This is a genomic window from Micromonospora sp. NPDC049497 (assembly GCF_044465805.1).
Classification (GTDB): Bacteria; Actinomycetota; Actinomycetes; order Mycobacteriales; family Micromonosporaceae; genus Micromonospora.
The window spans coordinates 57,672-114,461 of the sequence record NZ_JBITMC010000001.1 but is presented as its reverse complement, the minus strand read 5'-3'; the positions used below and the strand labels follow the sequence as shown (position 1 = coordinate 114,461).

Below are 56,790 nucleotides of genomic sequence, written 5' to 3'. Positions count from 1 at the left end.
ATGTCGTCGTCTGTACTGCTAGCTAGTGGGTGGGGTGGGGGGGGGGGGGCGCGCGGGGCCCCCCCCCCCCCCCCCCCCACCCCCCCCCCCCCCCCCCCCCGGGGGGGCCGGGGGGGGGGCCCCCCAACCCCCCCCCCGCCGCCCCCCGGCGGGGGGGGGGCGGGGGGGCGGCCGGGGGTGGGGGGGGGGGGGGGGGGCCCGGGGTGTTTTGACCGGGTGCGGGTGTTTGGTCCCCACCGGCGGTGGGTTGGGGGGGGGGGGGGGGGGGGGCGGGGGGGCCCCCCCCGCCGCGCGGGACGGGCGGCGTCAGCCGACCGCGCCCTCCATCTGCAGCTCGATCAGGCGGTTGAGCTCCAGGGCGTACTCCATCGGGAGCTCCTTGGCGATCGGCTCGATGAAGCCGCGGACGATCATCGCCATCGCCTCGTCCTCGCTCAGGCCCCGGCTCATCAGGTAGAAGAGCTGGTCGTCGCTGATCTTGGAGACGGTCGCCTCGTGACCCATCGACACGTCGTCCTCGCGGATGTCGACGTACGGGTAGGTGTCCGAGCGGGAGATCGTGTCGACCAGCAGCGCGTCGCACTTCACGGTGCTCCGGCTGCTGTGCGAACCCTCCAGCACCTGCACCAGGCCCCGGTACGAGGTCCGGCCGCCGCCCCGGGCGATCGACTTCGACACGATGGTGCTGCTCGTGTGGGGAGCCGCGTGCACCATCTTGGCGCCGGCGTCCTGGTGCTGGCCCTCGCCGGCCATGGCCACCGAGAGCACCTCGCCCTTGGCGTGCTCGCCGGTCATGTAGACCGCCGGGTACTTCATGGTGACCTTGGAGCCGATGTTGCCGTCGACCCACTCCATGGTCGCGCCCTCGTGGCAGACGGCGCGCTTGGTCACCAGGTTGTAGACGTTGTTCGACCAGTTCTGGATGGTCGTGTAGCGGCAGCGGGCGTTCTTCTTGACGATGATCTCCACGACCGCGCTGTGCAGCGAGTCGGAGGAGTACAGCGGCGCGGTGCAGCCCTCGACGTAGTGCACGTACGCACCCTCGTCGACGATGATCAGCGTCCGCTCGAACTGGCCCATGTTCTCGGTGTTGATCCGGAAGTAGGCCTGCAGCGGGATCTCCACGTGCACGCCCTTCGGCACGTAGATGAACGAGCCACCGGACCACACGGAGGTGTTCAGCGCGGCGAACTTGTTGTCGCCGACCGGGATCACCGTGCCGAAGTACTCCTTGAAGACGTCCTCGTGCTCCCGCAGCGCGGTGTCGGTGTCCAGGAAGAGGACACCCTGCTCCTCGAGGTCCTCGCGGATCTTGTGGTAGACGACCTCGGACTCGTACTGCGCCGCGACACCGGCGACCAGCCGCTGCTTCTCCGCCTCCGGGATGCCCAGCCGGTCGTAGGTGTTCTTGATGTCCTCGGGCAGGTCCTCCCAGCTGGTGGCCTGCTTCTCGGTGGACCGGACGAAGTACTTGATGTTGTCGAAGTCGATCCCGGTGAGGTCTGCGCCCCAGGCCGGCATCGGCTTGCGGCCGAACAGCCGCAGGCCCTTCAGGCGCAGGTCGAGCATCCAGGCCGGCTCGTTCTTCTTCGCCGAGATGTCCCGCACCACCGCCTCGTTGAGGCCGCGCTGGGCGACCGCCCCGGCGACGTCGGGGTCGGACCAGCCGTACTCGTAGCGACCGAGGGCGGCGAGCTGCTCCTCCTGGGTCAGGGGCTGGACGATCTGCTCGGTCATCTATCTGTCCTCACAGTGGTGACGGTCTTACCGGACATGCGCGGCTGGGCCGGGATGTGCGTGGTGCACACCCCGTCGCCGTGCGCGATGGTGGCCAGGCGCTGCACGTGGGTGCCGACCAGACGGGAGATCACCGTGGTCTCGGCCTCGCACAGCTGGGGGAACTCGGCGGCCACGTGCGCCACCGGACAGTGGTGCTGGCAGAGCTGGCCGCCGGAGGCGATCGTGGACGCGTTGGCAGCGTAACCCTCGTCGGTCAGCGCCCCCGCGAGCGCCTCCGCCCGCGCCAGGGGGTCGTCGCCGGCGTCCTCCATGGCGGCCCGGCAGCGGGCCTCCAGGGCCGCGACCTGCTCGGTGGCGAACGCCTCCACCGCGTCGGAACCGCCGTTGCGGGCGATCCACCGCAGCGCGGCGGTGGCCATGTTGTCGTAGTGGTGGGTGCCACAGCGGCCCCGGGCGGCGTCGGTCAGCTCGAACACCTTGGCCGGGCGGCCCCGGCCGCGGCTGCCGCGCACGGCCTGCTCGCGGGCGACCACGTCACCGTCGGCGAGCATCGCGTCGAGGTGCCGGCGGATCGCGGCCGGGCTGAGCCCGAGCGCGTCGCCGAGCTGCGCGGCGGTGGTCGCGCCCCGCTCCAGCAGCAGCCGGGTGACCCGGTCGCGGGTGGAGAGGTCCGTGGCGGACGCGGGCTGACCGGCGACCGTAGCGGTCGTCGGCTGGCGCCCCGAGAGCCCTGCCACGTTTTTCACAACGCCAACGTTACGTAATTCGTGAGGGGCCCGCAAACCCGGGGTCCGGTGATCCGAACCACCGCCCGTGCGGAGTCGCACGAACCTCGATCACTACGGTGCGTAGGATTTGCGCCGTGACTCCATCCGTCCGGTTCCCGGTCTCCACCACGCTGCTGCGCCGTCTGGCGTACGCCAACATCGTCGCGAACGTGGCGATCGTCGTCACCGGTGGGGCGGTCCGGTTGACCGCGTCGGGTCTCGGCTGCCCCACCTGGCCGCGGTGCACCGACGAGTCGTACACCACCACGCCGGAGATGGGCGTGCACGGCGTGATCGAGTTCGGCAACCGCCTGCTCACCTTCGCGGTCGGCGTCATCGCGCTCGCGGTCCTCGTGGCGGTCCTGCTGCACCGTCCCCGGCGCCGTGGCCTGCTGCCGCTGGCCGTCGCCGTGTTCCTCGGCATCCCCGCCCAGGCGGTCATCGGGGGCATCACGGTGCTCACCGACCTCAACCCGTGGGTCGTCGGCCTGCACTTCCTCGCGTCGATGGTGGTCATCGCCGCCGCGTACGCCCTCTGGCGGCGTGTGAAGGACCCCGACGGCCCGGCGGTCGCCGTGGTGCCGGCGCCGCTGCGGACCCTCGCCGTGATCACCACGGTGGTGAGCGCGGCGGTGCTGGTCATCGGCACCTGGGTGACCGGTAGCGGCCCCCACGCCGGAGACCACGGCGCGGCCCGCAACGGCCTGGACCCGGAGGCGATCTCCCAGGTCCACGCCGACGCGGTCTTCCTGCTGATCGGCCTGTCGGTGGCGCTGGTGTTCGCGTTCCGCGCCGTGGGCGCGACCCGGGCCTACCGGGCCGCCCTCGTGCTGGTGGCCGTCGAACTGGGCCAGGGCGTAATCGGATTCGTGCAGTACTTCAGCGATCTGCCGGCGATCCTGGTCGGCGCCCACATGCTGGGGTCCTGCCTGGTCCTGCTGGCCACCCTGTCGGTGCTGTGGTCGACCCGGGAGCGCCGCCCGGCCGCGACGCCGCCGGCGGAGGCCGCCGCCCAGAGCGAGACGTCCGTCCCGGTCCCGGCCTGACCCCCGCAGGAGTACGCCGCCGCGCCCCGCGCGCATGATCGTGCTCGAACCATGAAGTAGCGGCCTCGCGGCTGTCGCGAGGCCACTACTTCCGCGATGTTGCGCGATCTTGGAGGCCCGCCCCCGGGCCGATCAGACAGGGCGGGACAGGCGGGTGAGGATCGCCTCGGCGAGGCGTTCGGGGGCGCCGTCGGCGTACCCGAGGAAGAGCGAGGGCTCGGTCAGCTCCAGCTCCACCAGCACCGGCGCGCCGTCGGCACCCGGGATCAGGTCCACCCGGGCGTAGAGCAGCCGCTCCGACCCGCCAGGGACCGCCGCCAGGGTCTTCTCCGCCACCGCCAACTCTTCGGCGCCCGGGGCGCGGGCGCTGATCTCCTCGGCCTTGTAGAGCCCGTCGGTGCCGAGATCGGGCCCGGCGAGCATCGGACCCTTGCGGATCGCGTGGCTGAACCGGAGCCCGTCCGGGGTGGCCAGGAAGAGCAGCGCGGTCTCGCCGGCCGTGTCGACCGCGTCGAGGTACGGCTGCACCATGGTCAGCCGGCCGGCGTCGCCGAGGCGCCGCACGTGGGCGTACGCGAGGTCGCGGTGCTCCGGGTCGGCCAGGTCGTAGCGGCCGGTGTCCTGGCTGCCGGCGCTGACCGCGGGCTTGATCACGTACTCGCCACGGTCGGCGGGCAGGACCCACGTCTCCCCCGGCGCCACCCACGAGGTGGGCACGGTGGGAACCCCGGCGGCGGACAGCTCGTCGAGGTAGCGCTTGTCGGTGTTCCACCCCACCACGTCGGCCGGGTTGGCCAGGGCCGGCACGGTCCCCGCCCAGGAGACGAACTCGTCCCGCCGGGACATGTAGTCCCAGGGCGAGCGGAGCACCGCCAGGTCGTAGCGCGCCCACTCGACGGCCGGGTCGTCCCAGACGACGGCGTCGGCGGCCACACCGCGCGCCGCGAGCGGGCCGATCACGAGGCGGTCGTCCGCCTCCAGGTCGGCCAGTTCGGCGCAGGTCACGAGAGCGACCCGGGGTTTCCCCCGGGTCGACTGGTGGTAACTGGACAATTTATGTGTCAGCGGGACATCGTGCGCCGGGCCATCGACCGCCAGAGGTCGTTGCTCGGACGCATCTGGTCCATGAGCTCACGCTCCCAGGCGTTCTCGACGGTGACTCCCGCCTTGGCGCACGCCTGCCGTGCGACGACGGTGTCGTCGGCGAACTGGTCGCCCCACGCCCCGTCCTCGCCCACCAGGACGATCCGTGCCCCCCGCTTGCCGACGTACTCGATGACCGCCTTCGCCCCGCCGTGCCCGGCGGCGAACGACTTGATACCCGCAACAAGGCCGTTGGGAGCCTGCGCGGTGGCGGCCTGCTCAGCCGTCAGCGTCGTATCGGAACCATCTGCCATGACGCGAAGCCTAAGCAGATGTGCACCCGTGCGGGCGACTTCCATGAACCTTTTGTGATGCCAATTACCCGCAGGTTTAAGAAAGACAACAGGTAAACCGCCCGGATATGTCCGGACTTATCGGTCGGAACCGCCGTGACGAAGTGCTCGGATCATGAACAGACGACGACAGGTAGAGCAGTGTGACGAAACTTCCTTTCGTGCAATGGTAAAGCCGGACAAGTCATCCGTGAGAGTGACTTGTCCGGCTTCAGTGGTGCGTGCCGACAGGCGGGCTCAGAGCAGGGCGTCGAGCGCCACCGCGGCGAAGAGGATCGTCAGGTAGGTCGTGGACCAGTGGAACAGCCGCATCGGCTTGACGGCCTCGCCCCGCGTCGCGCGGCGGCACAGCTTGTGCGCCTCGACCAGGAAGATCGCCCCCACCACCAGGGTCGGCACGCCGTAGATGGCGCTCATCCCCAGCGGCCACACCGCCAGCGACGTCAGCACCGTGAGCCAGGCGAAGATCAGGATCTCGGCGTTGACCCGGCGGGTGGAGGCCACCACCGGCAGCATCGGGATGCCCGCCCGAGCGTAGTCGTCCTTGTACTTCATCGCGAGCGGGTAGAAGTGCGGCATCTGCCAGAAGAAGACCACCGCGAACAGGCCCCACGCCGCCGGGGCGAGGGAACCGGTGACCGCCGCCCAGCCGATCAGCACCGGCGCCGCCCCGCAGGCGCCGCCCCAGAAGGTGTTGGCCGCCGTGGTGCGCTTGAGCCAGAGCGTGTAGACGAGGTCGTAGTAGACGATCGCGGCCAGGGTGAGCCCGGCGGCCAGCAGGTTGGTCGCCACCGCCATCAGGGCGACCGAGACGACCGCCAGCACCAGCCCGAAGACCAGCGCGTTGCGCGGCGACACGGTGTGCGCGGGCAGTGGGCGACGCTTCGTGCGCCGCATCAGCTGGTCGATGTCGCGGTCGATGTAGCAGTTGAGGACACTGGCCGCGCCGGCGGCGAGGGAGCCGCCCACCAGCACCACCGCCACCAGCCACAGCGACGGCATGCCGCCGTGCGCGAGCATCATCGCCGGCACCGTGGTCACCAGGAGCAGCTCGACGATCCGCGGCTTGGTGAGCGCCACGTACGCGGCCACGACCGCCCGGAGATCGCGGGGACGGGCCGTCGCCCTCTCCGCGGCCGTGCGCACCGGCGGCTGCCCGGCAGAGTTGCTGACGGGGCGCTCGGTGATCATGCTCACGGATTGCCACCTTCCGGCGTCGGGAGGGGAGGTCGGGGCCGGGCGGGACCACGTCCGGGGTCCACACCGCACCACACACTACGCGCTGTCGTTTTGGCTGCCCGGGGGACCCGGTAACGGTGCCGGTCGTCACACCGGCAGACGACGAGGACGTACTGAACGACCGATGCCCCCGGACACGTACATACGAGCATGCAGAGATCCCCGGGCGGACGTTTAGGACCGCTCGATAGGGTCATCAGTGAGGGTTCCGCCCATCTGCCGAGGAGCACAACCATCGTGGCTGCCAACCGACCCGAGCACCCCGCACTCAACTGGTCCGACCTCGATCGCCGGGCCGTGGACACGGTCCGCGTGCTGGCCATGGACGCCGTCGAGAAATCCGGCAACGGCCACCCGGGCACGGCGATGAGCCTCGCGCCCGCGGCGTACCTGCTCTTCAACCGGGTCATGCGGCACAACCCGGCGGACCCGAACTGGGCGGGGCGGGACCGCTTCGTGCTCTCCGCCGGCCACTCCAGCCTGACCCTCTACATCCAGCTCTTCCTCGCCGGTTACCCGCTGAGCCTGGAGGACCTGCGGTCGCTGCGCCAGTGGGGTTCGCTCACCCCGGGCCACCCCGAGCACGGGCACACCCCGGGCGTCGAGACGACCACCGGTCCGCTCGGCCAGGGCCTCGGCAACGCCGTCGGCATGGCGATGGCGGCCCGCCGCGAGCGCGGCCTGTTCGACCCGGAGGCCGAGCCGGGCGCCTCGGTCTTCGACCACGACATCTGGTGTATCGCCTCCGACGGCGACATCGAGGAGGGCATCAGCCACGAGGCCAGCGCGCTCGCCGGGCACCAGCAGCTGGGCAACCTCTGCCTGATCTACGACGACAACGAGATCTCGATCGAGGACGACACCCGGATCGCCAAGAGCGAGGACGTCGCCGCCCGCTACGAGGCGTACGGCTGGCACGTGCAGACCGTCGACTGGCGGCGCGGCGACGCCGACCAGGGCGACTACCACGAGGACGTGGAGGAGCTGTACCGGGCGCTGCTGGCGGCGAAGGCCGAGACCGCGCGCCCCTCCTTCATCGCGCTGCGCACCATCATCGGCTGGCCCGCGCCCAACAAGCAGAACACCGGCAAGATCCACGGTTCGGCGCTCGGCGGCGACGAGGTGGCCTCCACCAAGCAGATCCTCGGCTTCGACCCGGCCCAGTCGTTCGAGGTCGCCGAGGAGGTCCTCGCGCACGCCCGCGAGGTGATGCAGCGGGGCGACGCCGCCCAGCAGGAGTGGACCCGGGCCTTCGAGACCTGGGCCGGTGCCAACGCCGGGCGGAAGGCGCTGTACGACCGGATGGCCGGCCGGGTGCTGCCGCAGGGCTGGAGCGACGCGCTGCCGGAGTTCCCCGCCGACGCCAAGGGCATCGCGACGCGGGCCGCGTCCGGCAAGGTCCTGGAGGCGCTCGCCCCGGTGCTGCCGGAGCTGTGGGGCGGCTCGGCCGACCTCGCGGAGAGCAACAACACCACGATGAAGGGCGAGCCCTCCTTCATCCCGGCCGGTCACGCGACCAAGGACTTCCCCGGCCACGAGTACGGCCGGACGCTGCACTTCGGCATCCGCGAGCACGCCATGGGAGCGATCCTCAACGGCATCGCCCTGCACGGCGGCACCCGCCCGTACGGCGGGACGTTCCTCGTTTTCAGCGACTACATGCGCCCGTCGGTGCGGCTGGCCGCGCTGATGAAGCTGCCGGTGGTCTACGTCTGGACGCACGACTCGATCGGCCTCGGCGAGGACGGCCCGACCCACCAGCCCGTGGAGCACCTGACCGCGCTGCGGGCCATCCCCGGCCTGGACGTGGTCCGCCCGGCCGACGCCAACGAGACCGCCTGGGCGTGGCGGCAGGCCCTGGAGCACACCGACCGGCCGACCGCCCTGGCGCTCAGCCGCCAGGCGCTGCCGACCCTGGACCGGTCGGCCCTGGCCGGCGCCGAGGGCGTGGCCCGTGGTGGTTACGTGCTGGCGGAGGCGTCCAACGGCAAGCCGCAGGTGATCATCATCGGTACCGGCTCCGAGGTGCAGCTCTGCCTGACCGCGCGTGAGCGCCTGGAGGCCGACGGCACCCCGACCCGGGTCGTCTCGATGCCCTGCCAGGAGTGGTTCCACGAGCAGAACGAGGCCTACCGGGAGTCGGTCCTGCCGCGCGGGGTAAAGGCTCGGGTGAGCGTGGAGGCGGGCATCGCGATGTCCTGGCAGGCGATCGTCGGTGACTGCGGCGAGACCGTCAGCCTGGAGCACTACGGGGCGAGCGCGCCGCACACGGTGCTCTTCGAGCAGTTCGGCTTCACCCCCGACCGGATCGTGGCGGCCGCGCACGCGGCGCTGGCCCGGGTCGGCGACATCACCGGTTTCACGACCGGCAACTGAGGGGAGCGTTGGCGGTATGACAACGGACAGGCTGAGCGAGCTCACCGCCGCAGGTGTGGCGCTGTGGCTCGATGATCTTTCCCGGGTGCGGCTGAGCTCCGGCGGGCTGGACCAGCTCCGCCGGGAGAAGCACATCGTCGGGGTGACCACGAACCCGACAATCTTCGCGAAGGCGCTGAGCGACGCCGACGAGTACGACTGGCAGCTGCGCGACCTGGCCACCCGCGGGTTGGAGGTCGAGGAGGCCGTACGCATGCTCACCACGTACGACGTGCGGTGGGCGTGCGACGTGATGCGCCCGTCGCACGACGCCAGCGCGGGTGTCGACGGCCGGGTCTCGATCGAGGTCGACCCGCGCCTGGCCCACGAGACGGAGAAGACCGTCGCGGAGGCCAAGGCGCTCTGGTGGCTGGTCGACCGGCCGAACCTCTTCATCAAGATCCCGGCCACCGAGGCGGGCCTGCCGGCGATCACCGCGACCCTGGCCGAGGGGATCAGCGTCAACGTGACCCTGATCTTCGGCCTGGACCGGTACTCGCAGGTGATGGAGGCGTTCCTCGCCGGCCTGGAGCAGGCGAAGGCCAACGGCCACGACCTGTCCAAGATCGGCTCGGTGGCGTCGTTCTTCGTCTCCCGCGTCGACTCCGAGGTCGACAAGAGGCTGGAGAAGATCGGCTCCAGCGAGGCCAAGGCGCTGCGCGGCAAGGCCGCCGTGGCCAACGCCAGGCTGGCGTACGAGCGCTACGGCAAGGTCTTCTCCTCCGACCGCTGGCAGGCCCTCGCCGACGCCGGTGCGCACCCGCAGCGGCCGCTGTGGGCGTCCACCTCGACGAAGAACCCGGACTACCGGGACGTGATCTACGTCGAGGAGCTGATCGCCCCCGGCACCGTCAACACCATGCCGGAATCGGTCATCCACGCGTACGCCGACCACGGCGAGACGAACGGCGACACCGTCACCGGCGCGTACGACGACGCCCGGAAGGTCTTCCGCGACCTGGAGTCGGTCGGCGTGGACATGGCCGACGTGATCGGCGTGCTGGAGCGCGAGGGCGTGGAGAAGTTCGAGGCGAGCTGGCTGGAGCTGCTCGACGGCGTCGGCAAGTCGCTCGCCGCCGCGGGCGCCGGCACCGGGCACCCGGGCGACGCCGCGAAGGGCAACGCCGAGGCCGCGCAGCGGGCGGGGGGTAACGCATGAGCGACCTGCTCGCGGGGGCCGTCGAGGCGGCCGCCGGGCTCGCCGTGTACGGGGCGGACGCGGTCGACAAGTCCGCGCCCGCCTCCACCCGCGACGCGCTGGTCTCCGCCGGTGTGCCGGCGAAGCTGGCCGACAAGGACCCGACCCTGTGGGGCCCGGACGCCGAGGCCGAAGCGAAGATCCGGCTCGGCTGGGTGGACACCCACCGCCGCAGCCTGGAGCTGCTCCCCCAGCTCGCCGAGCTGAAGGCGGAGCTGGGCGACCTGGACCACGTGGTCCTCGCCGGCATGGGCGGTTCGTCGCTGGCCCCCGAGGTCATCGCGCGCACCCTCGGCAAGGACCTCACCGTGCTGGACACCACCGACCCGGGCCAGGTCCGGGCGGCGCTGGCCGACCGGCTGGAGCGCACCGTGGTCGTGGTGGCCAGCAAGTCCGGCTCCACCGTGGAGACCGACAGCCACCGTCGCGCGTACTGGCAGGCGTTCCTGGACGCCGGGATGACCGAGGCGGAGGCCGGCCGGCACTTCGTCATCGTCACCGACCCGGGTTCGCCGCTGGAGGCCACCGCCGCCGAGATGGGCGCGTTCACCGTGCTCGCCGACCCGAACGTGGGCGGGCGCTACTCGGCGCTGACCGCGTTCGGGCTGGTCCCGTCCGCGCTGGCCGGCGTCGAGGTCGCCGAGCTGCTGGACCAGGCCGAGGAGCTGTCACGCTCGCTCGGGGGCGACCGCGAGAACCCGGGTCTGGCGCTCGGGGCGGCGCTCGGCGCCGCGGCCACCATGGGTCGCGACAAGATCGCGCTGGTCTCCGACGGCACCGGTGTCGAGGGTCTCGGCGACTGGGCCGAGCAGCTGATCGCCGAGTCCACCGGCAAGGCCGGCGTGGGCATCCTGCCGGTGGTGGTCGAGTCACCGCAGAGCCCCGGAGCCACCGGCGACGACGTGCTCACCGTCACCTACGGCGGTGCGCTGGCCGTCGGGGACGTGCCCGGCGGCGGCGCGAGCCCGGACGTGGCGGTCAACGGCCCGCTCGGCGCCCAGTTCCTGACCTGGGAGTACGCCACGGCGATCGCCGGTGTGGTGCTGGGCATCGACCCGTTCAACCAGCCCAACGTCACCGAGTCCAAGGAGAACACCAACAAGATCCTCGCCTCGGGCCCGCCGGCGGAGAAGCCGTCGTTCACCGAGGGCGCGATCGAGGTGTACGCGCCGCAGGGCTCGCCGGGTGACCTGGCCGGCGTGCTGCGCTGGCTGGTCGACGCGCTCGGCGACGACGGCTACCTCGCCGTCATGGCGTACCTGGACCGGTTCGCCGACGCGGACGCGGCCCGGCTGCGTCCGGCGCTGGCCGGTGCCGCCGGCCGTCCGGTGACGTTCGGCTGGGGGCCGCGTTTCCTGCACTCCACCGGCCAGTACCACAAGGGCGGCCCGCAGGTGGGCAGCTACCTCCAGCTCACCGGCGCGGTGACGGAGGACCTGCCGGTGCCCGGTAGGGCGTACACCTTCGGTGAGCTGCAGGCCGCGCAGGCCGCCGGCGACCGGCAGGCCCTGGCCGGCCGGGAGCGTCCGCTGGTGCGCCTGCACCTGACCGACCGGTCGGCGGGCGTGGCCCAGCTGCTGGATGCGGTCGGAGCGCTGCGCACGTGACGATGACGAACGTGGACGATGCGGAGCGAGGAGGCGGCGTGAACCCGCTACGCGACCCGCAGGACCGGCGGCTGCCGAGGATCCCGGAGCCCTGCGCCCTGGTGATCTTCGGCGTCACCGGTGACCTGGCCCGCAAGAAGCTGCTGCCGGCCGTGTACGACCTGGCGAACCGGGGGCTGCTGCCACCGGGCTTCGTCGTCCTCGGCTTCGCCCGCCGGGACTGGGGCGACGGCGACTTCGAGTCCCTCGCCCACGAGGCGGCCAAGCAGCACGCCCGCACGCCCTGGCGGGAGGAGGTGTGGGCGCGGCTCGCCGGCAACATCAAGTTCGTCGGTGGCTCGTTCGACGACGACGCCGCGTTCGACCAGCTCGCCGCCACGCTCGACGAGCTGCGCCAGACGCACGGCATCCCCGGTAACGCCGCCTTCTACTTCTCGATCCCCCCGGCCGCGTTCCCGGTCGTGCTCAAGCAGCTCGCCCGCACCGGCATGGCCGACAACGCCAAGTCCGGCGGCTGGCGCCGGGTCGTGGTGGAGAAGCCGTTCGGCAACGACCTGCCCTCGGCGAAGGCGCTCAACGACCTGGTCGACGACGTCTTCACCCGCGAGGACGTCTTCCGGATCGACCACTACCTGGGCAAGGAGACGGTCCAGAACATCCTCGCCCTGCGGTTCGCCAACAACCTGTTCGAACCGCTGTGGAACTCCAAGTACGTCGACTCGGTGCAGATCACCATGGCCGAGGACGTGGGCATCGGCAGCCGCGCCGGGTTCTACGACTCGGCCGGCGCCGCCCGTGACGTCGTCCAGAACCACCTGCTCCAGCTGCTGGCGCTGGTGGCGATGGAGGAGCCGACCAGCTTCGACGCGGACGAGATCCGCACCGAGAAGCTCAAGGTGCTCCGGGCGATCACGCTGCCGCGCAACGTCGCCGAGGGCACCGTCCGCGGCCAGTACCTGCCCGGCTGGGTGGGTGGGCAGCGCGCCGTCGGCTACCTGGACGAGGAGGGCGTGCCCGCCGACTCCACCACCGAGACGTACGTGGCGGTCCGGCTCGGCATCCAGAACCGCCGCTGGGCGGAGGTGCCGTTCTACATCCGGGCCGGCAAGCGGCTGCCCCGGCGGGTCACCGAGGTCGCCATCATCTTCAAGAAGGCGCCGCACCTGCCGTTCAACGCGGCCGACATGGAGTCGCTGGGCAACAACCAGCTCGTCATCCGGGTCCAGCCGGACGAGGGCGTGGTGCTCAAGTTCGGCTCGAAGGTGCCCGGCACCACCATGGAGGTCCGGGACATCGCGATGGACTTCCAGTACGGCGAGGCGTTCACCGAGTCCAGCCCGGAGGCGTACGAACGCCTGGTCCTGGACGTGCTGATCGGTGACCGCACCCTCTTCCCCGACGCCGCCGAGGTCGAGCAGAGCTGGCAGGTCGTGGACCCGCTGGAGCAGGCGTGGGCGGACACGAAGCCGGAGCCGTACCGGGCCGGCGAGTGGGGCCCCCGGGCGGCGGACGAGATGCTGGCACGCGAGGGCCGGGCGTGGCGGCGGGCGTGAGCGCGAGGAGTGAGCCGGTTCTGCGAGCCCCGCAGTCGCGAACGGAAGGAAATGCCGTGAGCGCGAGGAGTGAGCCGGTTCTGCGAGCCCCGCAGTCGCGAACGGAAGGACGTGCTGTGAGCGAGCGCACCGAGCGAACCAGGAGGCTGCCGTGATCGGACTGTGGGACACCACCGGCAACGAGGTGGTCAAGGCGCTCGCCGCCGAACGGCGCAGCGCCGGCGGGGTCGCCAGCGGGATGGCGCTCACCCTGATCGTGGTGGTGGACGAGAAGCGCGTCCGCGAGGCGGAGGCGGCGGCGACCATCGCCGCCGCCGCGCACCCGTGCCGCCTGCTGGTGGTGGTCCGCTCCGACGTCGAGCGGGACCGCAACCGGCTGGACGCGGAGATCGTCGTCGGCGGCCGGCTCGGGCCGTGCGAGGCCGTGGTCACCCGGATGTACGGGCGGCTGGCCCTGCACGCCGAGTCGGTGGTGATGCCGCTGCTGGTTCCGGACGTCCCCGTGGTGACCTGGTGGCACGGCGAGCCGCCGGCCGAGATCGCCACGGACTTCCTGGGCGTGGTGGCCGACCGCCGGATCACCGACGCCGGTCAGGCCGCCGACCCGATCCGGGCGCTGCACCAGCGGGCCCGGGACTACGCCCCCGGCGACACCGACCTCGCGTGGACCCGGATCACCCTGTGGCGCACCCTCGTCGCGGGTGCCTTCGACACCACCGAGGCGCGGGTCACCGAGGCGACCGTGGTCGCACCGCGGACCGACCCGACGGCCGCGCTGATGAGCGGCTGGCTGGCCAGCCGGCTCGGCATCAGCCCGCAGTGGGAGCACACCGACGAGCACCCCCGGATGCGGGAGGTGCAGCTGCGCTGCGCCAACGGCGACGAGCTGACGCTGACCCGGGACGACAGCATGGCGGTCTTCCGGCGTACCGGCCAGGAGGACCGCAGGCTGCCGCTGGTCCGCCGGCCGCTCGGCGACGAACTGGCCGAGGAGCTGCGCCGGCTCGACGCCGACCAGGTGTACGCGGAGGCGCTGGGCGCCACGGTGGAGCTGACCGGCCTGGACCAGCGTCCGGCCCAGCGGGTGCACGTCTGGAAGGATCCCTCGGAGGCGCAGCGGGCGGAGGCGGGAGTCACCGCGCACGCGGGCACGAGTGCGGGGCACTGACCGCCCCCGGCGGTTCACGGCACCTGCGGAACACCGGCCACCGGCCGGAGAAACGAAGGCACAAGAATGAGCGAGCGGAGCGAGCGAATCATCAGGCTCAGCCCGATGGTGCCTCATGACGGCACTGCTCACGGTCCGGCCCTCGGCCGAGGCCGTACGGACCGCGCGCGAGACACCGACGCGGCCGATGCCCGGACCGTTCGGCCCAGCGGAGTGCCGGCATGAGCGAGGCGAGTGTCGCCGTCCATGCCGACGCCGACCTGCTGGCCCAGGCGGTGGCGGCCCGGTTGCTGGTCAAGGTCCTCGACGCGCAGGCCGAGCGGGGCCAGGCGTCGGTGGTGCTGACCGGAGGGCGGATCGCCGCCGCCGTCTACCGGGCGGTGGCGGCCCTGCCCGCCCGGGACGCGGTGGACTGGTCCCGGGTCGACGTGTGGTGGGGTGACGAACGGTTCCTGCCCGCCGGCGACCCGGAGCGCAACGAGACGCAGGCCCGGGCGGCGCTGCTGGACGCGGTGCCGCTGGACCCGGCGCGGATCCACCCCATGCCGGCGTCCGACGGCCCGGCCGGTAACGACCCGGAGGAGGCCGCCGCCCGGTACGCGGCGGAGCTGGCCGGGGCGGCCCGCCCGGGCACGGCGCTCCTCCCCCACTTCGACGTGCTGATGCTCGGCGTCGGGGAGGACGGGCATGTGGCCTCGGTGTTCCCCGAGCACCCGGTGCACTACGAGAGCCGCCCGGTGAGCGCGGTGCGGGGCAGCCCGAAGCCGCCGCCGGTGCGGACCACGCTCACCCTCCCGGCGATCAACACCGCCGAGGAGGTCTGGCTGGTGGCCAGCGGTGCGGACAAGTCCCGGGCGGTCGGCATGGCCCTCGCCGGCGCGGGCGCGGTCCAGCTGCCCGCGGCCGGGGTGCAGGGCACCAGCCGTACGCTCTGGTTGTTGGACCGGGCCGCCGCGGCCGACGTGCCGACCCGCCTACGCAGCCTCCGCTGAGGTGTAAGGAAGGGCCCCCGCTTAACGCCTGGTGCATAGGAAGGGTCCCCGGTTAACGTCGCGCGTGAACAGGGGGCCCTTCCTTTCACTCGGGGCGTCCCCGGCGGCGGCGCAGCGCGGCGAGGGCCTCCGCGAGGATCGCCTCCCCCTCCTCCTCGGTACGCCGCTCCTTCACGTACGCCAGGTGGGTCTTGTAGGGCTCGGGCCGGGCGCGACCGGGCGGGTTCTGCGCGTCCCGGCCGGCGGGGAGGCCGCAGCGCGGGCAGTCCCAGACGTCCGGCGGTGACGCCTCCGCGGCCATCCGGATCTCGACGCGGTGGTCGTTGCGGCACCAGTAGGTGACCGCCCGGCACGGGGCCGGCTCGTAACGCTCGGTGGGACGGTCGGGGGTCGACCCGATCCGGGTGCCGCGGATGACGTTGCCGTTCGACACGGCTGCTCGCTCCTGTCGTCGGGAGGGGGAACCGCCGCCGGATCAGGATCAGGTGGCGACGGGCGACGCGGTGCAGCGGGTGAAACGGCCGCGCGCGGCCCGTCGGGTGACGGACCGCGCGCGGATGGTGCGACTCGGCGGACTGCTCAGGAGCCGATCTGCAGGCGTAGCCAGAGCCCCAGCCCGACGATGCAGGCGAACCAGACGATGCCCACCAGGACCGTGTAACGGTCGAGGTTCTTCTCCGCGACCGACGACCCGGCGAGGCTGGAGCTGACGCCGCCGCCGAACATGCTCGACATCCCACCACCCTTACCGCGGTGGAGCAGGATCAGCATGGTGAGCAGGACGCTCGTGATGACCAGCAACACGATCAACGTGTATGCGAACCAGATCGGCATGGCTGGGGTCAGTTCCTCTCGTTACGGTCCTCGCCCGGTCAGATCGGGCACGGCGGCACCGACCGGCGGACGGGCGGAGTCAAGGATAGCGAGCGATCAGCGGGCCGTGTGCTCCGGGAACCGGCAGATCTTCGCGAACTCCTCGGCATCCAGGCTCGCCCCGCCCACCAGGGCGCCGTCCACGTCCGGCTTGGCCATGATGGCGGCGACGTTGGAGGACTTCACCGAGCCGCCGTAGAGGATGCGGACGGCGTCGGCGGTGCCCTGGCCGAAGCTCTCGGCCAGGCGCTTGCGCACCTCGCCGCAGACCTCCTGGGCGTCCTCCGGCGTGGCCGTCTTGCCCGTGCCGATCGCCCAGACCGGCTCGTACGCGACGACGACCCTGGTGACGTCCTCCGCGGAGAGCCCCTTCAGGGCCCCGTCGAGCTGGTCGCTGCAGTGCGCCACGTGGGTGCCCTGCTCACGAATGTCCAGCCCCTCGCCCACGCAGAGGATCGGGGTGAGCCCGTGGGCCAGCGCCGCCTTGACCTTGGCGTTGACGACCACGTCGTCCTCGTCGTGGTACGCCCGCCGCTCCGAGTGGCCGACCACGACGTACGTGCAGCCCAGCTTCGCCAGCATTCCGCCCGAGATGTCCCCGGTGTAGGCGCCGGAGGCGTGGGGCGACAGATCCTGCGCGCCGTACCCGAGCAGCAGCTTGTCGCCGTCCACGGCGGTCTGCACCGTCCGGAGGTCGGTGAACGGCGGCAGGACCACCGTCTCGACCTCGGTGAGCTGCTTCTCGGTGAGGCTCGCCGCCAGCTTCTGCACCAGCAGGTTGGCCTCGAGGTGGTTCAGGTTCATCTTCCAGTTGCCGGCCATCAGCGGCCGGCGGGTGGTGCTCGCCATTCAGTTCTCCAGAGCCGCGATGCCGGGGAGGGTCTTGCCCTCCAGGTACTCCAGGGAGGCGCCACCGCCGGTGGAGATGTGATCGAAGTTCGACTCGTCCAGCCCCAGGGCGCGGACCGCCGCGGCGGAGTCACCGCCGCCGACGACGGTGAACGCGTCGGCCTTGGCGATCGCCTCGGCCACCCCCCGGGTGCCGTGCGCGAACGCCTCCATCTCGAACACGCCCATCGGGCCGTTCCAGAAGATGGTCCGCGCGCCCTTCAGCGCGGCGGCGAACCCGGCGACGGTCTCCGGGCCGATGTCCAGGCCCACCCGCTTGCTGGGGATGCCGTCGGCCCGCACGGTGTCGTGCGCGGCGTCCGGGGCGAAAGCGTCCGCGGCCACCACGTCGACCGGGAGCATGATCTTGCCCTCGGAGCGCTCCAGCAGGTTGCGGCAGGTCTGGACCATCTCCTCCTCCAGGAGCGAGGAGCCCACCTCGTGGCCCTGCGCCTTGAGGAAGGTGAAGCACATGCCGCCGCCGATGAGCAGCCGGTCGACCTTCGGCAGCAGCGCCTCGATGACCGCCAGCTTGTCGGAGACCTTCGAGCCACCGAGCACCACCACGTACGGGTGCTCCGGCTCGCCGGCCAGCTTGGAGAGCACCTCCACCTCGCGCAGCACCAGCCGGCCCGCGACGTGCGGCAGCCGCGCCGGCACGTCGTGGACGCTGGCGTGCCTGCGGTGCACCGCACCGAAGGCGTCGTCGACGTACGCGTCGCCGAAGGCGGCGAGCTGGTCGGCGAAGGCGCCCCGCTCGGCGTCGTCCTTGCTGGTCTCCCCCTTGTTGAAGCGGAGGTTCTCCAGCAGGGCGACCTGGCCGTCGGCCAGGCCCTCCACGGTGGACCGCGCCGAGTCACCGACGGTGTCCTCGGCGAAGTGCACCGGCGCTCCGAGCAGCTCGCCGAGCCGCCCGGCGACCGGACGGAGGCTGAACTGCGGGTCCGGCGCGCCCTTCGGACGGCCCAGGTGCGAGAAGACGACCACCTTCGCGCCGGCGGAGACCAGCGCCTTCAGCGTCGGCAGCACGGCCCGGATGCGGCCGTCGTCCGTGATCGCTCCGGTCTGCTTGTCGAGTGGGACGTTCAGGTCGGCGCGCACCAGCACGCGCCGACCCGACACCCCCTCGCCGAGCAGGTCGTCGAGGGTACGGATGCTCACAGCGACTGACCCACCAGCTTGACCAGGTCGACCAGGCGGTTCGAGTAGCCCCACTCGTTGTCGTACCAGCCGACGACCTTGACCTGGTTGCCGACGACCTTGGTCAGCGGCGCGTCGAAGACGCACGACGCCGGGTCGGTCACGATGTCGGCGGACACGATCGGGTCGTCGTTGTAGGTCAGGAAGCCCTTGAGCGGGCCCTCGGCGGCGGCCTTCATCGCGGCGTTGACCTCGTCCACCGTGGTCTCACGGTTGACGTTGACGGTCAGGTCGGTGGCAGAGCCGGTCGGGATCGGCACGCGCAGCGCGTAACCGTCCAGCTTGCCCTTCAGGTCCGGAAGCACCAGGCCGATCGCCTTCGCGGCGCCGGTCGAGGTCGGCACGATGTTCAGCGCGGCGGCCCGGGCGCGACGCAGGTCCTTGTGCGGCGCGTCCTGCAGGTTCTGGTCCTGGGTGTACGCGTGGATGGTCGTCATCAGGCCGTGCTGGATGCCGAACGTGTCGTGCAGGACCTTCGCCATCGGAGCGAGGCAGTTGGTCGTGCAGGACGCGTTCGAGATGATGGTGTGCTTGGCCGGGTCGTACTGGTCGTGGTTGACGCCCATGACGACCGTGACGTCCTCGTTCTTCGCCGGGGCGGAGATGATGACCTTCTTGGCCCCGCCGTCGACGTGCGCCTTCGCCTTGGTGGCGTCGGTGAAGAAACCGGTGGACTCGATGACCACGTCCGCGCCGACCTCACCCCACGGCAGCGCCGCCGGGTCCTTCTCGGCGTACGCCTTGATGGTCTTGCCGCCGACGGTGATCTCGTCGGCGGTGGCCTTCACCTCGTGCGGGAGGCGGCCCAGGATGCTGTCGTACTTGAGCAGGTGGGCGAGCGTCGCGTTGTCGGTCAGGTCGTTGACCGCCACGACCTCGATGTCCGCGCCGGACGCCAGTACGGCCCGGAAGAAGTTACGGCCGATGCGGCCGAAGCCGTTGATGCCAACCCGGATGGTCACAGGTCCCATCTCCTCGCGTTCTGGTCCGCCGGCATAAGACCCGGGCCGGCGGAGGTGTGTGCGCCGACCGTTGGAGCCGGCCGTTGACGATTCATCTCGGCCACCCCGCCGCGGTCTCGAAGGACCTGACCGCCCGAGGCGGTGAGCACGGCGAGGATGCCTGTGCCGGCCTCCTTGCCGTACGTCGTGACCTTAGCCGAGCGCACGGCACCACGCCGCGCCGGGGCAAGATCCGGTTCGCGTCGCGGGACGCCGCGGCACGGTGGAGGACGCGCGCTCGTCGCGCTCGCTCGGGTCCTCCGGCCGCCACCGTCCTATCAGACCACGAGCATGTCGGGCGTGACGGCCGCTTCCGTATCCGGGATCCCCAGGTCCCGGGCCCGCTTGTCGGCCAGCGCCAGCAACCGGCGGATCCGGCCGGCGATGGCGTCCTTGGTCAGCGGCGGGTCGGCGAGGGCGCCCAGCTCCTCCAGGGACGCCTGCCGGTGCTCCAGGCGCAGCCGGCCCGCGTCGGTCAGGTGGTTCGGCGCCTCGTCGGCGAGGATCTCCAGCGCCCGGGTGACCCGGGCGGCGGCGGCCACCGCGGCCCGCGCCGACCGGCGCAGGTTGGCGTCGTCGAAGTTCGCCAGCCGGTTGGCGGTCGCCCGCACCTCGCGCCGCACCCGGCGCTCCTCCCACGCCAGCACGCTGGAGTGCGCGCCGATGCGGGTGAGCAGCGCGGCGATCGCGTCGCCGTCCTTGACCACCACCCGGTCCACGCCGCGCACCTCACGGTTCTTCGCGGTGATGCCGATCCGGCGGGCCGCGCCGACCAGGGCGAGCGCGGACTCCGGGCCGGGGCAGGTGATCTCCAGGGCGCTGGACCGGCCCGGCTCGGTCAGCGAGCCGTGCGCCATGAACGCGCCCCGCCACGCCGACACCGCGCAGCAGACGTTCGCGGCGACGACGTGCGGCGGCAGCCCGCGCACCGGCCGGCCCCGGACGTCGAGCAGACCGGTCTGCCGGGCGAGCGCCTCGCCGTCCTTGACCACCCGGACGATGAAGTGGCTGCCCTTGCGCAGCCCGCCCGAGGCCAGTACGTGGATCTCGCTGGGGTAGCCGTAGACCTCCGCGATCTCCCGGCGCAGCCGTCGGGCCACCGCCCCCGTGTCCAGCTCCGCCTCGACCACCACACGGCCGGAGACGATGTGCAGCCCGCCGGCGAAGCGCAGCAGAGCCGCCATCTCCGCCCGTCGGCAGCATGGCTTGGGCACGTCGACCCGGCTCAGCTCGTCCTTGACCGCCGCCGTCATCGCCATTGTGCGTCCCCTCACGGACCGGTTCCGGCGTGTCGCCGGAGATTACGTACGTGTCTAACGATCGGCACCCAGGACCGGCACCAGTGCGGCGCCGAGGGCGGCGGGATCATGACGGGGAGTGCCGTCGGTGACCGCGACGGGGGCGAGGACCAGCCGGGCACCCAGCGATTCTGCCGCACGTTCGACCGGTTCGGGGTCACCGACCGCCTTCGAATCCGCCAGGACGTAGTCGGCTTTCAGCTCCGGCAGGTACCAGCGCAGCGCCGCCAGGTGGTCGGCCACCGAGAGGCCCAGGGTCTCCTTCTCGGCGGCGAGGTTCAGCGTGACCAGCCGGCGGGCCGGACTGGCCACGATCGCCGCGGCCAACTCCGGCACCAGCAGGTGCGGCAGGACACTCGTGTACCAGCTCCCCGGCCCGAAGATCAGCCAGTCGGCCGTCCCGATCGCCTCGACCGCCTGCGGGCAGGCCGTCGGCGCGTCCGGATTCAGCCGCAGCGACTCCACCCGGCCCGTGGTCACCGCCACCTGGTGCTGGCCGGTGACCGTACGGACCTCGTCCGGCCGGTCCGGGTCGGCACCCCGCACCCGGGCCTCGATCCCCACCGGTTGACAGGACATGGGCAGCACCCGGCCGACCGTGCCCAGCATCGCGCCGGCGTGCTCCAGGGCGGCCACCGGGTCGCCGAGCAGCTCCATGAGGCCGCAGAGCACCAGGTTGCCGACCGCGTGCCCGGTCAGGCCGTCGGTGGCGCCGCGCCCGTTCACCGCCGGCTCCACGAACCGGTGCTGGAACAGGCCGGCGCTGCGCCGGGTCTGCGGGTGGTCGCCGGCGAGCGCCACGAGCGCCTGGCGCAGGTCGCCGGGGGGCAGGCCGCCCCGCTCGGCGCGCAGCCGGCCGCTGGAACCGCCGTCGTCACCGACCGTGACGACCGCCGTGATGTCCAGGTCGACCTCCGGCGCGCAGCGCCGCAGCGCGCGCAGCGAGGCGGAGAGACCGTGCCCTCCGCCGAAGGCGACCACCCTCCGCGCCGTCATTCCCGCCCCAGGTCCCGGTGGTGGGCGCTCGCGGCCAGGCCGGACCGGCGCAGCCGGTCGGCCAGTTCCTCGGCGATGGCGACGCTGCGGTGCTTGCCACCGGTGCAGCCGACCGCGACGGTCAGGTACCGCTTGCCCTCCCGCTCGAAGCCGGTGGTGGTGGCGTTGACCAGGTCGGCGTACGACCCCACGAACGCCTCCGCGCCCTCCTGACCCAGCACGTACGAGCTGACCGCCTCCTCCCGCCCGGTGTGCTCCCGCAGTTCGGGCACCCAGTACGGGTTGGGCAGGAAGCGGGCGTCGAGCACGAAGTCGGCGTCCGGCGGCAGGCCGTACTTGAAGCCGAACGACAGCACGGTCACCCGCAGCCGGCGGGCGTCCTCGCCGCCGAACAGCTCCTCCACCCGCCGGCGCAGCTGGTTCACGTTGAGCTGGCTGGTGTCGATGATCACGTCGGCCTGGTCACGGGCCTCCTCCAGCAGGCCGCGCTCGACGGCGATGCCGTCGGCCAGCCGCCCGTCGCCCTGCAACGGGTGCGACCGCCGGACGCTCTCGAACCGGCGGATGAGCACCTCGTCGTCGGCGTCGACGAACACCACCCGGGGCGAGAAGCCGCGCTCCTTCAGCTCCCGGATGGCCCCGGCCAGGTCGGTGGAGAAGGCCCGCGAGCGGACGTCCAGCACCATCGCCGTACGCCGGGCCGCCCCGCCCGCCTTGTGGGCCAGCTCCGCCATGTCCAGCATGAGCGCCTGGGGCAGGTTGTCCACCACGTAGTACCCGACGTTCTCCAGGGCCCGGGCCACCGTGCTGCGGCCACCGCCGGACAGGCCGGTCACCACCACCAGGGTGGTGTCCCCCTCCGTCGGGGCCGGCTCCCCGCCGACGATGCCGTCATGGTCCTCGGCCGTACGCGCCTCGCTCACCCACTACCCCCAAGCCGTGGCGCCGCGACCGCTCCGGCCGCGCATGGTCAGTCAGCGACTCTAACGGCTCGGACCGGGGCCGGGATTCCACGGGTGACCGTCGGAACACCCGATCGTCCGGTTTCCCGCCCGGACGCGCCCGCCCGCCGGCACCGCCGTGTCGGGGTGGGTCACTAGAATCCGCGGATGACCTCCCCCACCGATGTGCGGATCTCCGAGGCCGAGCGGGTGCTGAGCCGGGTCTTCGGCTACGACGCCTTCCGCGGTTTCCAGCAGGAGGTCGTCGACCACGTGGTGGCCGGCGGGGACGCGCTGGTGCTGATGCCCACCGGTGGGGGCAAGTCGCTCTGCTACCAGATCCCGGCGCTGGTCCGCGACGGCGTGGCGGTGGTGGTCTCCCCGCTGATCGCCCTCATGCAGGACCAGGTCGACGCGCTGACCGCCGTCGGCGCACGGGCCGGCTTCCTCAACTCGACGCAGGACCTCACCGCCCGACGCGCGGTCGAGGCGTCCTTCCTCGCCGGCGAGCTGGACCTGCTCTACCTGGCCCCGGAGGCGCTGGCCAGCCGGGCCACCCTGCACCTGCTGGACCGGGGCTCGATCGCGCTCTTCGCCATCGATGAGGCCCACTGCGTGTCCCAGTGGGGTCACGACTTCCGGCCCGACTACCTCAACCTGTCGATGCTGCACGAGCGCTGGCCGGGCGTCCCCCGCATCGCGCTGACCGCCACCGCGACCAGCGCCACCCGCACCGAGATCGCCACCCGGCTGCGCCTCGACGACGCCCGGCACTTCGTGGCCAGCTTCGACCGGCCCAACATCCAGTACCGGATCGTGCCCAAGCGCGAGCCGCGCAAGCAGTTGCTCGCGCTGCTGCGCGACGAGCACCCCGGCGACGCGGGCATCATCTACTGCCTGTCCCGGGCCTCGGTGGAGAAGACCGCCGACTTCCTGGTGGCCAACGGCGTTCCCGCCCTGCCGTACCACGCCGGCCTGGACGCGGGCACCCGCGCCGCGAACCAGAAGCGTTTCCTCCGGGAGGACGGGCTGGTCATGGTCGCCACGATCGCGTTCGGTATGGGCATCGACAAGCCGGACGTCCGCTTCGTCGCGCACCTGGACCTGCCGAAGTCGGTCGAGGGCTACTACCAGGAGACCGGCCGGGCCGGCCGGGACGGCCTGCCCTCGACGGCCTGGCTGGCGTACGGCCTCCAGGACGTGGTGCAGCAACGCAAGATGATCGAGACGTCCGAGGGCGACCTGGCCCACCGGCGCAACCTCGCCGCCCACCTCGACGCCATGCTCGCGCTCTGCGAGACGGTCCGCTGCCGCCGGGCGCAGCTCCTGGAGTACTTCGGCGAGAAGGGCACCACCGCCTGCGGCAACTGCGACACCTGCCTCAACCCGCCGGAGTCCTGGGACGGCACGGTCGCGGCGCAGAAGCTGCTCTCCACGGTCTACCGGCTCGACCGGGAGCGCAACCAGCGCTTCGGCGCCGGGCAGTGCATCGACATCCTGCTCGGCCGCACCACCGAGAAGGTCACCCAGCACGGCCACGACGCGCTGACCGTCTTCGGTGTCGGCACCGACCTCAGCGAGGCCGAGTGGCGGGGCGTGGTCCGCCAACTGCTCGCCGAGGGCCTGCTGGCGGTCGAGGGCGACTACGGCACCCTGGTCCTCACCGACACCAGCGCCGAGGTGCTGGGCCGCCGACGCTCGGTCATGCTGCGTCGGGAACCGGAACGCCCCACGCGGTCGGCAAAGCCCCGGGGCGCGGCCACCGTGGTCGCGGAGCTGCCGCCGTCGGCCGCCGCCGTCTTCGAGCGGCTCCGCGCCTGGCGGGCGGCCAGCGCGAAGGAGCAGGGCGTCCCCGCCTACGTGATCTTCCACGACGCGACGCTGCGCCAGATCGCCACGGACGCGCCCACCTCGCTGGCCGAGCTGGCCCGGGTCAACGGCGTAGGCGAGAACAAGCTAGCCAGGTACGGCGACCAGATCCTCACGGTCCTCACCGAGGCCTGACCCGCCCCTCGCCACACCCGCCGCGTCGTTCCTCGCGGGCACCATCGGGGAAGGTGCTGTCTCCCGAGCGGCTGAGGCAGCACTTTCCCCGATGGTGCCGTCTCGCCGAGGGCGGGGGTGGGGGTGGGGGTGGGGGTGGGGGTGGGGGTGGGGGTGGTCAGTCGGTGGACGGGGTGGGGTCCAGGGCGGCCAGGACGGCCTCGGCGGTGCGCCGGCCGACACCCGGCACCTCGGTGATCTCCTCCACCGTCGCGGTGGAGAGCCGCTTGAGCGACCCGAAGTGCCGCAGCAGCGCCTTGCGCCGCACCTCACCCAGACCGGGCACCGTGTCCAGCGCCGACTCCGTCATGCGCTTGGAGCGCCGCTGCCGGTGGAAGGTGATGGCGAAGCGGTGCGCCTCGTCCCGGACGCGTTGCAGCAGGTAGAGGCCCTCGGAGGTGCGCGGGAGGATGACCGGGAACTCGTCGTCGGGCAGCCAGACCTCCTCCAGCCGCTTGGCCAGGCCGCAGAGGGCGACATCGTCGACGCCCAGGTCCGCGAGGGCCTGCGCCGCCGCCGCGACCTGGGGCGCACCACCGTCGACCACGACCAGCTGCGGCGGGTACGCGAACTTGCGCGGACGCCCGGTGGTCGGGTCGACCAGCGCCCCGACGCGCGGCTCGTCCTCGTCGGCCCGGCCGCCCGGCGCACCGGGGTCGTCGGCCGACTCCACGCCCACCTCACCGGTCTCGGACCGCGCGTCCAGATAGCGGGCGAACCGCCGGCGCAGCACCTCGGACATGGCGGAGAGGTCGTCGGTGGCGCCCCGGATGATGAAGCGCCGGTACTCGCTCCTGCGCGGCAGCCCGTCCTCGAAGACCACCATGCTGGCCACCACGTCGGTGCCCTGGATCTGCGAGATGTCGAAGCACTCGATGCGCAGCGGGGACGTCCGCATGTCGAGCGCCTCGTGGATCTCGTCGAGGGCCTTGCCGCGCGTGGTCAGGTCACCCGCCCGCTTCAGCTTGTGCCGGGTGAGGGCGTCCTTGGCGTTGCGCGTGACCGTCTCCAGCAGGCTCCGCTTGTCGCCGCGCTGCGGCACCCGCAGCGACACCCGGCTGCCCCGGTGGCTGGACAACCAGTCGGCGAGGGCGTCGGCGTCGGCGGGCAGCTCGGGCACCAGCAACTCCCGGGGCACGTCCGCCTCGCCGTGTTCCCCGCCGTAGACCTGGGTGCAGAAGTGGTGCACCAGGTCGCCGGTGGTCAGGTCCTCGGTCTTCTCGACCACCCAGCCCCGCTGGCCGCGGATCCGGCCGTCGCGGACGTGGAACACCTGGACGGCCGCTTCAAGCGGATCGTCGGCGAACGCGACCACGTCGGCGTCGGTGCCGTCACCGAGCACCACCGTCTGCTTCTCCATGGCGCGACGCAGCGCGGCCACGTCGTCGCGGAGCCGGGCGGCCCGCTCGAACTCCAACTGCTCGCTGGCCTCGGTCATCTCCCGTTCGAGCCGGCGCACCATCGTGTCGGTGCGACCGCCCATGAAGTCGCAGAAGCCCTCGACGATGCGCCGGTGCTCCTCCGCCGAGACCCTGCCCACGCAGGGCGCGGAGCACTTGCCGATGTCGCCCAGCAGGCAGGGGCGGCCGACCTGGCCGGCCCGCTTGAAGACCCCGGCGGAGCAGGTCCGCGCCGGGAAGACCCGCAGGAGCAGGTCGAGCGTGTCGCGGATCGCCCACGCGTGTGAGTACGGCCCGAAGTAGCGCACGCCCGTGCGCTTCGCGCCGCGCATCACCTGGAGGCGGGGGAACTCCTCGTCCACCGTCACCGCGAGGTAGGGGTAGGACTTGTCGTCGCGGTAGCGCACGTTGAAGCGCGGGTCGAACTCCTTGATCCAGGTGAACTCCTGCTGGAGGGCCTCGACCTCGGTCGCCACGGAGATCCAGTCCACCGACTCTGCCGTGAAGACCATCTGGCGGGTGCGCTGGTGCAGGTTGACCGGGTCGGCGAAGTAGGAGTTGAGCCGGCTGCGCAGGTTCTTCGCCTTGCCGACGTAGATGACCCGGCCGGTGCCGTCGCGGAAGCGGTAGACCCCCGGCGACTCCGGGATGGTGCCAGGCGCGGGACGGTAGGTCGAGGGGTCAGCCACGCCAGCAAGCGTAGTCCGCGCCCCCGACACTCCCCCGCGACCGACCGTGCCGCACCTCGGTGGCGGGACCGACCCGGGTTCATTGCCGGCGCGGTGTCCGCACAGCCGGGACACCCCGACATCAACGAACCCGGGTGGATCTTGCGAGAAGCCCGCGCCGGCCGGCGGTCAGGGGTAGGCGGTCAGGCCAGTGTGATCCGGTCTCCGTCGACCTTGACGTCCTTGGGGACCAGCGGCTTGGTGGCCGGGCCGGTCTTGACCGAGCCGTCCTCGATCGAGAACTTGCTGCCGTGGCAGGCGCAGTTGATCGTGCCCCCGTCGACGTTGGTCACCGGGCAGTTCTGGTGGGTGCAGATCGGGTCGAAGCCCTTGAACTGACCCGGGGTGGGTTGGGTGATCACCACGCCCTGGGCGGCGAAGACCGCTCCCCCGCCGACCGGGATGTCGGTGGTCCGGGCCAGGGACTGGGCACCCTCGCGGTCACCGCCACCGGCGTCGCCGGTGCTCGTGACCCCCGGGCCGCCGCTGGCCGGCGCCGATCCGTCGCCGCCGCAGGCGGCCAGGACCACCGCCGCACCGACGGCGCCCGCGCCGGCGAGCAACGCGCGGCGGGTCTGCGTGCCCGGTCCGGTCAGCACGTGGTCGTCACTCATGCCTCGCCTCTCTCTCGGCTGCCGCCATCCGTCATGATCGGTGGCCACACTCGGGTACACGCACCACTGTGCCCGACGGTTCAGCCGGTCGGCGGCCAACCGGGGCCTCCGAGGCGGACCGGACCCAGGACGAGCCGCCCCGCCCGGTCCGTCGCCGGTCCGGGCGGGCCGTCATGGGCCGGGCCACACACCGTCAGCGGGCGGCGACCGCCACCTTGCGGGGCGTACGCGCCTTCGCGCCGTTGGCCTTGGCCGCGCGGGAGGTGGCCGCGGCGGCGCCCTTCGGCTCGCCGTCGAGCTTGAGCACCTGGCGCAGGAACTCGCCGGTGTGGCTCTCGGCCACCTCGGCGACCTCCTCCGGGGTGCCGGTGGCGAGCACCGTCCCACCCCGGTGACCGCCCTCCGGACCCATGTCGATGATCCAGTCGGCGGTCTTGATGACGTCGAGGTTGTGCTCGATCGTGATCACGGTGTTGCCCTTGTCGACCAGGCCCTCCAGCACCATCAGCAGCTTGCGGATGTCCTCGAAGTGCAGGCCGGTGGTGGGCTCGTCGAGCACGTAGACGGTGCGGCCGGTGGAGCGCTTCTGCAGCTCGGAGGCGAGCTTGACCCGCTGCGCCTCACCGCCGGACAGGGTCGGCGCCGGCTGGCCGAGCCGGACGTAGCCGAGGCCGACGTCGACCAGCGTCTTCAGATGCCGGTGGATGGCCGGGATGGCCGAGAAGAACTCGGCGGCCTCCTCGATGGGCATCTCCAGCACGTCGGAGACGGTCTTGCCCTTGTAGTGGACCTCCAGGGTCTCCCGGTTGTAGCGGGCGCCCTTGCAGACCTCGCAGGGCACGTAGACGTCCGGGAGGAAGTTCATCTCGATCTTGATCGTGCCGTCGCCGGAGCACGCCTCGCAGCGGCCACCCTTGACGTTGAACGAGAACCGGCCGGGGCCGTACCCCCGGACCTTGGCCTCGGTGGTCTCCGCGAACAGCTTGCGGACGTGGTCCCAGACGCCGGTGTAGGTGGCCGGGTTGGAGCGGGGCGTACGACCGATCGGCGACTGGTCGACCCCGACGACCTTGTCCACGTGCTCCAGCCCGGAGACGCGGGTGTGCCGGCCGGGAACCAGCCGGGCACCGTTGATCTGGTTGGCCAGCACCGCGTACAGGATGTCGTTGACCAGCGTCGACTTGCCGGAGCCGCTGACCCCGGTCACCGCGATGAGCTGCCCGAGCGGGAACGACACGGTGAGGTTGCGCAGGTTGTGCTCCCGCGCCCCGTGCACCACCAGCTCGCGCTCCGGCGTGTGCGGACGGCGCTGCGGCGGCGTCGGGATCGCCCTGCGGCCGGACAGGTACGCCCCGGTCACCGACTCCGCGTTCTCCAGCAGGGCCGGCACGGAGCCGCTGTGCACGATGCGCCCGCCGTGCTCGCCGGCGCCCGGGCCGATGTCGACGATCCAGTCGGCCACCCGGATCGTGTCCTCGTCGTGTTCGACGACGATGAGGGTGTTGCCCAGACCGCGCAGGCGCAGCAGCGTCTCGATCAACCGGTGGTTGTCCCGCTGGTGCAGCCCGATCGAGGGCTCGTCGAGCACGTAGAGCACGCCGACCAGACCGGAGCCGATCTGGGTGGCGAGGCGGATGCGCTGCGCCTCGCCGCCGGAGAGGGTGCCGGCCGGCCGGTCCAGGGACAGGTAGTCCAGACCGACGTCGAGCAGGAACTTGAGACGGGCGTTGATCTCCTTGAGCACCCGCTCGGCGATCATCTTCTGCCGGTCGGTCAGCTCGATGCCGGCGAGCAGGTCGGCGGCCTCGCCGACGGACAGGTTGCAGACCTCGGCGATGCTCCGGCCGGCGAGGGTGACCGCGAGCACCTCGGGCTTGAGCCGGGCGCCGCCGCAGGCCGCGCAGGGCACGTCCCGCATGTAGCCCTCGTACTTCTCCCGCGACCACTCCGACTCGGTGTCGGAGTGCCGCCGCTCGATCCACTGCACCACGCCCTCGAAGCCGGTGTAGTAGGAGCGCTCGCGGCCGTACTTGTTGCGGTAGCGCACGTGCACCTGGTCACCGGAGCCGTGCAGGATCGTCTTCTGCGCCCGCGAGGGCAGCGCCCGCCACGGGGTGTCGATGTCGAAGTGCTCGGCCTCGCCGAGGGCCTCCAGCAGGCGGAGGAAGTATTCCAGGTTGTGGCCGGTCGACCAGGGCTGGATCGCCCCCTCGCGCAGGGTGCGCTCGGGGTCGGGGACGATCAGCTCCGCGTCGACCTCCTTCTTGGTGCCCAGGCCGGTGCACTCCGGGCAGGCGCCGTAGGGCGCGTTGAAGGAGAAGACCCGGGGCTCCAGGTCCTCTATGGCGAGCGGGTGGTCGTTGGGGCACGCGAGGTGCTCGGAGTAGCGCCGCTCCCGCTCGGGGTGGTCCTCGGCGAGGTCGACGAAGTCGAGCAGGACGAGGCCGCCGGAGAGCCCGAGCGCGGCCTCGACCGAGTCGGTCAGCCGCTGCTTCGCGCTGGCCTTGACGCTGAGCCGGTCGATCACCACCTCGATGGTGTGCTTCTCCTGCTTCTTGAGCTTCGGCGGCTCGGTCAGCGGGTGCACCACGCCGTCGACCCGGGCACGGGCGTAGCCCTTGGCCTGGAGCTCGGCGAACAGGTCGACGTACTCGCCCTTGCGGCCCCGGACGACCGGGGCGAGCACCATGAACTTCGTGCCCTCGGTCATCGCCAGGACCCGGTCGACGATCTGCTGCGGGCTCTGCTTGGAGATCTTCTCGCCGCAGACCGGGCAGTGCGGCTCGCCGATCCGGGCGAAGAGCAGCCGGAGGTAGTCGTAGACCTCCGTGATGGTGCCCACCGTCGAGCGCGGGTTGCGCGAGGTGGACTTCTGGTCGATGGAGACCGCCGGGCTGAGGCCCTCGATGAAGTCGACGTCCGGCTTGTCCATCTGGCCGAGGAACTGCCGGGCGTACGACGACAGCGACTCGACGTACCGCCGCTGCCCCTCGGCGAAGATCGTGTCGAAGGCCAGGCTCGACTTGCCCGACCCGGAGAGCCCGGTGAAGACGATCAGGGCGTCCCGGGGCAGGTCGAGACTGACGTCACGCAGGTTGTGCTCGCGCGCGCCACGGATGATCAGTCGGTCGGCCACTGTCCGTGTACTCCCGGGTGAAGAAGATTGAGGAGGATCTGTCCGCTCCGGGCGGGTCTGCGCCGTTCCCGAGCGGTCGTGCGGGCGCGGAGAATGCGCCTCGGCAACTCTAGCCCCGAGGTACGACACTTTTCCGCGCCCGCACATTCCCCCAGCTCAGCCCGCTGTCGTGGGGCACCGGACCGGTCGACTGCTCAGAATCCCCCGGAAGTCGGCGGCGCCGCCGGACGGACTGTCCGTCGCCGGCCGCCACGCCACCCGCCCCGCCGCTCGGCGGCCAGCCGGGTCTCCCGGCGGCGGCTCTCGTAGGCCACCTCGCGCTGCAACCGGCGCCAGCTCTCCCAGCGCCGGTGCGACAGCTCCCCGTGGTCCAGGGCGTCCCGCACCGCGCAGGCCGGTTCCCCGTCGTGCCCGCAGTCGGCGTACCGGCATCCGGTGGCGAGTTCGGCGATGTCGGCGAAGGCCCGGTCCAGACCGGCCGAGCCGTCGAGCAGGCCGACCGCCCGTACGCCCGGGGTGTCCAGCACCGCTCCCCCGCCCGGCACCGCGACGAGGGCGCGGAAGGTGGTGGTGTGGCGTCCCTTGCCGTCGACCCGGCGGATCGCCTGCGTGGGCATGACCAGCGCGCCCGCCAGCGCGTTGACCAGGCTCGACTTGCCGGCCCCGGACGGACCGAGCAGCCCCAGGGTGCGGCCCGGCGCGACCAGCGCGCGCAGCGGGTCCAGCCCGGTGCCGCACTCGGCGCTGACCGGCAGCACCGGCACGCCGGGGGCGACGGCGGCCACCTGGCGGGCGACCGCGTCCGGGTCAGCCGCGAGGTCGGACTTGGTGAGCACGACCAGCGGCTGGGCGCCGGACTCGTGGGCGAGCGACAGCAGGCGCTCGATCCGGCCGATGTCCGGCTCGGGGTGCACCGGCTCCACCACCGCGGCGGTGTCGAGGTTCGCGGCCAGCACCTGGCCGCTGGCGTCCTTGCCGGCGGTACGGCGGATCAGCGCGGTCCGGCGGGGCAGCACGGCCTCGACGGTCACCCGCTCGTCCGGCCACGTGCCGACGAGCACCCAGTCCCCGGCGCACGGCAGGCGGGTCGCGTCGCGGGCGGCGGCGGCCAGCACCGCGCCGCCGACGGTGGCCCGGACCGGGCCGGACGCGCAGAGCACGGTGCAGACGCCCCGGTCGACGCGGGCCACGCGGCCCGGGCGGTGGTCGGCGCGACGGAGGTGGTGCTCCGCCCGGTCGGCGTCCCAGCCGAGGGCGGTCAGATCAACGGTCATGGCATCCTCATCGAGGTCGTCGGTGTGTGGTCCACGCGTGCCGCCGCCGGCATGTCCACCACCTCCTCCGCCTCCGGTGCCGCGTACGCCATCGACGGTAGGGCCGACGACGACGCGCCGAAAGCGATTTCCGGTGGCGGCGGCCCCGCGCGGAGATTCCCCGGCGACTCCGGGGTCCGGGACGACTAGGGTCGAGGAGTGACCACCGATCCGCTCCTGCTGACCGGCGAGGTGGCCGACGCCACCGCGCGCCTGCTGCGGACCGCCGCCAGCTTCGACGACGCCGACCTGGCCGCCGCGTCGCTGCTGCCCGGCTGGACCCGGGGGCACGTGCTGGCCCACGTGGCCCGCAACGCCGATGGGTTCGTCAACCTGCTCACCTCGGCCCGCACCGGCCGTACCGTGCCGATGTACGCCAGCGCGGCGGCACGCGACGCCGACATCGAGACCGGCGCGCCCCGGCCGCCCGCCGCGCACCTGGACGACCTGCGGCGCTCGGCGGACCGCTTCACCGAGGCGGTGGCCGCGATGCCCGTCGAGGCCTGGGGCGCCCAGGTGCAGACCCGCCGCGGGCCCTGGCCGGCCGCGATGCTGGTCTGGGGGCGGTTGCGCGAGCTGGAGGTGCACCACGTCGACCTGGCCGCCGGCTACCGGCCGGCGGACTGGCCGGAGACGTTCGGGCACCGACTGCTGCACGAGGTCGCCAGCGGTCTCGCCGCACGCCCCGACGCGCCCCCGATGGTGCTGCGCTTCGACGGCAGCCGGCACGAGCTGGTGATCGGTGACCGGGCGCAGGCGCCCACGGTCACCGGTGCCGCACCGGAGCTCGCGTCGTGGCTGATCGGTCGCAGTCCCGGCACCGTGCTGGCCGTCACCCCCGACGGTCCCCTGCCCGACCCACCGGAATGGATATAGACATCCCCATGACCTACAGCGGAGACGTGACGCCCGGCGGTGCGCCGGCGGTACGCGAGCTCGACCGGCTCACCATCACCAAGATCTCGGTGGGCCCGATGGACAACAACGCCTACCTGCTGCACTGCCGGTCCACCGGCGAGCAGGTGCTCATCGACGCGGCCAACGAGGCGCCCCGCCTGCTGGACCTGGTCGGCGACGGCGGGCTGGCCACGGTGGTCACCACCCACCAGCACATGGACCACTGGGTGGCGCTGGAGGAGGTCGTCGCCAAGACCGGCGCCCGGCCGCTGGTGCACGCCGACGACGCCGCCGGCCTGCCGATCGAGGTGGAGACCCTCGCCGACGGCGACACCGTGCCGGTGGGTGACTGCACGCTGGAGGTCATCCACATCAGGGGCCACACGCCCGGTTCGATCGCCCTGCTCCACCGCGACCCGGCCGGCACGCCCCACCTCTTCACCGGCGACAGCCTCTTCCCGGGTGGCGTCGGCAACACCGACAAGGACCCGGAGCGGTTCGCCGCGCTGATCGACGACGTGGAGCACAAGCTCTTCGACCGGCTGCCCGACGAGACCTGGTTCTACCCGGGTCACGGCAGGGACAGCACCCTCGGGGCGGAGCGCGCCTCCCTGCCGCAGTGGCGGGCCCGGGGCTGGTGAGCCGGCGCGGCGCCGGGCGGTCGACCCGCCCGGCGCCGTCCTCCGTCCCCCCGACCGTCAGCGGACCTCGGTCACCGCCCGCAACCGGCGCCGCGTCCCCATCAGCACGACACCGGCGAGCAGCAGGCCGACCGCCATGGTGAACAGCATCGGGCTGACCTCGCCGGGCAGCAGCCCGGCGAGGGACCGCGACGCGGTGCCCAGCACCAGGTAGAGACCGGCCCAGGCCGCCGCGCCCCCCGTCGCGCAGGCGAGGAACCGCCGGTACGACATCCGCAGCCCGCCCGCGGCCAGCGGCAACAGCGCGTTGAACACCGGCAGGAACGGCGCCACCAGCACCATCCGGCCGCCACCGCGCTGCAGGATCCCCTCCGCCGCCGTCCACCGCGCCTCGCCGATCCACTCACCGACCCGGCTGTGCCGCAGACGCTCACCCCAGCGGCGGCCGACCAGGAAGCTCAGCGACCAGCCGGCCAGGCAGCCGGCGACGACTGCGGTGAAAGTGGCCGCGCCGGTGGCCGCACCACCCACACCCACCGCGGCCAGGATCGCCACGTCGCCGGGAACCAGCACGCCGAGCAGCGGTACGGCGTCGAAGAGCATGACCACCCCGAGCACCGCCATCAGCAGTACGAGGGGAAGTTCTCCGACCTGTGCCAGCGCGTCCACCATGACTCGTACGCTATGGCCGGCCGGGCCCCACCCACATCCGGTCGCATCCCCCACCGTCCCCTGGTCGCGGACTAGGGGTGGTCCCTGAGGAGAACCGGCTCGGGCCGCAGGACCTGCACCCGGCGCAGCGGCGTGTCGACGGCCGGCTCGGTGGTGGGGACCGGGTAGTCGGCCACCACCGCCAGCCCGTCCGACGGCAGGTGTCCCCGCCCGGGATCGCCGACCAGCACGTCGGCTCCACCGGCGGCGACCCGGCGCAGGAAGGGCAGCATGCGCTCGGCCATCACCCGGCTGTAGAGCACGTCCCCCGCGACCACCAGGTCGACCCCGACCGGCTCGGAGTCGAGCAGGTCGCCGCCGCGTGCGGTGACCCGGACGTCGTTGGCCCGGGCGTTGACGGTGACGGCGGCGACCGCGTACGGGTCGATGTCGTTGGCGACGACCTGCTCGGCGCCGGCCAGCGCGGCGGCGATCGCGACCAGACCCGACCCGGCGGCCAGGTCGAGCACGCGACGGCCGGCCACCAGCTCCGGGTGGTCGAGCAGGTGCCGGGCGAGAGCCTGGCCGCCCGCCCAGACGGAGGCCCAGAACGGCGGAGGCAGGCGTCTTCCGGCGTGCGCCTCCATCCGGGCCCACCACAGGATCGCGTCCTCGGCGAGGTGCAGCCGGACCTCGGGGACGAACGGAGTCGGCACCAGGTGGAGCCGGTCCAGACCGGCGCCGGGCATGCCGATCTCCCGCTCCAGGTCGGCCAGCGCGGCCGCGGCACCCCTCACCGGGGCAAGCATGCCCCAGTCAGCCGGCCGTCACGGCACATTCCCGCCGCGCCACCCCGAGAGTTCACTCCACCGCCTACGGCACTTCGGCCGGCAGATCGGGGTTTGGACGGTTACTGTCGGGGTGGTATCAGGGCGATCATCGGCCGCGGGGCCGAGGTCACCCGTTTTGAACAGGGAGAGAGCATGGCAACCGGCACGGTCAAGTGGTTCAACGCGGAAAAGGGCTTCGGCTTCATCGAGCAGGACGGCGGAGGTCCGGACGTCTTCGTCCACTACTCGGCCATCTCGATGAGCGGCTACCGGGAGCTCAACGAGGGGCAGAAGGTCGAGTTCGAGGTGACCCAGGGTCAGAAGGGTCCGCAGGCGGACAACGTACGCGCCGCGTGACCCGTGCCGGTGGCGGCGGCCGGTGTCCGGCCGCCGCCGCTGGGCATTCCTACCGGAGCGGCTCCGCTTCGGGTGGCGCCCCGGCCGCCAACGCGGCCGGCGGGATGGTGCCGTCGTTGAGCAGCCCTCGCTGATCTACCGTCGCCGCGAACGTCGTGCGCCTCGCCCGGGTGGCGTGCAGCCGCGCGTTGCCATCACGCGATCTTCGTCGCGGACCGCTTTCGTCAAGCGGCGAGCCGGCGGGCCAGTTCGTCGGCGACCTGTCTGGCGAGGCTGTCCGGGATGGCCGCGGCGATCTTCTCCGGGGTGAGCCCGGCCAGCACCCCCTGGATGATCGCTGGTTCGTCGGTGAAGTCCCGCGCGGCGAGCTGGGTGAGCTCGGCACGCAGGGCCTCGACCTGCCCGGGTAGCAGGCGCATCTGGTCCAGCACCTGCCCGAACGTGACGCCGGTGCGTCCGATCTGGGTGCTGTGCACGGCGGCCCTGATGATGGGCTGGTCGGCGTCGGTGAGCGGCATGTCGTCCTCCAGGAGTCCGATGGTGGTGAGGTAGCGACGGAACAGGGGTGTCTGGTCCCGGCCCGCCCTGATCGAGTCGCGGAAGAAACTGAAGTGGGTGTGCCACAGGTGGGAGTCGTCGCCTGTGGTGCGCCGGCGGAGCCGGTCCCACCGCCTGACGACCTTGCCGTCCGGTGAGTAGATGATCTCCCGCAGGTCGCGGCTGTCCGGGGTGTTGGCGACGCACTGCGCCACGCACCAGGTGGAGAACGTGTACAGGTCGTGCGTGCTGCCCCCGGAGCGGGCCCGGAAGAGCCCGACGTCGAGTCCGGCGGCGTCCAGGGTGAGGCCGGACGAGTCCCGGGTGGACTCGACGACGGAGTAGTCGTTGGTCACCACGCGGTCGGAGCCGCAGTGGTAGCCGCCCCGGTGGTTCGGGTCGCCCACGATGCCGACCTCGGCCGGTTCGAGGTCGTCGCTCCGCACCGTGTCGGGGTCGATGTTCAGGTGGTCGAGCAGCAGGCGGCGGACGGCCAGAAGATTTGCCGGTGCCCGCGTCATGGGACTCCCCCTTGCCGGTGGGTCGGGGGCCGGGGCACGACGGTGACACCGCGTACGCGGTGAGAGAGCCTCAGGCGCGGCCCGGCCGAGTGGTGCACAGCGCCGGGCGTTGCACCCACGATAGCCCCGCGAATTGATGAACGCCCAGGTCAAGGCGCATTTTTTCAGCTGGGAGGAAGCTGTGCGTCCGGACGGAGGACCGGCAGCACCACAAGCGACGGATGCTCGGGACCGTGCAGGATCTCCCGCCATCCGGCACGCAGTGTGACCGAGGCGCCGAGCGGCTCGCCCGTGCCGGGGTTGCGCGCGTAACGAGGGTGGGCGCCGCCGGAGACCTGGACGCGCAGCCGGTGGCCGGAGGCGAAGCGGTGCGCGACGGGCCACAGCTCCACGGGAACCCGCGCCACGCCTTCGCAGGACGGGAACCGGCCGGGCGTCACCCGGACCAGCCCGTCGCAGACGTTCCACGAGCGACCGCGCCGGTCCACGTCGCACAGTCGCACGAAGACGTCCAGATGGGACAGCTCACTGCGGACGTGGATCTCGGCGTGGACCGGGCCGACCGCCTCGACCGGCTCGGGCAGGGGCGCGCTGGTCCAGGTGAGCACGTCGGACCGGGCCTCCACCGGGCGGTTGTCCACCGGGCCGGCCCGCTGGGCGACGAGCAGCGGGCCGCCGAGGGACGGGGTGGGGTCGGCGGGGTCGTACCAGAAGCGGGCGGGCGGCGACGGGACCGGGGGTGCCGTGCTCAGGTCGCCGCCGGCCCGCAGGTACCAGCGGGTCGGCGTGTGCGGCGGGGGCCAGTCCGGCAGGTCCCGCCACCCGCTGCCGCCGACGTGCACCCGTACCGGGGCGGGCCGGTGCGACGACCGCCCGGCGAGGTGCTCGTCGAGGTGGGCGAGGCCCTCGCGTAGGGCGGCGACGAAGAGCCCGGCGCTTCCGTGCGTCCACGGGCCGACGGTCAGCCGCGGCCGGGCGCCGGCCGCCCGCAGCGCCGCGTAGTCACGCAGCTGGGCCGGCAGGAAGATGTCGTGCCAACCACCGACCAGGGCCACCGGCGCCCGGACGTCGGTGATCCGGTCGGAGAAGACCCGGGTACGCCAGTAGTCCGCCTCGGGCGTGTGGTGGCGCAGCCACTGCTGGAAGAACGGCACGGTCACTCCGGTGGCGACCCGGTCCGCCTCGGCCAGCGGCAGGTGGGCCAACGCGGCGGCGAGGCGGGGCTGCCCGCGCTTGAGCTCCCACTGCCGGGCCAGCCACGGCACGGTCTGCGCCTGGAGCAGTTCCGCCCAGGTGAGGACGGTGTCCAGGGCGAACGACTCCCCCGCGTACGTGGAGTCCCGGGTGCCGGAGGCGGTGACCACGGCCACCATCGCCCGCAGCTCGTCGGGGGCGTCGGCGGCCAGCGCCCACTGCACGAAGCCCTGGTAGCTCGCCCCGAACATGCCGAACGCCCCGGACCACCAGGGCTGGCGGCGCAACCAGTCGAGGGTGTCCAGCCCGTCGTCGCGCTCGTGCACCAGCGGGTCGAAGACACCGTCCGAGCCGCCCGTTCCCCGGCAGGACTGGATCACCACGTGGTGGCCCCGCTCGGCGACGAGCCGGCCCAGCAACCGCATCGGCCCGCCCCGCCCGTACGGCGTCCGGATGAGCACCGTCGGTGCGCCGGCCAGGTCCGGGGCGTGGTGATCGGCGCGCAGCGTCACCCCGTCGCGGACCCGCAGCGGGATGTCCCGGGTGAGCGTGACCCGTCGTGCCCGGGGCGGTGGCAGGCGCAGGGCGACGGTGGCGAGACGGGCCGTCAGCCGGTCGAGCACCCTCCTCAGCCCGCCGATCGTCGGGCGGACTCGGCGCGGACGGCGTCCCGGTGCTCCCGCATCGAGGTGCCCATCGCGGCCATGAACCGGTGGACCGTCTCCAGTTCCTCGTCGGTGAACCCGGCCATCACGCCGTCGGTGCGCCGGCCGAGCGGACGGAAGAAGTCCATCGCCAGGGTGGCGCCGCGCTCGGCGTAGTGCAGGAAGACCTTGCGCCGGTCCGCGGTGTCCCGGTCGCGCCGGATGTGGCCGCCCCGCTCCAGCCGGTCGATCAGGGCGGTCACCGATCCAGAGGAGAGGTTGAGCTGCTCACCGAGGCGACCGGGGGTCATGGGCTGCCCGTACAGCTCGGCGTCCATGACCGCGATCAGCGCGTGCAGGTCGGTGGCGTTCAGCCCGTGCAGCGCGGCGAAGGCGTGGCCGATGTGCTGGGCGTCGACGGAGTAACGCCGCAGCTGCGCGGTGATCTCCGCGACGAGCTGATCGCGTCGCGTGTCGCGCTTCCGGTACATGCCATGGCCTGCCACGTTGCGCCGCTTCCTCCCCTCGCCGTCCGGTTGCAGCTTAACTCAGTCGCCGGTAATCTCGTTTATCAAGATACTTGTTTCTCGTGATACACGACAACCAGTGGGCCGGGGGCCGTTCCCGTCACCAGACCGTGAGGACATCGATGTCTCTGTTCACCCACGTCGCCCGTGGCCGGTTGGCCGCGTGGCTCACCGTGGTCGCCGCGATCATCTTCGGCGCCGTCGTCTTCGGGTTGCCCAAGCCGGACAACCCCGCGCCGGTCTCGTCCACCGGGCTCTCGGTCGAGTGGCAGTCCACCCAGGTGGAGCGCCTCCAGGACCAGCTGCCGTCCAGCGACGTGCAGCCGGCGATCGTGGTGGTCAGCCGCGCCGACGGCGCCCCGCTCAGCCCGTCCGACCGGGAGGCCGTCACCGCCCGGTCCGGCGACCTCGGCCGCCTCGCGGTCGGCGGTCAGGTCGCGCCGCCGCAGGTCTCCCCGGACGGCACCGTCGCCCTGGTCGCCGTGCCGCTGGACACCTCCGGCGGTCAGGAGCAGGTGGCCACCACCATCGACGAGCTCCGGACCGCCCTGGACGACGTGCCCGAGGGCCTCACCACCCAGGTGACCGGCGGTCCGGGTTTCACCGCCGACCTCACCAAGGTGTTCGAGGGCGCCGACGTGACCCTTCTCGGCGTCACCGCCGGCGTGGTCGCGCTGCTGCTCCTCATCACCTACCGCAGCCCGTTTCTGTGGATCGTGCCGCTGGTCGTCGTCGCCGCCACCGAGCAGCTCACGCTGCGGGCCATCGACACGATCGTCCCGGCCGTCGGCATCCACCTCCAGGACGGTGCGGTCACCGGCATCGCCAGCGTCCTGGTCTTCGGCGCCGCCACCGACTACGCGCTGCTGCTCATCGCCCGCTACCGCGAGGAGCTGCGCCACGAGGAGAACCGCTTCGCCGCGATGCGGTCCGCGCTGCGCCGCACCGCCGAGCCGATCCTCGCCAGCGGCTCGACCGTCGTGCTCGGCGTACTCACGCTCCTGCTGTCGGAGCAGGAGACCAACCGTGCGCTCGCCGTCGCCTGCGCGACCGGCGTGGTGTTCGCGATGCTCTCGGCGCTGCTCGTCCTCCCCGCCGCGCTGGTGATCTTCGGACGTGGCCTGTTCTGGCCGTTCGTCCCCCGGGTCGGCGGCGAGGTCCGCGAGGGCCGGCTGTGGGGCCGGCTCGGTGCCGTCGTCATCCGTCGCCCGGTGCCGGTCGCGGCCCTGGCGACCCTGCTGCTGGTCGGTCTCGCGCTCGGCGGGCTGGGCATCCGCACCGGCCTGTCGGAGACCGAGCAGTTCCGGGTGAAGCCGGAGGCGGTCGCCGGCGCGGAGACCCTCGCCCGGGCGTTCCCCGCCGGGACCACCCAGCCGGTCGCCGTGCTGACCGCTCCGGGTGCCGTGCAGGCCGTCACCGCCGCCGCCGCCGACGTGCCCGGTGTCGCCTCTGCCCGACCCGGCACCGCCGGCTCGTCCGTCGCGCAGGTCGACGTCGTGCTGGAGGCCGAGCCCGGCACCGCCGCCTCGGACCGCGCCATCGAGGCGCTGCGCGACGCGGTCCGGGCCGTACCCGGATCGGCGCCGCCCGCCGTCGCGGGCGTCGACGACGTCGACGGCGCGGTGGTGGGCGGCTCGGTCGCCGCCACCTACGACACCAACGAGGCGAACGGCCGGGACCTGCGGCTGATCCTGCCGATCATCCTGCTGCTCGTCGCCGGTGTCCTGGTGGCGCTGCTGCGCGGCCTGGTGGCCCCGCTGCTGCTCGTGCTCACCGTCATCCTGTCGTTCTTCGCCAGCCTGGGTGCGGCGTGGCTGCTGTTCGACCTCGTGCTGGGCTTCCCGGCGCTGGACAGCGGCGTCATCCTGCTGGCGTTCGTGTTCCTCGTCGCCCTCGGCGTGGACTACAACATCTTCCTCGTCACCCGGGCCCGGGAGGACGCCCGACGCACCGGCACGCGCGACGGCATGCTCTCCGCGTTGAAGGTCACCGGCGGTGTCATCACCAGCGCCGGCATCCTGCTCGCCGCGGTCTTCGCCGTCCTCGGCGTGCTGCCGCTGATCCTGCTGACCCAGATCGGCATCATCGTCTGCATCGGCGTCCTGCTGGACACCCTGCTCGTGCGGACCGTCCTGGTGCCGGCGCTGGCCTTCGTCCTCTCCGACCGCTTCTGGTGGCCCGGCCGCATCCGCCGGGACGCCGCGCAGGAGGTTCCCCCGGCCGAGCGCGAGCCGGTGGCCGCGCGCGACTGACCGGACACGGCGACGGGGGCCGCGGCGCGCGCCGCGGCCCCCGTCGCCGTTCGTCGGTAGCTCGGTCGTTCGTCAGTAGCTCAGGCAGACGCACTCGGTCATCAGGGCACGGACGTTGCGCACGTACTGCGGATTGGGGATGGCCAGCGGCTTGCCCTCCTGGGCCACCGCCCCGTGCCCGTAGTTGTACGCCGCGATCACCGCGTTCAGCAGACACGAGTCCAGCTCGGCCGTGCACAGGGCCGCGTCCAGCCGGTAGTCGGCCTCGAAGTACATGTCACCGATGTACTTCGTCAGCCAGGCCAGGTAGTTGGCGCCCAGGTACGCGTTGTCGCGGTAGTCGTCGACGTCGTAGCTCTGCCCGAAGCGCTGGTTCATCCACTCCGCCGTCGCCGGCATCACCTGCATGAGGCCGATGCCGCCGTCGCAGGCGACGATGTTGGACTGCCAGCCGCTCTCCTGCCAGGCGGTGGCCTTGACCAGGCGCACCGGGATCGCGATGTCCGGCGCGGAGGTGGGCCAGTACGTCCGGGCCGCCGCGGCGGTCAGCGCCTCCTTCGCCTGCGCCCGGGTGGCCTGGGTGCCCACGTACTTCGGGGTGCAGTTCGTCGACGAGGGCTTCGGCGGCGGTGGCGGCACCTTCGTCTCCGTCGGCGGCTTCGGCACCGCCCGGGGCGCCGTCGCCCGGGTCGGCTTCACCGACGGCTTCGGGCTGGGCGTCGCCGACGCGCTGCGGCTCGGCGCCGCGCCCATCGACTCCCGCCCGGGCACCGACGTCGCCGCCGGCGTGGGCTCGGCCGGGACGTCGCCGGTCGCCTCCTCGGTGGCCTCCGCACCCGCGGCGACGGCGGCCGGCTCCTGTGGAGCCGCCCCCTCGCGGGCGCAACCGGTCACACCGACCGCCACGAGCACCGCGGCGACCGCGGCGGATCTCCACCGTCTCATCCGTACCCCCCGTGCACACCGGTCCCACCGGACCGCCGAACGGTAACAGGGATCGACGGTCCGGCGTGTCCGGTGCTCACGCGTCGGCGCGGGCCGGCGCGGGCGGGGTGGTGCTCCGGGCCGGGCCGACGGCGCGGTCGCGGGTCCTCCACGCGACCACGAACACCGCTGTCCAGGCGACGCCGAGCAGGACGGCCGCGGCGGTGCCGCTGGCCGTGCTCAGCCCCAGGTACAGGCGGGCTCCGCCGATGCCGACGACCCCCGCCGCGGCGAGGGTCCACGCCGTCACCGCCACCGGCCACGGCGCACCCCGGGACAACAGCCAGGCGAGCGTGCAGAGGCTCGCGGTCACCACGGCGTCCTGTGTGGGGAACAGGGCCGCTCCGCTCTCCTGCCCGGGCCCCGCCAGGTCCGTCGCCACGGCCAGCACCACCAGCGGCACGAACGCGCCGACGGTACCGACCACGCTGAGCAGGTCCGCCCGCCACGGCCGGTGCCGCCACGCCAGCACCGCGGCCACCACCGCCACCACCGCGATCAGGAACGACCCGCGCAGCCCGGAGACCACGGCGAGCGTGACGTCGACCGCGCCGGCCGTACGCCGGGCGGCGAACCAGTCGGCGATCGCCCCGTCCACCGCGGCCAGGCCGCTGTGCCGCACCACCACCTGGAGCAGCCACGTCACCGCCAGCCCGGCCCCGAACAGCAGCAGCAGGCCGGCCCCCAGGTTCGCCAGCAGCGTCCACGCGGGCCCGATGTGCATCGCGAGCAGGAAGAACAGCACCCCGTACCGGCCGGTGAGCCAGCGCACCGGGGGCAGCGACCCGGCCCGGGACAGCAGCGCCCGCACCGGATCGGGATTGCGGCCCAGCCAGCGGCCGGCCAGCAGCACCGCCACCACCGCGCCGACCAGGAGCAGCACGGCCCCGCTGGCCCGGCCCAGCAGTCGGGAGAAGGTCTCGTACGACTCGCCGGCCAGGTTCCCGGCGAGCATCGAGGCGCCCACCCAGGTCACCACGCCGGCCACGTTCCACGGCAGGAACCGCCGGTACGGCATGCCCGCCGCCCCGGCCAGGCGGGGCACCAGCGTGCGGGCGAAGGCCACCCACCGGGCGGTGAACACTCCCCGGCCACCCAGCCGGTTCAGCATCGCGTCGGCCCGGCTCCAGCGCTCCCCGCCGACCCGTACGCCGAGCCGGCTCGCCCGCAGTCGCGGCCCGTACCGACGGCCGGCCCGGAACGCCAGCGTGTCCCCGGTCACCGCTGCGAGAATCATCACCAGCAGCGCCGGCCCGAGCCGGAGGGCGCCGGTGTACGTGAGGAAGCCCACCAGCAGCAGGGTCGCCTCACCGGGCACCAGGAGGCCGAAGATCACCGCCGTCTCACCGGCGACGATCAGTGCCGCCACCAGCAGGACCAGCAGGGACGGCAGCTGCTGAAGTGAGTTCACCAGCTCGTGCACGTCGGCCCCCGGATCACGGGGACCAGCTTGCCAGTCGGTGTACCGCGAGTGACAGGAGTTTCGGCAGAGATCGGGGGACGGCCGGGGGTGACCCCGACGCTGCCCCTGATCCGCGCAGGCGGGAGAATGGAGCCCATGCAGCTTCGCACCGACCTCCGCAACGTCGCCATCATCGCTCACGTCGACCACGGCAAGACCACTCTGGTCGACGCCATGTTGCGGCAGGCCGGTGCCTACGGCGGCCGGGGCGAGACGACCGAGCGGGTGATGGACTCGGGGGACCTGGAACGGGAAAAAGGCATCACCATCCTGGCCAAGAACACCGGCGTGCACTACCTGCCGGCGGACGGCTCCGACCCGGTCACCATCAACATCATCGACACCCCCGGGCACGCCGACTTCGGTGGCGAGGTGGAGCGCGGCCTGACGATGGTCGACGGTGTGGTGCTGCTGGTCGACGCGAGCGAGGGCCCGCTGCCGCAGACCCGCTTCGTGCTGCGCAAGGCGCTGCGCGCGCGGCTGCCGATCATCCTCGTGATCAACAAGGTGGACCGTCCCGACGCCCGGATCAAGGAGGTCGTGGACGACACCTACGAGCTCTTCCTCGACCTGGACGCCGACGAGGAGCAGATCGACTTCCCGATCGTCTACGCGTGCGCCCGCGACGGCATCGCCTCGCTGACCCAGCCCGTCGACGGCTCGGTGCCGAGCGACAGCACCTCCCTGGAGCCGCTGTTCCGCACCCTGCTCGACACCATCCCGCCGCCCGCGTACGAGGAGGGCGCGCCGCTGCAGGCGCACGTCACCAACCTCGACGCGTCCCCGTTCCTCGGCCGGCTCGCGCTGTGCCGGGTCCGCCAGGGCACCATCCGCAAGGGTGAGACCGTGTCGTGGTGCCGCACCGACGGCAGCACCCAGCGGGTCCGCATCTCCGAGCTGCTGATCACCGAGGGCCTGGAGCGCAAGCCCGCCGACTCGGCCGGCCCGGGTGACATCATCGCCGTCGCCGGCATCCCCGAGATCATGATCGGCGAGACCCTGGCCGACGCGGAGAACCCGCAGCCGCTGCCGCTGATCACCGTCGACGAGCCGGCCATCTCGATGACCATCGGCACCAACACTTCGCCGCTGGTCGGGCGGGTCAAGGGCGCCAAGGTCACCGCCCGCATGGTGAAGGACCGGCTCGACAAGGAGCTGGTCGGCAACGTGTCGCTGCGGGTCCTGCCGACCGAGCGGCCGGACGCCTGGGAGGTGCAGGGCCGTGGCGAGCTGGCCCTGGCGATCCTGGTCGAGCAGATGCGGCGCGAGCAGTACGAGCTGACCGTCGGCAAGCCGCAGGTCGTCACCAAGGAGATCGACGGCAAGACCTGCGAGCCCGTCGAGCGGCTCACCATCGACGCCCCCGAGGAGTACCTGGGCGCGATCACCCAGCTCCTGGCGACCCGCAAGGGGCGGATGGAGCAGCTGGTCAACCACGGCACCGGCTGGATCCGGATGGAGTGGCTGGTCCCGGCGCGCGGCCTGATCGGCTTCCGCACCGAGTTCCTCACCGACACCCGGGGCACCGGCATCCTGCACCACGTCTTCGAGTCGTACGAGCCGTGGTTCGGCGAGCTGCGTACCCGGCAGAACGGCTCGCTGGTCGCCGACCGGGCCGGCGCGGTCACCTCGTTCGCGATGATCAACCTGCAGGAGCGCGGCCAGCTCTTCGTCGACCCGACCACCGAGGTGTACGAGGGCATGATCGTCGGCGAGAACTCGCGCTCCGACGACATGGACGTCAACATCACCAAGGAGAAGAAGCTCACCAACATGCGGGCCTCGACCTCCGACGAGACCGAGAAGCTGATCCCGCCGCGCAAGCTGTCGCTGGAGCAGGCGCTGGAGTTCTGCCGCGAGGACGAGTGCGTCGAGGTGACCCCGAGCGCGGTCCGGATCCGCAAGGTGGTCCTGGACCAGACCCAGCGGGGCCGGATGGCCGCCCGCCGCAAGCACGCCGGCTGACGGTTCCACGCGCGACGCGTTAAGAAGGGCCCCCTGTACAACGCCAGGCGTTAACAGGGGGCCCTTCCTTCCACTACGGTCGGCGCATGATCTTCGCTGAACTCGACGCCCGGCTGGAGCGGGTGCCGGGCACCGTCTCGACGTACGTCGGACGGCTCGACGCCGATCCCACCTGGACCCGGCACGCGGACGCCACCCACTACGCCGCGAGCACCATGAAGGTCGGCGTGCTCGTCGCGCTGCACCGGGCCGCCGAGGCGGGCCACCTCGACCTGGACGCACCCGTCGAGGTCCGCAACGACTTCGCCTCCACGCAACCCGACGCGCCCCGGTTCTCCTGCGCCCGCCACTACGACAACGACGACGCCGTGTGGGACCGGGTCGGCGGCACCGCGTCGCTGCGCTGGCTCGCCGACCGCATGATCGTCCGCTCCAGCAACCTCGCCACCAACATCGTCCTCGGCCACGTCGGGCTGCCGGCCGTCGCCGAGGTGTGGGCGCTCGCCGGAGCCCGGAACAGCGTCACCGGCCGCGGCATCGAGGACTTCGCCGCCCGCGAGGCCGGCATCACCAACCTGGTCACCGCCGCCGACCTGGCCGCCCTGCTCGGCGCGCTCGCGCTCGGCGCCGTCCGGCCCGGCCCACTCGCCCCGCCGGAGCGCTGCACCGCCATGCTCGACGTGCTCATCGCCCAGGAGCACTGCGAGGACCTCGCCGCCGGCCTGCCCGAGGGCACCCGCATCGCGCACAAGAACGGCTGGGTACGCGGTGTCCGGCACGGCGCCGGCGTGGTCTACCCGGGCGACGCGCCCCCGTACGTCGTCGTCGCCTGCACCACCACCGACCTCGCCGACGGGGGCCCGACCGGCGAGGAGATCGTCGACGACGCCTGCCGCCTCATCGCCGACGTCTCCGCCGCCGTCTGGGACGCCCGGCACGACCTGCGCTGAGCGACCGGGGCTGGCCCGGGGCCGCGGCACCGCCTACGCTGCTGCCCACCCCACCGCGAGGAGACCCACCGATGCCCTCCAGCCGAGTCCTGCTGGCCGCCTTCGCCGTCGCGACCGCCGGGAACCTCCTCGCCAACGCCACCGGCAGCGATCTCGGCGAGCTGGCGACCAAGCCGCTGCTGATGCCGCTGCTCGCCGCGTACCTCTGGCGGGCCGCCGTCGAACGCGGCGCCCGGCCGGACCGGCTGGTCCTCGCCGCCCTGGCCTTCTCCACCGGCGGCGACGTGGCGCTGCTCGGCGCGGGCACCGGCGCGTTCCTCACCGGCATGGCGCTGTTCCTCGCCGCGCACGCCTGCTACGTCGCGGCGTTCGTCCGGGCCGGCGCGGCGACCGCGCTGCGCCGCCCGCCCCTGCTCGCGGTCCCCCTGGGGTACGCGGTGCTGACCGCCGCCGCCCTGAGCTGGATGTGGCCGGGCCTGGCCGACGCCGGGCTCGCCGTACCGGTGGCCGGGTACGCCGTCGCCCTGGCCACCATGGCCACCACCGCCACCGCGCACGGCTGGTCGGTCGGCCTCGGCGGCGCCCTGTTCCTCGTCTCCGACCTGCTCATCGCGTTGTCGGTGGCCGGCACGGCGACGCTGCCCGGCCCGCCGATCTGGGTGATGGCCACCTACGCCGCCGGCCAGGCGCTGATCGTCACGGGGTGGGCCGCCCGCCACCCGGCCCCGACCCCGGCGCCGGTCACTCCAGCAGCAGCGCCCGCAGCCGGCTGACCCGGTCGTCGTCCACACCCAACCCGTCGCGCAGGTACGCCCCGAACGACCCGTGCACCCGGCGCACCTCGTCGTACGCGGCGTCGAGGTACGCGTCGCGCACCTCCAGCACCGGCCGCACCGCATCGACGTCCAGCCCCGGCTGGCGCTTGGCCATCGCCTCCAGGATGACCTCCCGCAGGCTCTCGGTCAGCGCGTTGTTGGCCAGGTAGTCCGCCCGGATCGCGGCCTCGTCGACACCGAGGACGTGCAGCAGCACCACCGTCAGCCAGCCGGTGCGGTCCTTGCCGGCCGAGCAGTGGTAGAGCAGCGGCAGGTTCTCCTCAAGCGCCGCCAGCCGGACCGCCTCGGCGAACCCGGCGCGCGCCGACTCCCCCGTGACGAACCAGCGGTAGATCGCCTCCATCGCCGCCGGCGTGCCCTGCTCGGCGAGGTCCGCGTACGCGGTCAGGTCGTGGCCGAGCAGCATCGCCGACACGTACGTGAAGACCGGGTGCTCGGCGTCGTGCACCGGCAGGTGCACCACGGTCGGCTCGCCGGGCAGCCGGTCCGGCGGGGCGACGTCCATCTCCGAGTGGTCCCGCAGGTCGACCACGCACGCCGGGCCGAGCTTGGCCAGCACCGGCAGGTCCTCGTCGGTCAGCCGGCCGAGCGCCGGGGTGCGCAGCAGCACCCCGGAACGCACCCGCCGACCGTCGGCGCCGACCAGTCCACCGAGGTCCCGCGCGTTCGGCGCACCGACCAGATCCCACTCCCGCCCGCTCATGCCGGCGCTCCGCCGTGGCGGGTGATTCGCTCGCTCATTCGGCCTCCCCATCGCCCGTCGATCTCCCTATAGGGTGCCCGACATGACGATCGCCGCGGTACGCACCCACCGGCTCTCCGCACCCCTGCACACCCCTTTCGTCACCGCGCTGCGCCGCACCACGACCGTGGAGACCCTGGTGGTGGAGGTCGTGGACCGCGACGGCCGGTCCGGCTTCGGCGAGGCGCCGCAGGTGTGGCAGGTGACCGGCGCGTCGGTGGCCGGCGCCGAGGCGTGCGTCCGGGAACTGCTCGGGCCGCTGCTCACCAGCCGCGATCCGGACGACCTGGTGGCCCGCTGCACCGAGGTGGACCGGGCGGTCGCCGGCAACGAGGCCGCCCGGGCGGCGGTGGACGTCGCCCTGCACGACCTGGCGGCCCGGCGGCTCGGCGTACCGCTGGTACGGCTGCTGGGTGGCACCGCCCTGCGCGTGCCGACGGACGTGACCCTCGCCGCCGGTGAGGCGGTGGACCTGGCGGCGGCGGCCCGGCAGCGCCGGGCCGACGGGTTCGACGTGCTCAAGATGAAGGTCGGCGCCGACGCGGCGGGCGACCTGGACCGGGTGCGGGCGGTCCGCGCCGCGGTCGGCCCGCAGGTAGGCATCCGGCTGGACGCCAACCAGGGCTGGACACCGCGGGAGGCGGTCCGGGTGATCCGTGGCATCGAGGACGCGGGCCTCGACGTCGAGCTGGTCGAGCAGCCGGTCCACCGGGCGGACCTGGACGGCCTGGCCTGGGTCAGCGACCGGGTGAGCACACCGATCCTGGCCGACGAGTCGGTGTTCGGGGTGCGTGATCTCGTGGAGGTGATCCGACGCCGCGCCGCCGACCTGGTCAACGTGAAGCTCGCCAAGTGCGGTGGGCTGCGGGCGGCGCGCACCCTGCTCGACCTGGCCGCGGCGCACGGCGTCGGCACGGTGGTCGGCTCCATGATGGAGAGCCAGGTGGGTGTGGGCGCCGCCGCCAGCCTGGTCGCCGCATACCCGACCACGGCCGTCTCGGACCTGGACGCCGCCTGGTGGCTGGCCTGGTCGCCGGTGCGCGGGGGTCTGCGGTACGACGGCGCGACGGTGGTGCTGCCGGACGCTCCGGGCCTGGGCATCACCTCGGTTACTGAAACTAAAGTTCGCGCTCGCGGTTGAGCTGCGGCGAAAACTTTCATAGGGTCGCGGCAACGTCCGACACACGAGATGGGGGTGCGCGTGGAGCTGCGAGCCGGCCTCGAGGCCGTCGTCCGGGTCGCGGTCGCGACCCTCTGGAGCTCCCCCGAGGCGGTACGCCCCGTCGACCGCCCCGCCCTGTCCGCCCGGGCCGACGTCGCGGCGTGGGTCGCCGGCCTGGACAGCGCGCAGCAGGTCGGCGACTGCGTCCTGAGCCAGCTGCTGCTGGGCGAGCGGGTGCTGGTCACCGACGTACGCCCGGACGGCTGGGCGCACGTGGTCGCGGTCGGGCAGCCGGCCGCCCGGGTCGACCCGCGCGGCTACCCCGGCTGGCTGCCGGTCGACCAGCTCACCCCGGCCGCCCCGCCGCCCGCCCCGCTGGTCGTGGACGCCACGGTCACCGCCCTGCACGACGCCCCGGACGGCGCGGTGCTGCTGCCCGGCGTGGTCCTCGGCACCCGGCTCACCCCGGCCGGGCCGGCCGTCGACGGCTGGCGTCCGGTGTGCGTGCCCGGGTACACCGACCCGCTCTGGCTGCCCGCCGTGCACGCCGTGCCGGTGCCCACCGCGCCGCCGTCGGCCGGGCAGGTGCTCGACGTCGCCCGCCGGTTCCGTGACCTCGTCTACGTGTGGGGCGGCATGTCCGCGTACGGCATCGACTGCTCCGGCCTGGTCCACCTGGCCTGGCGGCGGTTCGGGGTGACCCTCCCCCGGGACGCCGACGACCAGGCAGCCGCGACCACGCCGGTGTCACTGGGCGCGGAACGCCCCGGCGACCTCTACTTCTTCGCCCGGCCGGGTCGGCACATCCACCACATCGGCATCGTCACCGCCGAGCCGCACGGCGACGACCGGCGGATGCTGCACGCCTGCTACCGGAAGCGGCGGGTGCTGGAGGAACGGCTGCCCGAGGAGCGCACCGCCACCCTGGTCGCCGCCCACCGGGTCTGAGCCGGGGCCGGAAACGGATCGAGGGACGCCCACGGGGGACGTCCCTCGATCCTCACGCGTGGGCGCTCAGCGGCGCGCCTCGGCCAGTTCCCGCCGGCGGTCACGGGAGGACTTGACCAGGCTGGCGATGGTGGCGATCAGCAGGGTGCCCAGGATGACCAGCAGCGACAGCCAGATCGGGATGTGCGGGGCCCAGCCCACGTGCTCGCCACCGTTGATGAACGGCAGGTTGTTGTCGGCGAGCGCCTCCAGCACCAGCTTGACGCCGATGAAGCCCAGCACCACGGCCAGGCCGTAGCTGAGGTAGATGAGCCGGTCCAGCAGGCCGCCCAGCAGGAAGTACAGCTGCCGCAGACCCATCAGCGCGAAGACGTTCGCGGTGAAGACCAGGTACGGCTCCTGGGTGATGCCGAAGATCGCCGGGATCGAGTCGAGGGCGAAGATGAGGTCGGTGGTGCCGATCGCGATCATCACGATCAGCATCGGCGTGAAGAACCGCCGGCCGTTCACGTGGGTGGTCAGCTTCGCGCCGTCGTAGTCCCGCGAGATCGGCAGCGCCTTGCGGCTCCACCGGATGAGCACGTTCTCGGTGAACTCGTCCGCGTCCGGCTCGCCCTGTCGGGCCAGGTTGACCGCGGTGTAGATCAGGAACGCGCCGAAGATGTAGAACACCCAGGAGAACTGGGAGATCAGCGCGGCGCCGGCCGCGATGAACCCACCGCGCATGACCAGCGCCAGCACGATGCCGACGAGCAGCACCTTCTGCTGGTACTGCCGGGGTACGCCGAAGCGGGCCATGATGATCACGAAGACGAACAGGTTGTCCACCGAGAGGCTGTACTCGGTGAGCCAGCCGGTGTAGAACTGGCCGGCGGCGCTGGGGCCGGAGGCGAACCAGACACCCGCGCCGAAGATCAGGGCCAGGGCCACGTAGAAGCCCACCCAGAGGCTCGACTCGCGCACGCTCGGCTCGTGTGGACGCCTGCCGATGATCAGCAGGTCCACGAGCAGGATGGCGGTCAGTGCGACGAGGGTCCCCGCCCACACGACTCCGGACACGTCCAAGATTCATTCCTCCGGCAGACACGCAGCGACGGGCACACCGTACGCCCTCACGGAGCGTCCGGTGCCGGTGACGCTGACTCTGGTGACTGTCGGAGGTCTCTTCCGCCACCGACCCGCACGCGGGACGGCGACCGACGGGCCGGGTCGCGCCACCGGGGGGCCGGCGTTCGACCGTGCTGACGACTCCGTCGCGAGGGAATACTCCCCTCCTCCACCGCCATTCTCGCCCACTGCGCCCAGTCACCGCACCTTGGGCCCTCGGTGTCCCTGCACACGGGTCCGCGCGGGAATACCCCACCTCACGTCGCGTAGTGCGTCCTAGGAGGCTAGCCTTCGACGGGAAGCAGTGGGTCGGCCAGGCCCCAGCCGACCGCGAGCAGGTCCTCGCAGGCCGCGACCGCCTCGGCCAGCCGCCGCTCGTGCGGGCCGGTCAGCTCGACCACGGGCACCCCGGACCCGGCCAGCTCGGCCCGGAACCGGACGGTCATCCAGGCCCGCAGGTGCCGCCCGTCGCGCAGCCCGTCGTCGTCGAAGGGCACGCCGACGTGGTCGGTGAGCAGATAGAGCGCCGGCCGCCGCGCCGCCGCCCGGACCTCCGCCGACGCGGAACCGAGGTACCGCTCCTCCCACACCGCGGTGGCCCGCGCGTCGGTGTCACACACCAGCAGCGGCCCCGACGACCGTGCGGCCCGGTCCTCGGCCGCCTGCTGCTCGCGTACCACCTCGACGAAGTCGTCCCGGTCCCAGGTCACGTCGAAGACCGTCGCGTCGGGCCGGTCGAGGCGCAGCCGGGCCAGCTTGCGCGCGGTCAACTCCCGGCCGTACTCCGGCACCCACACCGTGCCGAGGCGCGCGGCGAGCGCGGCGGCCATCGTGGTCGTACCGGTCGACTCGGCGCCGACCACCACGACCCGGCGGACGAACCACGCCCGGACGGCCGCGTGCAGGTGGGTCCAGTGACCCGCCGGGTCCGCGCGCACGGCGGTCCCGGAGACCGGCACCGTCCGCCGCTCCGGATCCACACAGACCGCCACGGCGTCGAAGCGCCGCGCCAACTCGTCGCCGTACGCCTCGGACGAGAAGACCGCGTCGACCCTCGCCCCGCCCAGCGCCGCCCGGAACACCGCGCAGTGCAGGTCCCACACGGCCGGATCGTCGTAGTCCACCGGATGGTCGTCGTACACCCCGACGAACCGCACCCACGGCGTGACCCCGTGTGCCTCGCGCAGCCAGTCCAGCCGCAGCTCCAACGGGATCGACTCGCGGCGGGCCGGGGCCACCACGACGGTGACCACGGCGCAGCGCGCGGCGGCGGCGGCGATCAGGGCATGGTGCCCGGCGTGCGGCGGGTAGAACTTGCCCACCACCAGCCCGTGCCGGAACTCCGTCCCGGGGCGCCCGGCAGCGGCGGCCGGCACGAGGCTCGCGGCGTCGGCCGCGGTCACCGTGCCACCGGGGCCGGGCCGGTCGGGACCGGGGTCGCCGGAACGTCGCGCCGCAGGTCGGCTCGCCACTCGCGCAGTCCCAGCACGCACAGCCCGAGGAAGACCACGTACAGCGCGGCGGTCAGGTACAGGTCCTTGTAGGCGTAGAGCGGGATGTAGATCAGGTCGGCCGTGATCCACAGCCACCAGCTCTCCACCCGCTTGCGGGTCTGGCCGTACGTCGCCAGCAGCGAGAGAACGGTGGTCAGGGCGTCCGGCAGCGGCACAGTCGAATCGGTGGCGCGGTCCAGCAGCAGCCAGATCGCACCGGTCAGGACCACACCGACCGTGGTGAGCGCCCACCACTCCCGGGGGCTCGTCCGGCTGACGGTGAGCCGCGACCGCCGCTCACCGCCGTACAGCCAGGCCCACCACCCGTAGAGGCCGAGACCGACGTAGACCACCTGGAGCGCGGCGTCGGCGTACAGCCCGGCGGTCCAGAAGAGCAGCATCAGCAGCAGGACGTTCGCGATGCCGAGCGGCCAGTTGGCGATCCGCTGCCGGGCCACCAGCCAGACGGTGAGCACACCGGTGGCGAATCCCAGGAGCTCCGCCCAACTGGTCGGCGTACCCGCCACGGTGAACGCCGCGCCGGTGAGCCAGTCGATCATGCCTCTCCCCCTTCCGCGCGATCACCCTAGAGATCCTTCCGCCGGATGGGAACCGGCCCCCGGGGCGACCGGCCCGCCGGAGACCGTGGGAGGCTGCGTGCATGGTGCTCGAAGTCGCGCTCATCGACGTCATCCCCGGTCACGAGGATTCCTTCGCCGCCGCCTACCAGCAGGCGCATCGGATCATCACCAGCGCCGAGGGCTGCCGCTCGGTCCGTATGACCCGGGGCGTGGAATCCTCCTCCCGGTTCGTGCTGCTCGTCGAGTGGGACTCGGTCGAGGCGCACGACGTGAACTTCCGGCAGAGCCCGAAGTTCGCCCAGTGGCGCGCGCTGATCGGGCCGCACTTCGCCAACCCGCCGCTGGTCGAGCACTTCGTCGACGTGCCCGCCTGAGAATGTCGTACGCCGGGCCTACGGTCGCCGTGAACGCGCGGGCCGCCGGCCCCGACGGGCCCGGGGGCGCCGGGTCCGGTGGCCACGCGGCTCAGTGGTCCAGCCGTCGGGTCAGCTCCGCGACGGTCTCCTCCGCCGACAGGGCCACCGCCGACAACCAGCCGGTGACCTCGCCGTACCGGTCGACGTCGGCGGCGGTCACGAGGCGCACGTCGGTGGTCAACGCCTCCAGCATCACCGTGTGCGGGTCCGCCGGGTCCGGGAACGAATAGCAGGAGTACGGCGTCAGGGGGAACACCCCCTCCCGCGCCGGCCGGCCTCCGGGCAGCAGGCGGATCGTCACGTGCGGCAGGTCGGCCAGGGCGACCAGGCGTCGCACCTGCTCCCGCCACACCTCCGGCGGGCTGTTGCCGAGCTCGACGACGCCCTCGGCCAGCAGAGCGGTGTAGCGCGGCGGATCGTCGCGGCGCAGCACGTCGTGCCGGGTCGACCGGGCCCGCACGTCGGCCTCCACGTCGACCGTGGCGTCCAGCAAGCGGCCGGCGGTGATGCGCAGCCGCGCGTACGCCGGGGTCTGGAGCAGCCCGGGCACGACGGCGGGCTGGTAGTCCACGATGCTCGCCGCGCCGGCCTCCAGCTCGGCGTACGTGCGCTGCCGCTCCCCCATCTCGCCCAGCGCCTTCCACCAGCCCCGGCTGGTGGCGGCGTCCCGGGCGATCACGATGAGGGCGTCCCGCTTGGGCGAGGGCACGTCGTAGACGTCGAGCAGGTCGAGCACGTCGGCGAGATCCGGCCGGCTCTGACCCAGCTCGATCCGGGACAGCTTCGAGGTGGAGGCCCACCCCAGGCGCTCGCAGACCTGCTCCAGCGTGAGTGACTCACGCCGGCGAAGCTGTCGCAGCTCGGCACCGAGCCTCGCGCGTCTGATGACCGGACTCGTCGACAACGGCATTCCCGCCTCCCCACCGAGGGAGAGTACGCAGGACGATCACCCACCGCAATACTTCGCTTGCGCAAAGCGACGACCTCGCCACGTCGCGACCGCGCCGGCACGTCGCGCATCCCCGTCGACGACCCGGCACGCGGTGGAGACCACCCACGTCGACGGGGCACCGCACGCGCCGCACCGGCACTCGTCGCCCCCGGTCAGACGCGGTAGGTCCCGAAGGACCACACGGTGCCCTCCAGATCCCGGGCAACGTAGTCGCGCGAGCCGTAGTCGGTGTCGAAGGGCGGGCGGACGATCTCCGCGCCGGCTGCCCGGGCACGCTCGTGGTGGGCGTCCACGTCGTCGACCGCGACGTACACCGCGTAGTCGTCGTCGGCCGGCCGCACCCGCGGGGGCGCCGTGTCGGATCTCCTGCCGACCATCACCATGCCGCCGTCGAAGATCAGCTCGGCGTGCGCGACCGAACCGTCGGGGGCCTCGTGCGCCGCGTGGACGCCGAAGCCGAACGCGGCGCCCAGCCAGTCGATCGCGGCGCGGGGGTCGGTGTACCGGAGGACCGGGTAGATGGTTCGCATGCGTCGATCCTGCCGGCCGGTGGTCAGCCCGGATTGGACGGATGTGATCCGGGCGGGAAGAGCGCGGCAGGGGTGGCGCCGGCGAACTCGCGGAAGTCGCGGATCAGGTGCGACTGGTCGTAGTAGCCGTACCGGACGGCCAGGTCCGCCCAGGTGCGCGCCGGCGGCGGGTCCTCCCGCACCGGAGCAGGCAGCGGCTCGCACACCGCCAGCCGCCGGCCCAGCGCCGCGTACGCCCGCTGGAACCGCAGCAGCCGGACCGCGGTCCGCGGGGTCAGGCCGGTCTCCCGGTGGAACCGCACGGCGAGATGCCGCCGGCTCCAGCCCAGTTCGTCGGCGAGGCCGGCGACGCGGACCGGCCCGCCTTCGCCGGCCAACCGGCGCCAGGCCCACGCCAGCCGTGCGTCGACCGGCTCGGCGCCGGCCAGCCGGGTCGCCAGGGCGGCGTCGAGCAGCGTGAAGCGCGCGCCCCACGTGGGCTCCTCGGCCAGCCGGCGGCGCAGCCGGTCCAGCCAGCCGTCGGACCACTGGTCGACACCCACCGCGCGGTTCGCCACCTCGCCCAGCGGCGTCCCGAGGATCCGGCGTGCGGCGAGCGGGGTCAGCAGCATCTGCACCCCGACGCCCACGCCGACTGTCGAGGTCGCGCAGTACCCGTCGAACGGCCCGGCGACGAACGAGTCCACCGCGTACGCGCCGTGCGCCGCCGCCCGGGGGTCGACCACGTCCAGCGGGGCGCCCCAACCGAGGATGACCACCACGAACGCGCCGGCCGCCTCGTGCCGGACCAGCGGAGCCGGCGCGGTCTCCCGGTAGCCGATGTACCGCCCGACGTACGGACGCAGACGGGCCTCGGGCACACCGACGACCACCTCGTCGAGCGTCGGCGTCATCGGTGCCCCCGTCCGCCTACTTCACGCCGGCGGCGTCCATGCCGCGCAGCTCCTTCTTCAGGTCGGCGACCTCGTCCCGGATGCGCGCCGCCAGCTCGAACTGCAACTCCCGCGCGGCCGCCAGCATCTGGTCGTTCAACTCCTGGATGAGCTGGGCCAGCTCGGCCCGGGCCATGCCCTCGCGGGCCGGGCCCGCGCCGGTGCCGACCCGACGGCTGCGGGTCTCCTTCACCGGCGCCTTGCCGCGGGACAGCTGCCGCACCGCGCCGCCGACGCGGGTGTCGGTGTCCTCCGCCTCGCGGTAGATGTCGTCCAGGATGTCGTGGATCTTCTTGCGCAGCGGCTCCGGGCTGATCCCGTTCGCCTCGTTGTGGGCGATCTGCTTGGCCCGGCGCCGGTTGGTCTCGTCGATGGCGGCCGCCATCGACGGGGTGATCTTGTCGGCGTACATGTGGACCTGGCCGGAGACGTTGCGGGCCGCGCGGCCGATGGTCTGGATCAGCGACCGGCCGCTGCGCAGGAAGCCCTCCTTGTCGGCGTCGAGGATCGCCACCAGGGACACCTCGGGCAGGTCGAGGCCCTCCCGCAGCAGGTTGATGCCGACCAGCACGTCGTAGTCGCCCTTGCGCAGCTCGCGCAGCAGCTCGACCCGGCGCAGCGTGTCCACCTCCGAGTGCAGGTAGCGCACCCGGATGCCGTTCTCCAGCAGGTAGTCCGACAGGTCCTCGGCCATTTTCTTGGTCAGCGTGGTGACCAGCACCCGCTCGTCCCGCTCGGTGCGCAGCTTGATCTCGTGCATCAGGTCGTCGATCTGCCCCTTGGTGGGCTTGATGACGACCTCCGGGTCGATCAGGCCGGTCGGGCGGATCACCTGCTCGACGAACTCGCCCTGGGCCTGCTCCATCTCCCACGAGCCCGGTGTCGCGGACAGGAAGACCATCTGGCCCACCCGCTCCAGGAACTCGTCGAAACGCAGCGGCCGGTTGTCGGCGGCGCTGGGCAGCCGGAAGCCGTGGTCGATGAGCATCCGTTTGCGGGACGCGTCACCCTCGTACATGCCGCCGATCTGCGGGATCGTCACGTGCGACTCGTCGACGACGGTCAGGTAGTCGTCGGGGAAGTAGTC

The 56,790-nt window shown here is 72.7% G+C and carries 51 protein-coding genes (1 of these 51 cut by a window edge); 19 read left to right on the top strand and 32 right to left on the bottom strand.

The genetic code is table 11. The features are described from left to right. Nucleotides 1-306: 306 nt before the first annotated feature. Together sufB and ACIBR0_RS00460 are read right to left on the bottom strand one after the other, a co-directional pair. Nucleotides 307-1,737 carry a Fe-S cluster assembly protein SufB gene (sufB, locus tag ACIBR0_RS00465; protein WP_357040235.1) on the bottom strand — a complete coding sequence of 477 codons (1,431 nt, stop codon included), beginning with the start codon at nt 1,735-1,737 and terminating at the stop codon, nt 307-309. After that, entirely contained in the window at nt 1,734-2,486 is a 753-nt protein-coding gene (locus ACIBR0_RS00460; RefSeq protein ID WP_396711805.1) for a helix-turn-helix transcriptional regulator, read from the bottom strand. Before ACIBR0_RS00460 ends, sufB begins: the two co-directional genes overlap by 4 nt. Before the next feature lie 98 nt (nt 2,487-2,584). On the opposite strand from ACIBR0_RS00460, the gene ACIBR0_RS00455 reads away from it, so the two are divergent. Then, the gene (locus ACIBR0_RS00455; RefSeq protein WP_396711804.1) at nt 2,585-3,553 is read left to right on the top strand and encodes a heme A synthase; all 969 of its coding nucleotides are present in this window, start codon (nt 2,585-2,587) and stop codon (nt 3,551-3,553) included. Nucleotides 3,554-3,685: 132 nt separating this feature from the next. On the opposite strand, the gene ACIBR0_RS00450 is transcribed toward ACIBR0_RS00455, so the two are convergent. From ACIBR0_RS00450 to ACIBR0_RS00440, 3 genes are all read right to left on the bottom strand, one after another. After that, entirely contained in the window at nt 3,686-4,606 is a 921-nt protein-coding gene (locus ACIBR0_RS00450) for a RimK family alpha-L-glutamate ligase (protein ID WP_396711802.1), read from the bottom strand. An 8-nt stretch (nt 4,607-4,614) separates the two neighbouring features. Then, a complete protein-coding gene (locus ACIBR0_RS00445) occupies nt 4,615-4,950 on the bottom strand; it encodes a hypothetical protein (RefSeq protein ID WP_357030037.1) in 336 nt (111 codons plus the stop codon). A 276-nt stretch (nt 4,951-5,226) separates the two neighbouring features. Continuing rightward, a complete protein-coding gene (locus ACIBR0_RS00440) occupies nt 5,227-6,186 on the bottom strand; it encodes a heme o synthase (protein WP_396711800.1) in 960 nt (319 codons plus the stop codon). Between the two features lie 279 nt (nt 6,187-6,465). Here ACIBR0_RS00440 and tkt point away from each other — a divergent pair, with 279 nt between their 5' ends. The 6 genes from tkt (at nt 6,466) to pgl (ending at nt 15,161) form a co-directional block, all read left to right on the top strand. Beyond that, a complete protein-coding gene (tkt, locus tag ACIBR0_RS00435) occupies nt 6,466-8,604 on the top strand; it encodes a transketolase (protein ID WP_396711798.1) in 2,139 nt (712 codons plus the stop codon). A gap of 16 nt (nt 8,605-8,620) precedes the next feature. Next, nucleotides 8,621-9,802, top strand: a complete 1,182-nt coding sequence (gene tal / locus ACIBR0_RS00430; protein ID WP_396711796.1) for a transaldolase — start codon at nt 8,621-8,623, stop codon at nt 9,800-9,802. Then, a complete protein-coding gene (locus tag ACIBR0_RS00425) occupies nt 9,799-11,448 on the top strand; it encodes a glucose-6-phosphate isomerase (protein WP_396711794.1) in 1,650 nt (549 codons plus the stop codon). The genes tal and ACIBR0_RS00425 overlap by 4 nt, the downstream gene beginning before the upstream one ends. A 2-nt stretch (nt 11,449-11,450) precedes the next feature. Further along, nucleotides 11,451-13,001, top strand: a complete 1,551-nt coding sequence (gene zwf / locus ACIBR0_RS00420) for a glucose-6-phosphate dehydrogenase (RefSeq protein WP_396712430.1) — start codon at nt 11,451-11,453, stop codon at nt 12,999-13,001. Between the two features lie 151 nt (nt 13,002-13,152). Then, nucleotides 13,153-14,169 carry a glucose-6-phosphate dehydrogenase assembly protein OpcA gene (locus ACIBR0_RS00415; protein ID WP_396711792.1) on the top strand — a complete coding sequence of 339 codons (1,017 nt, stop codon included), beginning with the start codon at nt 13,153-13,155 and terminating at the stop codon, nt 14,167-14,169. Between the two features lie 221 nt (nt 14,170-14,390). Next, nucleotides 14,391-15,161, top strand: a complete 771-nt coding sequence (gene pgl / locus ACIBR0_RS00410) for a 6-phosphogluconolactonase (protein WP_396711791.1) — start codon at nt 14,391-14,393, stop codon at nt 15,159-15,161. 85 nt (nt 15,162-15,246) lie between these two features. On the opposite strand, the gene ACIBR0_RS00405 is transcribed toward pgl, so the two are convergent. The 8 genes from ACIBR0_RS00405 to rapZ all read right to left on the bottom strand — a co-directional run bounded on the left by ACIBR0_RS00405 (nt 15,247) and on the right by rapZ (nt 22,304). Continuing rightward, nucleotides 15,247-15,594 carry an RNA polymerase-binding protein RbpA gene (locus ACIBR0_RS00405; protein WP_396711789.1) on the bottom strand — a complete coding sequence of 116 codons (348 nt, stop codon included), beginning with the start codon at nt 15,592-15,594 and terminating at the stop codon, nt 15,247-15,249. Nucleotides 15,595-15,740: 146 nt separating this feature from the next. Further along, the gene (gene secG / locus ACIBR0_RS00400; protein ID WP_357030020.1) at nt 15,741-15,995 is read right to left on the bottom strand and encodes a preprotein translocase subunit SecG; all 255 of its coding nucleotides are present in this window, start codon (nt 15,993-15,995) and stop codon (nt 15,741-15,743) included. Nucleotides 15,996-16,091: 96 nt separating this feature from the next. Further along, entirely contained in the window at nt 16,092-16,883 is a 792-nt protein-coding gene (gene tpiA / locus ACIBR0_RS00395; RefSeq protein WP_357030018.1) for a triose-phosphate isomerase, read from the bottom strand. Continuing rightward, a complete protein-coding gene (locus ACIBR0_RS00390; RefSeq protein ID WP_396711786.1) occupies nt 16,884-18,083 on the bottom strand; it encodes a phosphoglycerate kinase in 1,200 nt (399 codons plus the stop codon). Further along, complete coding sequence (gene gap / locus ACIBR0_RS00385; RefSeq protein ID WP_396711784.1) at nt 18,080-19,084, bottom strand: type I glyceraldehyde-3-phosphate dehydrogenase; 1,005 nt, start codon at nt 19,082-19,084, stop codon at nt 18,080-18,082. The genes ACIBR0_RS00390 and gap overlap by 4 nt, the downstream gene beginning before the upstream one ends. Nucleotides 19,085-19,401: 317 nt before the next feature. Next, a complete protein-coding gene (gene whiA / locus ACIBR0_RS00380; protein ID WP_030337350.1) occupies nt 19,402-20,382 on the bottom strand; it encodes a DNA-binding protein WhiA in 981 nt (326 codons plus the stop codon). A gap of 54 nt (nt 20,383-20,436) precedes the next feature. Further along, nucleotides 20,437-21,417, bottom strand: coding sequence for a uridine diphosphate-N-acetylglucosamine-binding protein YvcK (yvcK, locus tag ACIBR0_RS00375; RefSeq protein WP_396711783.1), 981 nt, complete (start codon nt 21,415-21,417; stop codon nt 20,437-20,439). Continuing rightward, nucleotides 21,414-22,304 carry an RNase adapter RapZ gene (gene rapZ / locus ACIBR0_RS00370; RefSeq protein WP_357030040.1) on the bottom strand — a complete coding sequence of 297 codons (891 nt, stop codon included), beginning with the start codon at nt 22,302-22,304 and terminating at the stop codon, nt 21,414-21,416. The genes yvcK and rapZ overlap by 4 nt, the downstream gene beginning before the upstream one ends. 222 nt (nt 22,305-22,526) lie before the next feature. Between rapZ and recQ the strand changes: the two genes are divergently transcribed. Beyond that, on the top strand, nt 22,527-24,362 hold the full coding sequence (gene recQ / locus ACIBR0_RS00365) for a DNA helicase RecQ (protein WP_396711781.1): 1,836 nt from the start codon (nt 22,527-22,529) through the stop codon (nt 24,360-24,362). Nucleotides 24,363-24,519: 157 nt separating this feature from the next. Here the strand turns inward: recQ and uvrC are convergent, their stop codons facing one another. The 4 genes from uvrC to rsgA all read right to left on the bottom strand — a co-directional run bounded on the left by uvrC (nt 24,520) and on the right by rsgA (nt 31,553). Next, nucleotides 24,520-26,490 (bottom strand): excinuclease ABC subunit UvrC, encoded by a 1,971-nt coding sequence (uvrC, locus tag ACIBR0_RS00360; protein WP_396711779.1) that lies wholly within the window; start codon nt 26,488-26,490, stop codon nt 24,520-24,522. Between the two features lie 182 nt (nt 26,491-26,672). Further along, nucleotides 26,673-27,143 (bottom strand): Rieske (2Fe-2S) protein, encoded by a 471-nt coding sequence (locus ACIBR0_RS00355; RefSeq protein ID WP_396711777.1) that lies wholly within the window; start codon nt 27,141-27,143, stop codon nt 26,673-26,675. 193 nt (nt 27,144-27,336) lie between these two features. After that, nucleotides 27,337-30,279, bottom strand: coding sequence for an excinuclease ABC subunit UvrA (uvrA, locus tag ACIBR0_RS00350; RefSeq protein ID WP_396711775.1), 2,943 nt, complete (start codon nt 30,277-30,279; stop codon nt 27,337-27,339). Between the two features lie 194 nt (nt 30,280-30,473). Beyond that, nucleotides 30,474-31,553 carry a ribosome small subunit-dependent GTPase A gene (gene rsgA / locus ACIBR0_RS00345; RefSeq protein WP_396711773.1) on the bottom strand — a complete coding sequence of 360 codons (1,080 nt, stop codon included), beginning with the start codon at nt 31,551-31,553 and terminating at the stop codon, nt 30,474-30,476. Nucleotides 31,554-31,577: 24 nt separating this feature from the next. On the opposite strand from rsgA, the gene ACIBR0_RS00340 reads away from it, so the two are divergent. Genes ACIBR0_RS00340 through ACIBR0_RS00330 form a run of 3 tightly spaced genes read left to right on the top strand, consistent with a single transcriptional unit; the run spans nt 31,578 to nt 33,130 of the window. After that, nucleotides 31,578-31,742, top strand: coding sequence for a hypothetical protein (locus ACIBR0_RS00340; protein WP_396711771.1), 165 nt, complete (start codon nt 31,578-31,580; stop codon nt 31,740-31,742). A 9-nt stretch (nt 31,743-31,751) separates the two neighbouring features. After that, on the top strand, nt 31,752-32,468 hold the full coding sequence (locus ACIBR0_RS00335) for a maleylpyruvate isomerase family mycothiol-dependent enzyme (RefSeq protein ID WP_396711769.1): 717 nt from the start codon (nt 31,752-31,754) through the stop codon (nt 32,466-32,468). A gap of 8 nt (nt 32,469-32,476) precedes the next feature. After that, entirely contained in the window at nt 32,477-33,130 is a 654-nt protein-coding gene (locus ACIBR0_RS00330) for an MBL fold metallo-hydrolase (RefSeq protein WP_396711767.1), read from the top strand. Between the two features lie 57 nt (nt 33,131-33,187). Here the strand turns inward: ACIBR0_RS00330 and ACIBR0_RS00325 are convergent, their stop codons facing one another. Continuing rightward, nucleotides 33,188-33,802 carry a DedA family protein gene (locus tag ACIBR0_RS00325; protein WP_396711766.1) on the bottom strand — a complete coding sequence of 205 codons (615 nt, stop codon included), beginning with the start codon at nt 33,800-33,802 and terminating at the stop codon, nt 33,188-33,190. A gap of 71 nt (nt 33,803-33,873) precedes the next feature. Further along, complete coding sequence (locus tag ACIBR0_RS00320; protein WP_396711764.1) at nt 33,874-34,590, bottom strand: class I SAM-dependent methyltransferase; 717 nt, start codon at nt 34,588-34,590, stop codon at nt 33,874-33,876. Nucleotides 34,591-34,764: 174 nt separating this feature from the next. Here ACIBR0_RS00320 and ACIBR0_RS00315 point away from each other — a divergent pair, with 174 nt between their 5' ends. Then, complete coding sequence (locus ACIBR0_RS00315; RefSeq protein WP_120724359.1) at nt 34,765-34,968, top strand: cold-shock protein; 204 nt, start codon at nt 34,765-34,767, stop codon at nt 34,966-34,968. Nucleotides 34,969-35,192: 224 nt separating this feature from the next. Here the strand turns inward: ACIBR0_RS00315 and ACIBR0_RS00310 are convergent, their stop codons facing one another. The 3 genes from ACIBR0_RS00310 to ACIBR0_RS00300 form a co-directional block, all read right to left on the bottom strand. Next, the gene (locus ACIBR0_RS00310) at nt 35,193-36,026 is read right to left on the bottom strand and encodes a hypothetical protein (RefSeq protein WP_396711762.1); all 834 of its coding nucleotides are present in this window, start codon (nt 36,024-36,026) and stop codon (nt 35,193-35,195) included. A gap of 164 nt (nt 36,027-36,190) precedes the next feature. After that, entirely contained in the window at nt 36,191-37,843 is a 1,653-nt protein-coding gene (locus ACIBR0_RS00305; protein WP_396711760.1) for a CocE/NonD family hydrolase, read from the bottom strand. Between the two features lie 5 nt (nt 37,844-37,848). Next, a complete protein-coding gene (locus ACIBR0_RS00300; RefSeq protein WP_396711758.1) occupies nt 37,849-38,355 on the bottom strand; it encodes a MarR family winged helix-turn-helix transcriptional regulator in 507 nt (168 codons plus the stop codon). A gap of 158 nt (nt 38,356-38,513) precedes the next feature. On the opposite strand from ACIBR0_RS00300, the gene ACIBR0_RS00295 reads away from it, so the two are divergent. Then, nucleotides 38,514-40,643 carry an MMPL family transporter gene (locus ACIBR0_RS00295; RefSeq protein WP_396711756.1) on the top strand — a complete coding sequence of 710 codons (2,130 nt, stop codon included), beginning with the start codon at nt 38,514-38,516 and terminating at the stop codon, nt 40,641-40,643. A gap of 72 nt (nt 40,644-40,715) precedes the next feature. Here ACIBR0_RS00295 and ACIBR0_RS00290 read toward each other — a convergent pair whose 3' ends face one another. Then, nucleotides 40,716-41,588 (bottom strand): lytic transglycosylase domain-containing protein, encoded by an 873-nt coding sequence (locus tag ACIBR0_RS00290; protein WP_357036660.1) that lies wholly within the window; start codon nt 41,586-41,588, stop codon nt 40,716-40,718. Nucleotides 41,589-41,664: 76 nt separating this feature from the next. After that, nucleotides 41,665-43,050: a DedA family protein gene (locus ACIBR0_RS00285; protein ID WP_396711754.1), complete on the bottom strand. Its 1,386-nt coding sequence runs from the start codon at nt 43,048-43,050 to the stop codon at nt 41,665-41,667. 135 nt (nt 43,051-43,185) lie between these two features. On the opposite strand from ACIBR0_RS00285, the gene typA reads away from it, so the two are divergent. The 3 genes from typA to ACIBR0_RS00270 all read left to right on the top strand — a co-directional run bounded on the left by typA (nt 43,186) and on the right by ACIBR0_RS00270 (nt 46,777). Beyond that, complete coding sequence (typA, locus tag ACIBR0_RS00280) at nt 43,186-45,054, top strand: translational GTPase TypA (RefSeq protein ID WP_396711752.1); 1,869 nt, start codon at nt 43,186-43,188, stop codon at nt 45,052-45,054. A gap of 86 nt (nt 45,055-45,140) precedes the next feature. After that, nucleotides 45,141-46,004 carry a serine hydrolase gene (locus tag ACIBR0_RS00275; RefSeq protein ID WP_396711750.1) on the top strand — a complete coding sequence of 288 codons (864 nt, stop codon included), beginning with the start codon at nt 45,141-45,143 and terminating at the stop codon, nt 46,002-46,004. A gap of 71 nt (nt 46,005-46,075) precedes the next feature. After that, nucleotides 46,076-46,777, top strand: coding sequence for a lysoplasmalogenase (locus tag ACIBR0_RS00270; RefSeq protein WP_396711749.1), 702 nt, complete (start codon nt 46,076-46,078; stop codon nt 46,775-46,777). On the opposite strand, the gene ACIBR0_RS00265 is transcribed toward ACIBR0_RS00270, so the two are convergent. Beyond that, entirely contained in the window at nt 46,746-47,543 is a 798-nt protein-coding gene (locus tag ACIBR0_RS00265) for a tyrosine-protein phosphatase (RefSeq protein ID WP_396711747.1), read from the bottom strand. The genes ACIBR0_RS00270 and ACIBR0_RS00265 overlap by 32 nt on opposite strands. Before the next feature lie 82 nt (nt 47,544-47,625). Between ACIBR0_RS00265 and ACIBR0_RS00260 the strand changes: the two genes are divergently transcribed. Together ACIBR0_RS00260 and ACIBR0_RS00255 are read left to right on the top strand one after the other, a co-directional pair. Further along, nucleotides 47,626-48,723, top strand: coding sequence for a mandelate racemase/muconate lactonizing enzyme family protein (locus ACIBR0_RS00260; protein WP_396711746.1), 1,098 nt, complete (start codon nt 47,626-47,628; stop codon nt 48,721-48,723). A 60-nt stretch (nt 48,724-48,783) separates the two neighbouring features. Further along, nucleotides 48,784-49,692 (top strand): NlpC/P60 family protein, encoded by a 909-nt coding sequence (locus ACIBR0_RS00255; protein ID WP_396711744.1) that lies wholly within the window; start codon nt 48,784-48,786, stop codon nt 49,690-49,692. Nucleotides 49,693-49,758: 66 nt separating this feature from the next. Here the strand turns inward: ACIBR0_RS00255 and ACIBR0_RS00250 are convergent, their stop codons facing one another. From ACIBR0_RS00250 to pnuC, 3 genes are all read right to left on the bottom strand, one after another. Continuing rightward, nucleotides 49,759-50,757 (bottom strand): TerC family protein, encoded by a 999-nt coding sequence (locus ACIBR0_RS00250; protein WP_396711742.1) that lies wholly within the window; start codon nt 50,755-50,757, stop codon nt 49,759-49,761. Between the two features lie 326 nt (nt 50,758-51,083). Further along, a complete protein-coding gene (locus tag ACIBR0_RS00245; protein ID WP_396711740.1) occupies nt 51,084-52,202 on the bottom strand; it encodes an AAA family ATPase in 1,119 nt (372 codons plus the stop codon). Beyond that, entirely contained in the window at nt 52,199-52,852 is a 654-nt protein-coding gene (pnuC, locus tag ACIBR0_RS00240; RefSeq protein ID WP_396711738.1) for a nicotinamide riboside transporter PnuC, read from the bottom strand. Before pnuC ends, ACIBR0_RS00245 begins: the two co-directional genes overlap by 4 nt. A gap of 101 nt (nt 52,853-52,953) precedes the next feature. On the opposite strand from pnuC, the gene ACIBR0_RS00235 reads away from it, so the two are divergent. Beyond that, complete coding sequence (locus ACIBR0_RS00235; protein WP_396711736.1) at nt 52,954-53,247, top strand: antibiotic biosynthesis monooxygenase family protein; 294 nt, start codon at nt 52,954-52,956, stop codon at nt 53,245-53,247. 91 nt (nt 53,248-53,338) lie between these two features. Here the strand turns inward: ACIBR0_RS00235 and ACIBR0_RS00230 are convergent, their stop codons facing one another. The 4 genes from ACIBR0_RS00230 to uvrB form a co-directional block, all read right to left on the bottom strand. Further along, nucleotides 53,339-54,199: a helix-turn-helix domain-containing protein gene (locus tag ACIBR0_RS00230; protein ID WP_396711734.1), complete on the bottom strand. Its 861-nt coding sequence runs from the start codon at nt 54,197-54,199 to the stop codon at nt 53,339-53,341. Between the two features lie 194 nt (nt 54,200-54,393). Further along, a complete protein-coding gene (locus ACIBR0_RS00225; protein ID WP_396711732.1) occupies nt 54,394-54,771 on the bottom strand; it encodes a VOC family protein in 378 nt (125 codons plus the stop codon). Nucleotides 54,772-54,794: 23 nt separating this feature from the next. Continuing rightward, complete coding sequence (locus tag ACIBR0_RS00220) at nt 54,795-55,664, bottom strand: helix-turn-helix domain-containing protein (RefSeq protein ID WP_396711730.1); 870 nt, start codon at nt 55,662-55,664, stop codon at nt 54,795-54,797. 16 nt (nt 55,665-55,680) lie between these two features. Beyond that, on the bottom strand, nt 55,681-56,790 hold the 3' portion of the coding sequence (gene uvrB / locus ACIBR0_RS00215; protein WP_357040894.1) for an excinuclease ABC subunit UvrB. The gene runs 996 nt beyond the window's last position; the window shows 1,110 of its 2,106 coding nt (coding positions 997-2,106); its start codon lies beyond the right edge, outside the window; it ends in the stop codon at nt 55,681-55,683.

Excerpts from the sequence above, each read along its gene's own strand:
- pnuC (WP_396711738.1), bottom strand. The coding sequence starts at position 52,852 with ATGATCGACTGGCTCACCGGCGCGGCGTTCACCGTGGCGGGTACGCCG.
- yvcK (WP_396711783.1), bottom strand. The coding sequence starts at position 21,417 with ATGACGGCGCGGAGGGTGGTCGCCTTCGGCGGAGGGCACGGTCTCTCC.
- recQ (WP_396711781.1), top strand. The coding sequence starts at position 22,527 with ATGACCTCCCCCACCGATGTGCGGATCTCCGAGGCCGAGCGGGTGCTG.
- ACIBR0_RS00425 (WP_396711794.1), top strand. The coding sequence starts at position 9,799 with ATGAGCGACCTGCTCGCGGGGGCCGTCGAGGCGGCCGCCGGGCTCGCC.
- ACIBR0_RS00275 (WP_396711750.1), top strand. The coding sequence starts at position 45,141 with ATGATCTTCGCTGAACTCGACGCCCGGCTGGAGCGGGTGCCGGGCACC.
- ACIBR0_RS00355 (WP_396711777.1), bottom strand. The coding sequence starts at position 27,143 with ATGAGTGACGACCACGTGCTGACCGGACCGGGCACGCAGACCCGCCGC.
- typA (WP_396711752.1), top strand. The coding sequence starts at position 43,186 with ATGCAGCTTCGCACCGACCTCCGCAACGTCGCCATCATCGCTCACGTC.
- ACIBR0_RS00270 (WP_396711749.1), top strand. The coding sequence starts at position 46,076 with ATGCCCTCCAGCCGAGTCCTGCTGGCCGCCTTCGCCGTCGCGACCGCC.
- whiA (WP_030337350.1), bottom strand. The coding sequence starts at position 20,382 with ATGGCGATGACGGCGGCGGTCAAGGACGAGCTGAGCCGGGTCGACGTG.
- ACIBR0_RS00315 (WP_120724359.1), top strand. The coding sequence starts at position 34,765 with ATGGCAACCGGCACGGTCAAGTGGTTCAACGCGGAAAAGGGCTTCGGC.
- ACIBR0_RS00220 (WP_396711730.1), bottom strand. The coding sequence starts at position 55,664 with ATGACGCCGACGCTCGACGAGGTGGTCGTCGGTGTGCCCGAGGCCCGT.
- tpiA (WP_357030018.1), bottom strand. The coding sequence starts at position 16,883 with ATGGCGAGCACCACCCGCCGGCCGCTGATGGCCGGCAACTGGAAGATG.
- zwf (WP_396712430.1), top strand. The coding sequence starts at position 11,451 with ATGACGAACGTGGACGATGCGGAGCGAGGAGGCGGCGTGAACCCGCTA.
- tal (WP_396711796.1), top strand. The coding sequence starts at position 8,621 with ATGACAACGGACAGGCTGAGCGAGCTCACCGCCGCAGGTGTGGCGCTG.
- ACIBR0_RS00225 (WP_396711732.1), bottom strand. The coding sequence starts at position 54,771 with ATGCGAACCATCTACCCGGTCCTCCGGTACACCGACCCCCGCGCCGCG.
- ACIBR0_RS00295 (WP_396711756.1), top strand. The coding sequence starts at position 38,514 with ATGTCTCTGTTCACCCACGTCGCCCGTGGCCGGTTGGCCGCGTGGCTC.
- ACIBR0_RS00265 (WP_396711747.1), bottom strand. The coding sequence starts at position 47,543 with ATGAGCGGGCGGGAGTGGGATCTGGTCGGTGCGCCGAACGCGCGGGAC.
- ACIBR0_RS00230 (WP_396711734.1), bottom strand. The coding sequence starts at position 54,199 with ATGCCGTTGTCGACGAGTCCGGTCATCAGACGCGCGAGGCTCGGTGCC.
- ACIBR0_RS00310 (WP_396711762.1), bottom strand. The coding sequence starts at position 36,026 with ATGACGCGGGCACCGGCAAATCTTCTGGCCGTCCGCCGCCTGCTGCTC.
- ACIBR0_RS00325 (WP_396711766.1), bottom strand. The coding sequence starts at position 33,802 with ATGGTGGACGCGCTGGCACAGGTCGGAGAACTTCCCCTCGTACTGCTG.
- ACIBR0_RS00445 (WP_357030037.1), bottom strand. The coding sequence starts at position 4,950 with ATGGCAGATGGTTCCGATACGACGCTGACGGCTGAGCAGGCCGCCACC.
- ACIBR0_RS00260 (WP_396711746.1), top strand. The coding sequence starts at position 47,626 with ATGACGATCGCCGCGGTACGCACCCACCGGCTCTCCGCACCCCTGCAC.
- ACIBR0_RS00235 (WP_396711736.1), top strand. The coding sequence starts at position 52,954 with ATGGTGCTCGAAGTCGCGCTCATCGACGTCATCCCCGGTCACGAGGAT.
- ACIBR0_RS00300 (WP_396711758.1), bottom strand. The coding sequence starts at position 38,355 with ATGTACCGGAAGCGCGACACGCGACGCGATCAGCTCGTCGCGGAGATC.
- sufB (WP_357040235.1), bottom strand. The coding sequence starts at position 1,737 with ATGACCGAGCAGATCGTCCAGCCCCTGACCCAGGAGGAGCAGCTCGCC.
- pgl (WP_396711791.1), top strand. The coding sequence starts at position 14,391 with ATGAGCGAGGCGAGTGTCGCCGTCCATGCCGACGCCGACCTGCTGGCC.
- ACIBR0_RS00290 (WP_357036660.1), bottom strand. The coding sequence starts at position 41,588 with ATGAGACGGTGGAGATCCGCCGCGGTCGCCGCGGTGCTCGTGGCGGTC.
- ACIBR0_RS00320 (WP_396711764.1), bottom strand. The coding sequence starts at position 34,590 with ATGCTTGCCCCGGTGAGGGGTGCCGCGGCCGCGCTGGCCGACCTGGAG.
- ACIBR0_RS00330 (WP_396711767.1), top strand. The coding sequence starts at position 32,477 with ATGACCTACAGCGGAGACGTGACGCCCGGCGGTGCGCCGGCGGTACGC.
- secG (WP_357030020.1), bottom strand. The coding sequence starts at position 15,995 with ATGCCGATCTGGTTCGCATACACGTTGATCGTGTTGCTGGTCATCACG.
- rsgA (WP_396711773.1), bottom strand. The coding sequence starts at position 31,553 with ATGACCGTTGATCTGACCGCCCTCGGCTGGGACGCCGACCGGGCGGAG.